Genomic DNA, 56,176 nt, shown 5'->3' with positions numbered 1-56,176 from the left:
ACGCCGATCGAGGCAGCGGAGCGCGAGATCGTCTTCTTCGACCAGAGGTTGCAGGACAGGTTCACTTCCATGAACAGCACTTGCCCGGAGACGGGGTCATAACGGAACTCGAAGCGGCCATAGTCGAACGGCCAGAGTTCGGGCAGCAGCGCGGCGGTCATCGCTTCCAGCCGGCTGCGCAGGTCGGCATCCTCGACAAGGATCAGCGGATCGTCGCCCGCGTCGATCAGGCCGCGCTTTTCTTCATAGCTGCGCTCGCGATGCGGATCGGCAGGGACATACATCATCGGCGGCAAGATCCAGGGCTGGCCGCCGCTACCGCCGACCACCGGCACCGCCACGTCGAGCAGCGGCGCCCATTGTTCCACCAGCACGTCGTGGCCCAGCGCGAACAGGCCGTCCGCATGGTCGCGGGCCTCCGCCCATGTGTCGACCATCTTGACGCCCCAGGAAGCCGAGGAGGCGTTGGGCTTGACCACCAGACGGTCCGCCGCGAACGCGGGCGACTCAAACAGGCCACCGCGCCGGAAGAGTTGCGCCGCCATGGTCGGCACGCCGCGCGCGCGGGCGATCATCTTGCTGAGATATTTGTCGTCAGACAGGCCACGGACGATCGGACTGGCACCCAGATAGGGCATGTCGCGCCGGCTGAGCAGCAACGGCGCCAGCATTTCGCTATTCTGGAAGCCCCCGCGATTGAGCAGGGTGATGACGAAGTCGGCATCGGGCCGATCGTAGAGCGCCTCATAGCTGTTGGCGACATCGACATTGAGGCCGATCGCCTCCAGCGTCGTGCGCATTTCATGATGGTAGATGGCATGATTGCCATCCTGCGCGTCCGGCCGGCCGTCCGCACAGGCATGCTTGGCAAGGAAGATGATGCGCAGGCGCGCCTTGTCGGCGGCGGGGATGCGGATCTGGCGGGGATGTGTCGCGATCATGTCGCCGGATTACAGGCCGCGCGTGACACGGCGCCTACATTGGCGTTGCAGCGGGATAACCGTGGTCGGTCAGAATGATGACGGTTCGGTCACGCATTTGTGACCGAACCGTCCGTCGTTACAGGTTTAGAAGCCGGCCTTCAGCGTGGCGAAGAACTGCTGCGGCGCGCCGATCAGCAGCGTCTGTGCGTCGCCGCTGTTGCCGAAGCCGCCCGAACCGATCGTGCTGACATATTTTTTGTCGAACAGGTTGGTCGCGTTCAATTGCACCTCGATCTTGTCAGTGAAGCGATAGCCGATCGAGGCGTCCACGATCACGCGGCCGGGGACCGACACATCGTTGGTGTAGCTGTAGAAGCGCTTCGTCATATAGTTGGCGCCGATGCGGGCGAAGAGTGGACCCTGATCATAGTTCAACTCGCCGCGCAGCATATGCTTGGGGCTGTCCACGACCGTCTTACCCTTGATCGCGGCGACCAGCGTGCCGTCAGAGCTGTTGAGCACATCGTCGCGATAGGTGGCATCGGTGTAGCTGTAGCTGGCGTATATGCCGAAGCCCTGACCCAGTTTCAGGTCACCGGCCGCTTCGAAGCCGAGCGCGCGCACACCACCGACATTCTGCAAGGCGGAAGCGAGGCCCTGGATCGGGCTGCCGACCTGAACCGCCAGCAGGCGATTGCGGAAGTTGACCAGATAGGCGCCCAGCGTGCCGTTGAAGACCGGGTTATGGTAGCGCAGGCCCAGTTCATAAGTGTCCGAGGATTCCGGCTTCAGATCATCCCTGATCTGGTCGAAGCCGGCCTGGTTGGTCGAGAAGGGACCGGTGGTGGTGGCCGACGCGAAGGCGCGGGTCACCTGCGTGAAGCCGCCGAACACTTCCATTTCCGGGTTCAGTTCCACCGCGAAACCGGCATGGGGTTGGAACCAGTCCTGCGCCTTGATCTTGCCTTCGGGGAAGGTCGCCTGAACGATCGCGTCCGCCTTGTTGGTGACGCTGAAGCCCTTCCACCCCAGGTTGATCGTCACGGTGCCCAGGTCGATCTTGTCCTGCACATGATATTGGACGGTGTCGGTGGTGAAATCGAACTCCCACTGGGTCGCGAACGGGTTCTTGGGATAGTCGCGGAAGCTCAGGCCCGGCGCGGTGCGGCTGGCGAAGGCGTAGAAGCGGCGGGCCTGATGGAATTTGTTATTTTCGTACCAGGCGCCGGCGCTGAGCGTCTGGATGCCGATCGTGTAATCGACGCTGCCGAACACGCCGATGCGGTCCATGTCATATTCGGTAGTACGGATCGACATGGGCACGCCATTGGGGCTTGCGGTGTAGGGCGTCGCCCAAAGACCCATGCCGCTGTTATTGTGGTAATAGCCCTTGATCCTGACATTGGCGTTTTCGCCCAGCGGCGTCGTCAGGCCGACCGACCCAAGCCAGTCCTTGCGCAGGCCCGCCGCGTCATAATAGGCGTCGTCGGCGCTGGTGACGTTGCCCGGATAGACTTGACCGCCAGCGACCGACGCGCCGCTATAATCGTAGAGGCCATCGGGGAAGGGCGATCCGCCCGTGTTGCTGATCCGGTCGACATCGTTCAGGCGGTCGGCATAGTCGATCGCGCGGGCATAGTCCGGGTAAGTGTTGTCCCACTTCCAGCCGAGACGGCGGATCATGCCCATCGACATGTCCTGATAATCCTGCTCGCGGCGGTCCGAATAGCTGAGCCAGCCGTCGATCTTCGCTTCCCCGACCGGGATCACGACCTTGGCATTGCCCATATGCTGGTCCTGCGTCCCCTGACCCTTCCACTTGTCGGTGGCGCCATAGCCGTAGGACAGGAAGCCGCGAATGCCGTCCTTCGTGCCTAGGGCGATCCGGCCGAAAGCGCGCCAGGTTTCGTCGCTGCCATAGGTCAGGTTGCCCTGCGCACCATATGTGCCGCCGCTCAGATAGTCGGCCGGGTCGGCGGAGAAGGTTTCCACCGTGCCGCCCAGATTGCCGGTCGACTGGGTGCCGAGCGAGCCGGCGCCCTGCGACACGCGCACGCTGCCGATATTTTCGCTGCTGATGGCGCGGGTGATGTGCAGGCCATTATGGTTGCCATAGCTCATGTCGCCCAGCGGGATGCCGTCGAAGGTGAAGCCAAGCTGGTTCTGGTTGAAGCTGCGGATGGTGACGCGCTGCGACCATTCATAATTGCCGAACGGGTCGGATGACTGGAAATTGACGCTGGGCAACTTCTCGATGGCTTTGAGCGCATTGGTGCCGGGCGTCAGCGTGATGATGTCTTTGTTGGTGATTTCCTGCACCTGGCGGGTTTCACCCCGGCCGAAGACGATGATCTCCGCGCCGGCATCGGCAGCGGCGGCATCGACAGGTGCGACATCCTGCGCGAAGGCGGGCATGGCTATGATGGCGGTCGAGGCCATCATCAGAGCGGTGGTAATACGCATGGACTTATAATCCCCCTTTGGACCCTTGGTCGGGGGGCGGCCTAGCTGCGCGATGTTGCAGTGCAATGTGGGATGGTTGACAGGGCGAAGTCAGTCGCGTGACAGGCCTGTCATAATGGAGCCGGGGAGAGCGGCCGCCTCCCCGGCTTTTTCGATCAGTCGTTCACGAAGGTCAGCGTCGCGATATGATAGAGGGTCGCGACCTTCTGGTTGGCAAGGGTCAGGTCGCCCTTTTCCTCCTGTGTGCCGGTGACGATGAAACGGCCCTTTGCCTTGAGCGGCAGCGTCACCCGGCCCTGCGCATCGGTGACCAGTTCCTTCGTCCATTTGTCGGGCGAAATGACGGTCAGCTTGGCAGCCGGCACCGGCTTGCCGTCGCGCACCAGCGTGAAGCTGTCTGCATGGGCGGTGGTCGGCACGATTTCCAGCGGCAGTCCCGCCTTGGCTTCGGTACGGCCGGCACGGGCATAATAGATCACGCCCTCCTTCTTGCCGTCCTCACCCCAGGGCGCGAACACGCTGTCGTCGATCAGGCGCACGTCACCTGCGGGCACCGCGACCTCGATATAGCCGGCCTTGCGGGTCTGGGCCGCCTGGGACGCGGGCACCAGCCTGGGCGCTTTCAGCTTCTCGAACTCGGGATCGCCGCCTTCGGGCAGGACTTGGGCCGGTTCACCCAGATAGATGCGCGCCGGGCCGGTCCCGTCGCGCTCCACCCAGACTTCATGCGCCTGCGCGGCGGAGGTCAGGCCGGCCAGCGCCAGCAGGGCCATGGACAATGTCTTCATCTTCACTCTCCTATTATCGCCGTCAGAAACGGAAACCGACCGTGCCCATCACGTTGCGCGGCGCGCCGACGAAACAGTCGCCGCGCGCCAGGCAGGAGGCGTAATATTTATTGTTGAGCAGGTTGGTGGCATTCAGCGCGAAACGCCAGCTATTCCAGTTGATTTCAGCCAGCGCGTCCACGGTGGTGCGGGCAGGCGTGACGATCGAATAGAGCTGATCGTCCGGGACCGTCGGGCTGATGCCGTAGGGATCCAGCAGGCCGGTCGATATGCTCTTGCCACTGTAGACCACGCCGCCGCCCAGACGCAGTTGCGCTTCACCCGGCAGGCCGAAGGTCTTGGTCGACCAGATGGAGGCCGTGTGGCGCGGCATATAGTCGAGGCTGGTGTTGGTTTCCGATTTCAGCTTCGAATAGCCGTAGTTGACCAGCAGCTCGAAATTGCCCGGCAGAGTGTGGCTGGCCTCGATTTCAAAGCCTTTGGTGCTGAGTTCGCCCGACTGGCTGGTGGAATTGGCGGCGCCATAAAGGACGCGATTGCGTTCCTTGATCCTGAACGCCGTAGCTGTGACCAGCGTGCCGGGCGCGGGCTGCCACTTCACGCCCGCCTCATATTGCGTACCGGTTTGCGGACGATAGGGTGCGCCGGGGATACCGCCCACGCCCTGGAGCCGGCCGGAGACTGGCAGGAAGCTTTCGGTGTAGCTGAAGAAGGGCGAGATACCCGCACCGATCTCACCGATGATGCCGGCGCGGAAGGTGGTGGCGTTGTCCTTCGCGCCGTCCGACGTTGTCACACGGTCGCGACGCGCGCCGAGCACCACAGAAACGCGATCGTAGAAGCGAATCTGGTCCTGCACATAGACACCCAGTTGTTTCTGCGAAGTGGTGACGAAGGGACCGGTCGGTTCATAGGCAACCAGCGCATCATAATCTATGTCATAGAGATCGATGATCTCCGTCGCGCCATAGGTGTCCTGCTTGGCCACCTTGTTCCAGCTATAGTCGATGCCGACCAGCAGCTTATGCTCGATATTCGCGCCGGTGTTAAAGTTGAACAACAGGTTGTTGTCGGTGGAGAAGACGTTCATCCGGGCGCGTGAGGCGCTGGAGGACAGACCAATGGTGCGGCCATAGGTGCCGTAAGCCGCATAAGGAAGGAACGGGTCGCTCGGGTTGGTATAGCTGTCGGCATAGTGCGTGTTGTAGGCTAGGTCGCTGTCGATATAGCGCGCCTTCAGACTGAGTTGGACGGCATCCGAAAATTTATGGGTGACTGTCGCCCCTCCCTGTAGCGAGCGGCCATCATAACGGTCCCAACCAGCCTTGCCGACGAATGTATATGTATCAAGCTGGCCCGATGGATTGGCGAGGTTGGGCTTGAACGTACCGACGATCGGCAGGAATTGCGACGTCGAACCAGTGTCATCCTCCTGATACAGGCCCGTCAGCACGATGTCGGTGTCGGGCGTTGGCTGCCAGCGGATCGACGGGGCGAACATCACGCGGTCGTCAGGGACATGCTTCACATAAGTGTCGGCATCGCGGACACGGCCGACGAAACGAACCGCCAGATTGTCGGCCAGAGCGACGTTGACGTCGCCCATCGCTTCCTTGCGATCATAGCTGCCATAGACGAGGTTGAACTCGCCGCCGGTGCGAAATTCGGGCGTCTTGCTGACCAGGTTGACGAGGCCGCCGATCGAACCCTGGCCAAACAGTACGGATGCCGGGCCGCGCACGATTTCCACGCGGGAGAAGTTGTAGGGGTCCGACGTGATGCTGGCATAATAGCTGAAGATGTCGCGCATCCCGTCGCGGAACTGGAGCGCGTCGAGACCGCGGACATTGAAGCCGTCGACACGGGTGTCGCGGCCATAGGGATTGGCCAGCACGCCGGCGGCATATTTGACCGTGTCGGAAATGTTGATCGCGCCCTGCGACAGATATTGTTCCGACGTAATGACCTTGATCGGCTGGGGCAGTTCGACCAGTGCCGTGTCCGTCTTGGTGCCGGTCGTGGCGGCGGTGACGATGATGCTGTCCTGATCCGTATCGGCAACAGCCACCTCATCTGCTGCATAAGCTGCCGTGTGGCACAGGGCCATCACTGCTGCACCGCCCAGCGCGATCCACTTCACATTCATTCCAACGCCCCTTTTGGTATTCCGATTGAGACGCGCCCTACAGATAATGCGATGGATTCGCAATTGCGTTTGTCGAATTTATAATGATCCGCTTTCGCGATCCGCTCGGCGAACCTTTGCGTAAAAATCCTGTGATAGGACTGCAAGCCGTAATGAACTCAAAGGCTTGTGAAGCGTTTGGTGGGTAAGGAGGATGCGATGGCGATTGATGTACGATATCCCGATGGCAGCATACGCTCGGTTCCCAGCGAATTGCGTCACATCGATCCTGCCAAAACCGGCGCGCTGGCGCGATTTCACCACTGTCCCGTCAATAGCGATCCGCGCTGGCGCTTCTGGAGCGACGGCTTGATCTGGCATGCCCGTCCGCGTCATGGCGCCTTGTCGATCCTGATTCCGCCGCTCGACGATTGGTGGCAGGGGATCGCCGCCATGGCGGATGCCCCTGCCCTTGCGGATAGGTCGGAACAGGAAGCCCGGCCGCCCCGCGCCGCGTGATCGGCCTTGCCTTCAGGGGCAGGGATCGGGAATGAGGCGATGAACATCCTCGATCGCAGCCAGTTGCTCCGATGTCAGGCGAATATCTATGCTGGCAATGTCCGTCCGCAACTGCTCCAGGCTGGTCGCGCCGATGATATTCGAGGTGACGAAGGGCTGAGCATTGACGAAGGCCAGCGCCATCTGCGCCGGGTCCAGCCCGAAGGCATGGGCGATCGCCACATAGCGCGCGCTGGCAACAGCCTGATTGGGCAGGTCGTAGCGCACGAACTGGCGCGATACATCGCGGCGTGATCCGGCCGGGATGACGCCGCCGAGATATTTGCCGGTCAGATTGCCACCGGCCAGTGGCGAATAAGCGAGCAGCCCCACATCTTCGCGCAGGGCGAATTCGGACAGGCCGATCTCGAACGTGCGGTTGAGCAGGTTATAGGCGTTCTGGATCGACGCCACGCGGGGCAGGCCGGCATCGCGCGACAGGCGCAGATATTCGCTCACGCCCCAAGGCGTTTCGTTGGATAGGCCGATCTGGCGAACCTTCCCCGCCTGCACCAGTTCCGCCAGCGCGCTTAGCGTTTCCTCGATCGACACGGTTTCGGCCGTGTCCTCGATCGTCGCGATGCCGCGCCGGCCGAAGGAGGGCACCGGGCGGTCGGGCCAATGCACCTGATACAGGTCAATATAGTCGGTCTTCAGCCGGGTCAGGCTGTCGTCCACCGCCTGGAGGATGTTGCGCCGGTCGAGCCGGTGGTTGCCGCCGCGGAACTTGCGGATCGGATCGCGCGATGGCCCGGACACTTTGGTCGCCAGCACGATGTCGTCGCGCTTGCCGCGCTGTGCGATCCAGTTGCCGATGTAGGTTTCGGTCAGGAACTGCGTATCGGCGCTGACCGGCGTGACCGGATAGCCTTCCGCCGTGTCGATGAAATTGACGCCCTGCGCGACGGCATAGTCTAGCTGCTCGTGCGCCTCCGCTTCACTATTCTGCGACCCCCAGGTCATGGTACCCAGGCAGATCAGGCTGACGTTGATATCCGTGCGGCCAAGCGTGCGATAATCCATCCGATCCTCCTGAGATAATGTCGTAGCCTCTTATCCGCCAAGAGACGTAAGGAAAGAGGATGATGCGGGCTTCATCAAAACTCATCCACCGATGAGTAGCAATCAAGCCTGATCCGTCAGGTCCATGAAATTGCGCGCCGCTTCCCGGTCCGCTTCTTCCGTAAAGGCGACGTCCAGACCGGGCGCGGCGCCCAGCAGGTAGAGCAGCGACCAGAGCGCAAAGCGCCGGCCGCGATCCTCCTCCAGACCGAGGTCGACGCACATCCGGTCGATCCCGGCCTCGATCGTCGTGGCGGGCAGGCTGTCGAAATTGGTGGTGCCGAAATAGCGCAGGAGCTGGTCATCGAAATGCATGCACCTGCCTAGCCCAATGCTGTCGCAACGGGCAAGTCGCAGCGGATCAGCCCTGGAAGGCGCAGGGCACGATGCTGGCGGGGTCGGGGCGCGCGGCGATGCGGCGGAAGCGGGCGAGGTAGCCGCCGGCGGTCGGCTTGGGGATCAGCTCCTCCATGCGAAAGCCCATGGCGGCCAGTTCGCAGGCGAGCAGGCGTGGCGGCGTGCCATGCTGGTCGGTCGGCCGGTCGGCGTCGACCACGATCAATTCGCCGTCTTTCTTCAGCGCCGGACTGAGGTGCCAGAGAAAAGCGTAAGGCTCGGCGATCTCATGATACATATGGACCATCAGGATGCGGTCGAAACTGTTCTGGGGCAGGCGCGGGTCTTCCGGTGCGCCCAGCTTTACGCTGACATTGTCCCACTTCTCACGCGTGATGCGGCGCGACAAGGCCTCGATCACCTCGGGCATGATATCCTCGGCCAGGACACGGCCTCGCACGCCCACCCGTTTGGCAAGGCGCACCGTATAATAGCCTTCGCCCGCGCCGATATCGGCGACGGTCATGCCGGGGCGGATGCCCGCCCGGTCCATGATATCCGCCGCCTCATTGACCCGGTCGCGGGACTCCTCGCTCGACCAGCGGGTCGACACGATCGGCGCGACCGGCCGGTCGGCCTGGGGGAACGGGGCCGCAGCGGCGGCACGATGCGTCTCCTTACCGCCGCTCAGCTGATCGCAGGCGGTCAGCAGGAGAAATGCGCCCGCCAGAACCGCCCGAATCATCAGTCGACATCCTCCACATCGACCTTCTCGCCCGTCACCTTTTGGCTGAGGGCGGCAGCCATGAAGGGATCGAGCGCCCCGTCCAGCACATCGTCCGGCGCGGTCGAGGTGACGCCGGTGCGCAAATCCTTCACCAGCTGATAGGGCTGGAGGACGTAGGAGCGGATCTGGTGACCCCAACCGATTTCGGTCTTGGCCTGATAATCGGTGTTGGCCGCTTCTTCCCGCTTGCGCAGTTCGGCTTCGTACAGGCGCGCCTTCAGCATGTTCATCGCGGTCGCGCGGTTCTTGTGCTGCGACCGGTCATTCTGCGATGCCACGATGATGCCCGAAGGAACGTGGGTGATGCGGACCGCGGAGTCGGTGGTGTTGACGTGCTGCCCACCCGCGCCCGATGCGCGATAGGTGTCGATCTTGAGGTCGCTTTCCTTGACCTCGATGTCGATGTTGTCGTCGATCACCGGATAGACCCATACCGACGAGAAGCTGGTATGGCGACGCGCCGCGCTGTCATAGGGGCTGATGCGGACCAGGCGGTGGACGCCGCTTTCGGTCTTGGCATAGCCATAGGCATTCTCGCCCTTGATCAGGAAGGTCGCGGACTTGATGCCGGCGGTTTCGCCCGCCTGATAATCGACCAGTTCGACCTTGTAGCCGCGCCGTTCGGCCCAGCGGCGATACATGCGAGACAGGATTTCGGCCCAGTCCTGGCTTTCGGTGCCACCCGCACCGGCGTGGATTTCCAGATAGCTGTCGCTCCCATCGGCCTCGCCGGACAGCAACGCCTTGATCTTGTCCTCATCCGCGCGGTCGGCCAGCGCCTTGAGCGACGCGATGGCTTCGGTCACCATATCTTCATCGCCCTCGGCCTCCGCCATTTCGATGAGTTCGGCAGTGTCACTCTTGTCCGTCCCGATCGCGCGGGTCGCGCCGATCGCGCTGTCCAGGCGGGTGCGCTCGCGCATCACCTCCTGCGCCAGCTTGGCATTGTCCCACAGGGTCGGGTCTTCCACGCGCGCGTTCAATTCGTCCAGGCGGCGCAGGGCACGGTCCCAGTCCAGCGATTGGCGCAGCAAGGCCAGCGCGGCGTCGATACGATCGATATATTGCTGCGCTTCGGCGCGCATGACTGATTCTCCAACTTTCACGCCTCAGCGGTCGAAAAGCCAACTAGGCGTTCGCCCCCGATTTGTCGAACGGCCGTCCTTCTTGAGGAAATGGCCGTTCGTCAAGCACCTGCCTTGTCGCACGCGAAATGCCGTCCGCCGAAAAGCCTCCGCCGGACTATTGCAAGCCGCGCGCAAATCGGAAATTTTCGGGATATATCAGGACGCTAACAGGGGTGCGCGCAGAGCCGATCCAACGCAGGTCAGCCGGCGCGGCAAAAAGGGGGACAGGCTTCATATAAGGCTATCCCATGACCACCACCCATAAGACTGCCCCATTGGCCACGCATTCGACCATCGCACGCCAAAGTCCTTCGGCGCTGTTCCTGTTTCTCGACGCCGTGCGCTGCTGGGGCCACGCCCGCCGCCAGCAGCGGCCGACATTGACCAGTCTCTACGCACGGCTCGGCCATTATGGCTGCGGCCAGATGCTGCCGGCGATCGACAGCCTGCTCGACCTGACCGTCACGCTGCTTGGCCGCCCGCTGCGATTGGGCCGGGGCACCGCCCTGTCCGATGACGAAAATCGCCTGATCAACCTGTTGCAGGGCCGGCGAACCGCGCCGTTCGTCCACACATGCAGCGACGCGCTGCTTTGTACGTTCTGCTGCGCACTGCGATCGGTCCAGTTGTTGATGGACATGGAATTGGGCCAGTCCGCGCGGCGCACGGCGGCCTAGCCACATTGTCCCAAAGCATTCGTCCGGTCCCGGCCGGGACGAATGCTTTGGGACGCTGAAATGCCATGTGGCCCATCTTGCCACGCCCCCCTGGCCTCCCTAAGCGCAATAGAGCATCGTGCGAACAAGTGGGAACCGCTTTTTCGCTTAAAACGATGCGAAAACAAAAAACTAGAGCGCGCGACCTGCGTCGGATTCAACGCAGCGCGCTCTAGACCCACGGGAGGCAGGATATGCAAATCGACGCGAGCTTCAGCCAGTTCAACGAGGATGTCGTCATCGCATCGGTACTTGGCGCCAGCGGACATGATTATGCGCCCTATTTTATCGACGTAGGCGCCAATGACGGGAAAAGCTGGAGCAATAGCTGGCTTTTCGGCCAAAAGGGCTGGAACCTGCTGCTGGTCGAGCCGATTGCGAAGTTCGCACAGCATTGCCGCGACATCTATGCGGGCAAGCCAGGGGTCATCGTCGAGGAAAAGGCGATCGCCCCAGTCGCCGGCATGGCGGAGTTCTTCGTTACCGACGAACCGGACCGCGATCTGTTACAGATGGGATCGTCGCTCTCGCCGGAAGGGGTTCCCTTCGGCCTGCGATCGGTCAAGATCAACGTCGAGACGGCCCCTCTGAGCGACCTGCTGCGCAAGCATGATGTGCCGAAAAATTACGGGGTGCTGTCCGTCGATGCGGAAGGCCATGACCTTGCGGTGCTGGAAACGGCCGCGCTGGACCTTTGGCGGCCAAGCGTCGTGTGCGTGGAAATGGCCTATGGCAACCCGGCCTATGCGGCGCTCGACCAGTTGCTGACAGGCCATGGCTATAGATATGCCGCTTCGACACCATCCAATGCGGTGTATCTGCGCACCTCCTGAACAAAGGCGGACATAATCGAAGGGGGCCTCGATGGCGCCCCCCCCCCTCAATAAATCCCGCCCTGCCCTTCCAGGAAGTCGGCGTCGGTGCGGCGGCGACCGCCGGCTACAGCGCGGTCGGCGCGGGCGGCGGCGACCTTGGCCTGTTCCTCGGCCTCTTCCTTGCGGATGGTGCGGCGCGGTTCGGATTCGGGCTTGAATGCTTCCCAGATGATCGCGGGCTTGGCGTCGGTGCCGGGCCAGGCGCCATAGACGCGCTTGCCCGACCGCCGGTCGATCGCGACCATGCGGATGCCGGCCGGGGCGACGAAGGGCGTCTTGGGCATGGTTTCCAGCAGCGGCGTCATCGCTGCCTTCCAGATCGGCGCGGCGATGCGACCGCCCTGTGCCCAGCCGCCGAGACTCCGTGGCTGGTCATAGCCGACATAGACGCCGGCAACGATATCGGGCGATCCGCCCACGAACCACACGTTGGTCGGGCCGTTGGTGGTGCCGGTCTTGCCGAACAGGGGACGCTTCAGATCGGCCAGCACCGTGGCGGTGCCACGCTGGATCACGCCTTCGGCGATGTGGACGACCTGAAAGGCGGTCATCGGGTTCATGACCTGCTTGCCCTCCATGCCGAAGCGCGGCATGGGCTTGCCGTCCCAGTTCGCCATGTTGCAGCCATCGCACGGACGCCAGCGTTCCGGCCAGATCACCTTGCCGCGCCGATCCTGCACATAGTCCATCACCTTGGACGGGAACTGCTTCCCCTGATTGGCGAGCGTCGCATAGGCGTTGACCATCCGCTCCACCGTCGTCTCGCCCGCGCCCAGCGCGAAGGAGAGATAAGGCTGATAGTCGCCGATGCCCATAGTCCTGATGGTGCGTACGACGCGGTCCATGCCGGTCTGGCTGGCGGCGCGCACGGTCATCAGGTTGCGCGACTGCTCGACGCCCCAGCGCATCGTCTGCGGACCGGCGCTGCCGCCGGAGAAATTGCGGAAGCATTTCTGGCCCAGGCCCGCGCCCTGATAGACGCAGAGCGGCCCATCGACGATGATCGAGGCCGGGGTCATGCCGGCGTCCAGAGCGGCGGCGTAGACGAAGGGTTTGATGGTGGAACCGGGCTGACGCATCGCCTGCGTCGCGCGGTTATAGCTGGACAGGCGCGAATCGAAGCCGCCCTGCATCGCGCGGATGCGGCCCGAATGGACTTCCTGCGCGACCATGCCGCCCGACACTTCGGGAATGTTGCGCAGCGCCCAGTTCGATCCGTTGCGCGCCACGGCGATCAGGTCGCCTGGCTTCATCGCGGAAAATGCCGGGCCGCCGGTCTTGCGATAGGGGGTGTTGGCGGCGCTGGCCGGCAGGGTGCCGGTGCTGCCGTCGGCAAAGCCGATCTGGGCGTCGGTCGCACTGCGACTGATGACCACGGCAATGCGCCATTCCGCATAATCGACGTCGATATAGCTGGCGGCCAGTTCCCGCTCCCAGCCATTGTCGACATTGACATGGCCGACCGGGCCGGACCAGCCGCGCCCTGCATCGAAACGCAGCAACCCGTTGCGCAGCGCGGTCGCGACATTGTCCTGCAACACCGGGTCATAGGGGCTGCGCACCCACAGCCCGCCGGCATAGACGCTGTTGGGACCGTCCTCCGCCTTTTCACCGAATAGCTGGATCAGCCGACGACGCACTTCCTCCATATAATAGCCGCCGGCGCGGGCATCGAAGCTGGAGCCGTGCGCCGCGACGGTGCCGAGCGGCTGGGCGCGCGCGGCATCGCGCTGGGCGGCGGTGATCCAGCCATTCTTTTCCATTTCGCCCAAGGACCAGTTGCGGCGGTCGAGCGCGCGGGCATGGCCCGTTTCGCTTTCGGGGCGATAATTGGCCGGTCCCTTGGGCAGGATCGACAGATAGGCCATTTCATGGAGTTGCAGGTCGGCGACATCCTTGTCGAAATAGGCGCGCGCGGCGGCCTGTACGCCATAGGCGTTCCGGCCGAGGAAAATCTGGTTGAGGTAGAGTTCGAGGATCTGCTGTTTGCTCAGCACATTTTCCATGCGGTAGGCGAGGATCATCTCCTTCACCTTGCGCGTGGGCGAATATTCGTCGCCGATTAGGAGGTTCTTGGCCACCTGCTGGGTGATGGTGGAACCGCCACGGGCGCGCTGGCCCGAACCCAGCTTGCTGGCATAATCGACCACCGCACCGGCAAAGCCGGGAATGTCGACGCCATGATGTTCGAAGAAGGTCTTGTCCTCCGCCGCCAGATAGGCGTGGATAAGCTGCTGCGGATAATCGCTATATTGTAGCTGGACCCGCCGTTCGCGGGCATAGCTGTGGACCGGCTGGCCGTTGATGTCGCGCACGATGGTCGGCAGCGGCGGCTCATATTCCAGCAGCGTCGCTGCGTCCGGCAGGCCACGCGCGAAGATCAGCCAGAACAGGCCCATGCCGAGCAGCAGCCCGCCCAGCGCGATGATCGCCCAGCGAAACAGCCGCCGCGACCAGAGTGGCGCCAAGCGACTCAAAAAGCCCCCGGCGTCACGGCGCAAGCGATAGGCGAAAGACGATGGGGCGGTATCGGAACGGGCCTCTTCCATGGGAAAGAGGCTCTAGGGTCAAATTGCGGCCAAGGCCAGTGGGGATGATGCGATCCGCCGCATCATCCGGTCGCCCCTGCCCTGGCGTCCGGCGCTCCGGCCCTTAACTTCGCACATTTCCCGCAGATTCGGACATTTTATTGCGCGGACCTGATCCTATCGGAAAGGCGCTGCCAAGATAGCAGAAGCCGGGCCGATAGGACAGGTCAGCCGCCGGCCGTGCCGTCCCGCATCGCCAGCTTGCGGGCGAAATGCACCTCGATCGCGCGGGCAACGCCGCGGGCGATCTTCCCCTGCCCCTCTCGCGAGGAGAGGAAGGCGCTGTCGGCCTCATTGCTGATATAGCCGGTTTCAAACAGGATCGATGGCGTGTCCGGGGCCTTGAGCACCATCAGCGAGGCGAAACGGTGATAGGCGCTGCGGAAGGGCACATAGGGCGCGGCCTCGCGCTGGAGCAGGCGCGCGAAACTGGCCGAGATGTTCATCGATTCGCGCTGCGTCAGGTCGATCAGGATGGAGGAGACGTCGCCCGACTGGCCGCCGAGGTTCACGCCATTGATGATGTCCGCCTTATTCTCCCGCGCCGCAAGCCGGGCCGCCTCGCGGTCGGACGCGGTTTCGGACAGGGTGTAGACGGTCGCGCCATGCGCCTCCGTATTTTCCGCCGCGTCGGCATGGATGGAGATGAACAGGTCCGCGCCCAGCTTGCGCGCGATGCCATAACGTTCCTGAAGCACGAGGAATTTGTCGTCGTCGCGGGTCAGGGCCACGCGCACGCGGCCTGACTTTACCAACTGGTCGCGAATCGCCTGGGCGATGGCGAGCGTGACGTCCTTTTCGCGCTTGCCATTTTCCTTGTTGATCGCGCCGGGATCATGGCCACCATGGCCGGCGTCGATCACCACCAGCGGCCGGGCGCCGTCATGCGCGCCCTCCACCGCCGGCAGGGCCACGCCACGCGCGGCGGCCGGGATCGGCACGGTGATGGAATGGATGCGCCTTTGCGGACGGGCGGCCATATCGACCGGCGCGTCGAACCGGGTACGCCCCTTGCCGACTTCGCTGCGGAAGCGCGTGTCGCTGACACCCTGGAGCGAGAAGCTGAGCGACTTGCCGTCCGGCGCCATTTGCAGGTTGCCAAGCGTCGCGGGGGAAGACAGGTCCAGCACCACCCGCGCGGTTCCGCTGTTCAACTGCCCCTGGCGCACCGCGGCAATATTGCCCTTGCCCGGCGCAAACTGGAAACGCCCCATCTGCGCGCCGTCGATATCCAATGCGACCCGGCGCGGCGCATCCAGCAGGAAAGCCGACGCACCGTCGACGCGGCCATCGAAGCGCACGACGACAGCATCGTCCCGCACATCGACTCCGGCGATGCCGCCCGCGCTGCCCGGAGCGGCTGCGATAATCATCCCTGCCAGGGCAAGGCTCTGGAACATGCGCTGCTTGTGCAACGCACGACGGTCGGCCGTCCAGCCAATTTTCATGACGATGTTCCGTCTTGAGCGTCCCCACGCTGAATATCGGATTAAGCATCAGCCGTTCGAGTCGCGTAAAATGAGACGGTTAACGCGCGCTTCAGCATGAAAAGGCGGAGACGACCAAATGTGGCAGGCGCGTCACAATATTTCAGGCAGACGTTGCCCCATGGGTATTTGACTGCTACCCGTTCATATAACTGACAGGACCGCCCTTATCGAGAGCGCCTTTCAGGGCAATGAGATAAGCATCGGCGGTCGCGGGATCGCACCCCCGCCGATGATATGAACAGGTTGACGCTGCATGAGGCAAGATTTCCATTCCACGCTCACCCCGGCAACGGGCGTAGCGGCGTGGATGGAGCGGCCCGGCGCCTTGTCCGGCCCTGCCGACGCAGCAGACACGCATCCTTCCTTTGAAACCTGGACGATGCCGACACCCGCGCCCTTAACGGAGCGCGCCCGGCCGTCCCTTCACTATCGCGTGGCGGCGCGGCCCTGTGCCGCAGCCCGCCGACGCCGGAGACTCATAAATGACAATGCGTATGCTGATCGACGCGCGCCACCGGGAAGAAACCCGTGTCGCGGTCGTCAAGGGTAACCGGATCGAGGAGTTCGACTTCGAATCCGCTGAGCACAAGCAGCTCAAGGGCAATATCTATCTGGCCAAAGTGACCCGCGTGGAGCCATCGCTCCAGGCGGCGTTCGTCGATTATGGCGGCAACCGCCACGGTTTCCTGGCCTTCAGCGAAATCCATCCGGATTATTACCAGATCCCGCGCGAGGACCGCGAAGCGCTGCTGCGTGAAGAGCGCGCCCATGCGGAAGAAGAAGCCGCGCTGCGCGCCGATTATGACGATGAAGACGAGGATCGTGATCATCACGATCATGTCGCGCCCGAAGGCGGCGTCGAATATGTCGAGGCCAGCCATCATCATGACGATGAGGAAGAAGGCGAGCAGGCCGAAAGCGGCGAAACCGGCGAATCGAGCGAGGCGGACGCCGGGCGCGGTGGTCGTCGCGGCGGTGGACGCGGGCGTGGCCGGGGTGGCGACGATGCCGCCGACGAACTGCGCCGCAAGCGCATGGCGCTGCGCCGCCGCTACAAGATCCAGGACGTCATCAAGCGCCGTCAGGTGCTGCTGGTCCAGGTCGTCAAGGAAGAGCGCGGCAACAAGGGCGCGGCGCTGACCACCTATCTGTCGCTGGCCGGCCGCTATTGCGTGCTGATGCCCAACACCAGCCATGGCGGTGGCATTTCGCGCAAGATCAGCAATGCGGCCGACCGCAAGCGGTTGAAGACGATCATCGCCGAAATGGCGCTGCCGTCTTCGATGGGCTGCATCGTGCGCACCGCCGGCCTCCAGCGCACCAAGCCGGAGATCAAGCGCGACTTCGACTATCTCGCCCGTCTGTGGGACGAGATTCGCGAGAAGACGCTGAGCGCCGCCGCGCCTGAGCTGATCCACAACGACAGCGACCTCATCAAGCGGGCGATCCGCGATATCTACAACAAGGATATCGAGGAAGTGATCGTCGAGGGCGAGCATGGCTACCAGGCCGCCAAGGACTTCATGCGCCTGCTGATGCCCAGCCATGCCCGGCGGGTGAAGCAATATGCCGATCCGGTGTCGCTGTTCCAGCGCGCCAGCGTCGAAGAGCAGCTCGCCGCGATGTACAACCCGGTCGTGCAGTTGAAGTCCGGTGGCTATCTGGTCATCAACCCGACCGAGGCGCTGGTGTCGATCGACATCAACTCCGGCCGGTCGACCCGCGAACATGGCATCGAACAGACCGCCGTCGCCACCAACCTGGAAGCCGCGCGTGAAATCGCGCGCCAGCTCCGCCTGCGCGACATGGCCGGCCTCGTCGTCATCGACTTCATCGACATGGAGGTGAACTCCAACATCCGCAAGGTCGAGAAGGCGATGAAGGAGGCGTTGAAGGACGATCGCGCCCGCATTCAGGTCGGCCGCATCTCCGGCTTCGGCCTGATGGAAATGAGCCGCCAGCGCTTGCGTACCGGCGTGCTGGAAGCATCGACCCGCCAGTGCCCGCATTGCGAAGGCACCGGCCTCGTCCGCACCGCATCGTCGGCGGGCCTGGGCGCGCTGCGCATGCTGGAAGAGGAAGCGGCCCGTGGTCGCGGCAGCCTCATCACCCTGCGCGCCAGCCAGGAAGCGGCTTTCTACGTCCTCAACAACAAGCGTGCCGAACTGGACGAGATCGAACAGCGCTATGGCGTGCGGATCGAAGTCCTGCCCGATGGCGAGATCGAGGGCGCCCGCATGTCGGTGGAGGCCAACGGCCCGCGCCCTGAGCGCGTCGTGAGCTATGCGCCGCTGCCGGAAGAGGATGACGATCTGGACGTCATCGAGGAGGAAGAAGAGGAAGAGGTCGAGGAGGCCGAAGCCGAAGCCGAGTCCGAACGGGAGGAACGCGGTCCGCGCGGCGAGCGTGGGGACGAGGATCGCGATGGCGGCCGCCGTCGCCGCCGTCGCCGTCGCCGCCGTGGCGGCCAGCGCGACGAGAATGGCGCTGAAGGTGGCGAGGAAGCGGCCGATCTGGCTGACGGCGAAACCGACGACGCCGAAGATGCCGAGGCGGCTGAAGAGCTGACCGAGGCACCTGTCGAAGCCGCGGCTGACGAAGATGAAGGCGCCGGTCGCCGTCGTGGTCGTCGCGGTCGCCGTGGTGGCCGTCGCCGCCGCGAAGGTGGCGAGGATGCCGTGCAGGCAGAGGCGGAAGCCGGTGAAGCCGAAACGGCGGAACCGGTCGCCGAAGCCGCTGAACCGGCGGTGGAAGCCGTGGTCGAGGCCGCGCCTGAGGCCCCTGTCGAGGAAGCGCCCAAGACCCGTCGTCGTCCGCGTGCCCGCAAGAAGGCAGAGGCGGAGCCTGCTGCCGAGGTGGTCGTGGCTGAAGTCGAGGCACCGGCTGCACCGGTCGAGGCGCCCGTTGAAGCGCCCGTCGACGCGGTTGCCGAGGAGGCGCCGGCCAAGCCGAAGCGTACCCGTCGCAAGAAGGCCGATGTCGCGGCCGAAGCGCCCGCAGTCGAAGCGGCCCCGGTCGCCGAGGAAGCGCCTGTCGAGGCGGCACCGGCCAAGCCCAAGCGCACCCGCCGCAAGAAGGCGGACGTTGCCGCCGCCGAGGCAGAGGCAGTCGCCCCCGCCGTCGAAGCGGTAGCCGCGCCGGAGCCGGACGCACCCGTCGCTGAAACCGCCGGCGCCGGCGAAGAGGGCGAAGGCGAGAATGGCGAGCCGCGCCGCGGCTGGTGGCAGCGCACCTTCGGCCAGTAACCCCCCCTCGGCAATCTGGACTCCATAGCTGATGAACGAGCGCCGCTGCCCTTCCGGTCCCCACCGGTGCGCAGCGGCGCTTTTCATTCTCGCTCGCTTCACGACAGGTTCAGCCCTGCCCTGCCATCAGGCGAGCGTGACGGTCTGCGCTCCCCTGCCCCGGACCCGCCCCTGATGCGGTGGCGGACCAAACTGTGCGTCCTGACGATCGCCACGCTCGCGCTGATGGCCCGGCCCGCCATGGCGCAGTCCATCCTGCGCGACGCCGAAACCGAATCCTTCATGGCCGACATGTCGGGCCAGTTGGTCAAGGCGGCCGGCATGGAGCCGAAAAACGTCCAGGTGATGGTCATCAACGACCCGGAGATCAACGCCTTCGTCGCGGGCGGCCAATATGTCTGGGTGCATAGCGGGCTGATCGCGCAGGCCGACAATGTGAACCAGTTGCAGGGCGTCGTCGCGCACGAACTGGGCCATATCGAGGGCGGACATGTCATCCGGTCGGGCGAGGGCATCAAGGAAGCCACTGGCATCACCATATTGAGCCTGGTGCTGGGCGCGGCGGCGATCGCGGCGGGCGGCGCGGAAGCGGGCATGGGCCTGATGGGTCTGGGCCAGCAGGCGGCGATGACCAAATATCTGGCCTTTTCGCGCGGGCAGGAAAGCTCCGCCGATCTGGCCGGCGCGCGGTACCTGTCCAAGGCGGGGTTGAGCGGCAAGGGCAGTCTGGAATTTTTCAAGAAGCTGCAAAATCAGGAATATCGCCTCGCGATTCCGCAGGACAATAGTTACGGCCGCACCCATCCGCTGTCGGGCGAGCGCATCAATGTGCTGCGCGAGGTCTATACCGTCGATCCGGCGTGGGAGCGTCCGGTCGATCCCGTGCTGGAGGCGCGGTTCGAGCGGATCAAGGCCAAGCTGATCGGCTTCGTATCGGAACCGACCCAGACCTTGCAGAAATATCCCGAGACCGACCAGTCCCTCCCCGCCCATTATGCGCGGGCCTATGCCTGGCATAAGAGCGCCTATCCGCAAAAGGCACTGGAGGAGGCCGACGCGCTGCTGGCGGCCGCGCCGCACGACCCCTATTTCCTGGAATTGAAGGGGCAGATATTGCTGGAAAGTGGTCGGCCCAGGGATGCCGTCGCGCCGCTGCGCGAGGCGGTGAAGATCACCAACCAGCCGCTCATTTCCGTGCTGCTGTCCCACGCGCTGATCGCGACCGAGGATGAGAGCAATTTCGCCGAGGCCGAACAGGTGCTGCGCCTCGCCGTGCAGCGGGATCGCGAAAATCCCTTCGCCTGGTATCAGTTGGGCGTCGTCTATGCGCGGCGCGGCGACACGCCCCGCGCCGCGCTGGCGACGGCGGAACGCTATGCCATGATGGGCCAGCACCCGATGGCGCTGCGCAGCGCGGACGCGGCGATGCAGGGTTTGCAGGCCGGCACGGTTGACTATCTGCGGGCGCAGGATATCGCGATGACATCCCGCGCCGCGATCGAACAGCAGCGCAAGAAAAGATAGATATGACACACCAGACCCGGCCCAGCTTTCGCGCGGCCCTTTCCAACAGGACCATACAGATGACCCTTGGCGCCCTCGCCCTGACCGCCATTGCCGGCGTCGCACTGGCCGCGCAGGCGCCCGCCAGCGTCAACGCCACGGATAAGGCCGCGATCGAGAAGATCGTGCATGATTATATATTGGAGCACCCCGAAATCATCCCGCAGGCGGTGGAGAAGTTGCAGGCCAGGCGCATGTCGAGCACGATCGACGCCAGCCGCAGCACGCTCGAAACCCCCTATGCCGGGGCGTGGGAAGGCGCGGCCAATGCCGACGTCACCGTGGTCGAATTCTTCGACTATGCCTGCGGCTATTGCCGCGCCTCGCTCCCCGATCTGGCGAAGCTGGTCGGCAGCGATTCGAAGGTGAAGGTCGTCTATCGCGAACTGCCGATCCTGTCGGACGCCAGCAGCGACGCGGCCAAAGTGTCGTTGCTCGCCGCCGAGCGCGGCCAATATATGCCCTATCACCGGGCGCTCTACGGCGCGGGCAAGGTGACACGCGAAACGATATTGGCCGCCGCCGCCAAGGCGGGCCTGACCAAGTCGGAAGCCGAATCGGCCATCGCGTCGTCCAAATATGATGCGGAAATACAGTCCAACATCGCGCTTGCCCAGAAATTGCAGGCCAGCGGCACCCCAACCTTCGTGATCGGCGGCCAGGTGCTGAACGGCGCGGTGGGCTATGACGCACTCAAGGACGGCGTGGCGAGCGCGCGGGGGAAGTAGCAAAACCCGTTCATGCCGAGTTAGGGTCTGAGCCTGACGCAGACCCGTATCGAAGCATCAAGCGCAGAGCGTGATCGGTCGATGCGCCATGTCGGCTTCACCTCTGGCGAAGTTTATCCTGAGCGCCTGTCGCAAGCAGGCCGTCGAAGGGCGCAGTGGCTACTCAGGACGAACGGCCCATGAATCCTGCCAGCCGCCATTGACTTGCCCCCCCCTTTTGCCTATCGGACGCCCCCTGACTGGTGGCCGCTGATTTGGCGGCCCTTTTTTGTCACGCCCGATTCTCTATCTGTTTTTGAGGAATGAACGATGAAGCGCACTTTTCAGCCGAGCAATCTGGTTCGGAAGCGCCGTCACGGTTTCCGCGCCCGCATGGCGACCCCCGGTGGCCGCAATGTGATTCGCGCACGCCGTTCGCGCGGCCGCAAGAGCCTGAGCGCCTGATTTCAACGCCCGAAAATGCTGCTGCGCCGGTCATGATGGTCCGGCGCGCGGATTTTCTGGCGGCGAATCGCGGACGCCGCGCCCCCATGCCGGGCTTTGTCCTGCTGGTGCGCGAGCGCGGCGACGGCGATCCGGCGATGCGGTATGGCATCACGGTGACCAAGAAAGTAGGCGGCGCTGTCATCCGCAACCGGATGAAGCGCCGTTTTCGCGTTCTGGCGCGCGCGCTGCTGCCGCTGCACGGCATTGCCGGCGCCGACCATGTGCTGATCGGCCGGGATGGCGGGATCGAGCGCAATTTCACCCTGCTGCATGCCGAATTGGGCAAGGCGCTGGGCAAGATCATGGCGCGCCCGATCGACCCGCCGCGCGATCCTTCGCGCGGGAAGGGCAAGACGAGGCCCAGGGTGAATCGCGCCAAGAGGCAGTCCCCCTCCGACGCCCCTTCGGGCCGCCACCTCCCCGCCAGCGGGGAGGAGTGATGATCGCCCGGCTGCTGATCTTCATCGCGCGCTTCTGGCAGGTCGGCCCTTCCCGCATCCTGCCCCCTACCTGCCGCTACGCCCCATCCTGTTCGGAATATACTATTCAGGCGATCCGCAAATATGGCGCGATCAAGGGTAGCTGGCTGGGGTTCAAGCGGCTAATGCGATGCCACCCATGGGGCGGCTCGGGCTACGATCCCGTTCCCTGACAGACATAGACATAAGACGGCGGAGCCGAACACAGTGGACGATAAGAAGAATATCATTCTGGCGGTGCTGCTGACCGCAGCGATCCTGTTCGGCTGGCCCTATGTCTCGCACTATGTCTTCCCGGCGGCCAATCCGCCGGTGACGAAGATAGAAGGCGGCAAGACCACGCCGGTCGCCGCGCCCGGCACCGACACGGCCGATGGCTCGGCCGTGATTCGCGATCGCGCGATCGTGCTGAAGGAAAGCCCGCGCGTGCCGATCCGCACGCCCAAGCTGACCGGATCGATCAACCTGAAGGGTGCGCGCATCGACGATATCGTCTTGCCGACCTACAGCGAGACGATCGCCAAGGATTCGCCGGCCGTCCGGCTTTACAGCCCCAGCGGCACCGCCGACGCCTATTTCGCCGGCTTCGGCTGGCAGGGCGAGGGGTTGAAGACGCCGAACAAGGACACGGTCTGGACCGCGCAGGGCAGCGAACTGACCCCGACCAGCCCGGTCACGCTGACCTGGAACAACGGTGCCGGCCAGACCTTCGAAATCCGCCTGTCGGTTGACGCCAATTACATGATCTCGGCCGCGCAGAAGGTGTCGAACACCGGCGCAGGCGCGGTGGGCGTGAAGCCCTACAGCTATATCAGCCGCACCGGCATCCCCAAAGATCCCGACACCTGGACCATCCATGTCGGCCCGATGGGCGTGTTCAACGGCGCTGCCAATTACGACGTGAATTACAAGGATCTGGACAAGGGTCCGTCGACCCAGAGCTTCCAGTCCAAGGGCGGCTGGATCGGTTTCACCGACAAATATTGGCTGTCCGCACTGGTCCCGACCACCGATGCCGACTTTGCCGGCCAGTTCCGTAAAGGTGCAGGCACACAATATCAGGCTGACGCCGCGCTGGGTTCGACCATGCTCGCCCCTGGCAAGGCCGCGACCCAGACCATGCGCCTGTTCGTGGGCGCGAAGGAAGTGAAGACGCTGGAAGCCTATCAGGATGCCGGCATCCCGCTGTTCGACCGGGCGATCGACTGGGGCTGGTTCTACTGGTTCGAAAAGCCGATCTTCGCGCTGCTGCACTGGCTGTTCGAGACGCTGGGCAATTTCGGCGTCGCGATCATCGGCCTGACCTTCTGCGTCCGTGCGCTCATGTTCCCGGTCGCGCAGCGCCAGTTCGCCAGCATGGCGGCGATGCGCGCGGTGCAGCCCAAGATGAAGCTGTTGCAGGAGAGGTATAAGGACGACAAGCCCCGCCTCCAGCAGGAGATGATGGCGCTGTACAAGACGGAGAAGGTCAATCCGCTCGCCGGATGCCTGCCCATCTTCATCCAGATCCCGATCTTCTTCGCGCTCTACAAAGTGTTGCAGCTCACGATCGAAATGCGGCACCAGCCCTTCGTGCTGTGGATCAAGGATCTGTCCGCGCCCGACCCGATGCACATATTGAACCTGTTCGGCCTGCTGCCCTTCACCCCGCCGTCCTTCCTGGCGATCGGTGTGCTGGCGCTGCTGCTGGGCATCAGCATGTATTTCCAGTTCAAGCTGAACCCGGCCCAGATGGACCCGATGCAGCAGCAGATCTTCTCGATCATGCCATGGATGATGATGTTCATCATGGCGCCGTTCGCGGCGGGCCTGCTGGTCTACTGGATCACCAACAACTGCCTGTCGATGGCGCAGCAATGGTGGCTTTATCGCAAGCACCCGGTCCCTGCCCCCGCGACGGCCAAGTAACCAAGCCCATCAAGTCCCCGTTCGTGCTGAGTTGGGACTGAGCGAAGCCGAAGGCCCGTATCGAAGCATCGCGCGGCCTTCGGCCCTTCGATACGCCGCTTCGACTTTGCTCAGCGGCTACTCAGGGCGAACGGAGAATGAATGTGACAGAAGAAGACTACACCGCCCTGGTCGAGGAAGCCCGCAAGGTCTTTTCCGGCCCGATCGCCTTCCTCAAATCCGCGCCGACGCTCGATTTCCTGCCCGACATGGACGTGAACGAAGTCGCCTTTGCCGGGCGATCCAATGTCGGCAAGTCGTCGCTGCTGAACGCGCTGACCAACCGCAATGGCCTCGCCCGTACGTCCAACACGCCGGGGCGCACGCAGGAACTGAACTTCTTCGACGTGGGCGATCCGCTGCGCTTCCGCCTGGTCGACATGCCGGGCTATGGCTATGCCAAGGCGCCCAAGGATATCGTGCGCAAATGGAAGTTCCTGGTGAACGACTATCTGCGCGGGCGCGCGGCGTTGAAGCGCGCGCTGGTGCTGATCGACAGCCGCCATGGCATCAAGGATGTCGATACCGACATGCTCGACATGCTGGACGGCGCGGCGGTCAGCTATCGCATCGTCCTGACCAAGAGCGACAAGATCAAGGCGAGCGAACTCGCCACCGTGACGCAGCAGACCGCCGACGCGATCCGCAAGCGCCCCGCCGCCCACCCGGACATCATCGCCACGTCGAGCGAAAAGGGCATGGGCATTCCCGAACTGCGCGCCGCGGTTCTGGAAGCTGTCAGTCAGGGATAAGCCATGGCCGACGACGATTATGTCTATGACGAAGCCAGCGGCGAATGGATCAGCGCGGCCGATGCCGCCGCGCGACCGGACGCGGCCAGTGCCGTCGAGGTGCGCGATTCGGTCGGCAACCTGCTGGCCGATGGCGATCAGGTGACGCTGATCAAGGATCTGACCGTCAAGGGCGCGGGCCAGACGCTGAAGCGCGGCACGCTCATCAAGTCGATCCGCCTGACCGGCGACGCGCAGGAGATCGACTGCCGGTACGACGGGATCAAGGGGCTGGTGCTGCGTGCGGAATTCGTGCGCAAGCGGTGAATGGGCGGGTGGGTTCGAGCCGAAGCGAACAGCCACCATCCGTTCGGGCTGGGCCTGTCTAAGCCCCGTCCTTTCTATGCGACGTCGCGTTTTGAAGAAGAAGTGCAGCCCTTCGACAGGCTCAGGGCGAACGGATGTCGGGAATGAGGGATAGGTCGTGGCCCCTTCTCGCTCCTGCCCCCTGGAGCGCGCTGCGTTAAATCCGATGCAGGTCGCGCGCTCCAGTTTTTTGTCGTCGCATCGTTTTAAGCGAAAAACCGGTTCCCACTTTTCCGCACGATGCTCTAAAACAACCTATATTGCGCGTCGCCCTGTAGCCTCCATGTGCCGACCGTCTCGTGCCGGGTGCGGCCGACATGGCTGCACACCAGCACCAGTTCCTCCACCCGCCAGCCAAAGCCGTCGATGCGGCGTTGCGCCGGTGGTCCGTCGCGATAGAAGAGCGTCTGGTGCGGGCTGAACGTCCACGCCTCCCGCGGCGGCGCGGCCGACCGTTTCAGCGCCTCTGCCACCTGCCGCTGCAACCGCGCCAGCGCCGCATTGCTGCGGGACGGGCGCAGCGCCGCCGACTGGCCGCCATAGCTCAGCCGATCGAGCAGCAGGTCGAAGGGATCGGCCATGATCTGCATCGCCGCGCCCTGCAACGTCTCGATCAGCGCCTGTGGATAAGTCGGCATGTCGGCCGAAATACCGAGCGTTACATGCTGGTGCGACGGCAATATCCGCGCGCTCCCGCCCGCCAGTATCTGGGCATAATGGTCGATCTGGCGCGTCACCACCGGCGGCGGCTTCACCGCAAAGAACAGACGATAGGCGGATGCAGCCCGGCGGCCCATGTGATGATTCCCGAATCACGCAATTTGTTCTTTATATGTTCTATTCCCTTTTGTGTCGATCGGGTCAGGAACCCGAATCGCCCCGTCCTGCGTTGGAACATGATACAGGAAAGGAGTGAGGCCCATGCAGCACACGATCGCCAGCCTGTCCGAGAAGATGCAGCAGATAGATTTTGCGATGCTGTCGACGCATACCGAGGACGGCCATATCGGCGCCCGACCGATGAGCAACAATCAGGATGTCGCCCATGGCGGGGACAGCTATTATTTCACCACCGAAGATACGCTGATGGTGCGGGATATCGAACGCGACCCGCGGGTCAGCCTGTCCTTCCACGGCAAGAGCGGATTGTTTGGTCAGCGGCCGCTGTTCATCGCGCTGGAGGGGCGCGCTGACCTGGTCCGCGATCGCAGCCAGTTTGTCGATCACTGGAATCCCGACCTTGAACTGTGGTTCGAGGATGGCGTCGACACGCCGGGTCTGGTGATGATCCACGTCCATGCCGAACGCGCCCATTATTGGGACGGGCAGGATGAGGGCGAGCTGGAAATCGACGTGATGCACTGATCGTGGAGCGCAGCCGGACGATCGCCCGATATGTGCTGGCCGCCCTCTACGCACTGGCCGGCATCGCGCATCTGGCGCGACCGGCGGGTTTCGTCGCGATCACGCCCGATTGGGTGCCGCTCCCCGGACTGGTCGTCGCACTGACGGGCATTGCCGAACTGGCCGGGGCGATCGGCCTGATGACCCCGCCATTGCGCCGCGCCGCCGGGATCGGGCTGGCGCTCTATGCGCTGTGTGTCTGGCCCGCCAATATCAACCATGCGCTGAACGACATTCCTTTGGGCGGCGCGCATCTGAACTGGTGGTATCACGGCCCGCGCCTTGCGCTGCAACCGGTCATCATCTGGTGGGCGCTCTGGGCCAGCGCCGTCATCGACTGGCCCTTCCGACGCAGGTAGCCGTCGGAAGGTAGCCGGTTGTCTTTCGGCGCCAGTGGCTTAGGGTGCCCGTCCACTCCTGAACCCACAATCTGGCATCGACGAGGCGGCATGACCCGGCACATTCCCTGGATTTTGACTGCCATTCTCGGTGCAATCGCGCTGACCGTGGTAGCTGTGTCGCGCGGCGAGGCCGTCAATGCGCTGTGGATCGTGGTCGCGGCGGTCTGCTGCTTCCTGGTCGCCTATCGCTATTATGCCCTCTACATCGCCCGCCATGTGATGCGCATCGATCCTGCACGACCGACCCCGGCGATCCGCCGCGCCGATGGCCTGGATTATGTCGCGACTGACCGCACCGTGCTGTTCGGCCATCATTTCGCGGCGATCGCGGGCGCGGGACCGCTGGTGGGGCCGGTGCTGGCGGCGCAGATGGGCTATCTGCCCGGCACATTGTGGATCATCTTCGGCGTGGTGCTGGCGGGCGCGGTGCAGGACTTCATGGTCCTGTTCATCTCCATGCGTCGCGACGGCAAGTCGCTGGGCGAACTGATCCGCATGGAAATGGGGCAGGTCGCGGGCACCATCGCGCTGTTCGGCGCCTTCATGATCATGGTCATCATCCTTGCCGTGCTGGCGCTGATCGTCGTGAAGGCACTGGCGGAAAGCCCGTGGGGCATGTTCACCGTCGCCGCCACCGTGCCGCTGGCCATGGCGATGGGGGCTTACACCCGCTGGATCAGGCCGGGGCGGATCGGCGAAGTGTCGATCATGGGCCTGATCGGCCTGCTGGCGGCCATCGTCTATGGGCAGGCGATCGCGCAATCGCCGGTGTGGGGGCCGGTCTTCACTTTCACCCCGGTACAGCTCTGCTGGATCCTGATCGGCTATGGCGCGGTCGCCTCCGTCCTGCCGGTCTGGCTGCTGCTCGCGCCGCGCGATTATCTGTCGACCTTCCTCAAGATCGGGGCAATCGCCGCGCTGGCCATCGGCATCGTCATCATGGCCCCGCCGCTCAAGATGCACGCCGTCACCCAGTTCGTCGGCGGCAATGGCCCGGTCTGGTCGGGCGGCCTCTTCCCCTTCCTGTTCATCACCATCGCCTGCGGCGCCGTCTCCGGCTTCCACGCCCTCATTGCCAGCGGCACCACGCCCAAGCTGATCGCCAGCGAGGCGCATGCGCCGATGATCGGCTATGGCGCGATGCTGATGGAGGCGTTCGTGGCGATCATGGCGCTGGTCGGCGCGTCGATCCTGGACCCCGGCATCTATTTCACGATGAACAGCCCCGCCGCGCTGATCGGCACGGATGCGGCGAGCGCATCGGCCGCCGTCACCGCCATGGGCTTCCCGATCTCGCCCGACCTGATCGCCCAGACGGCGAAGGATGTCGGCGAACATACGATCATCAGCCGCGCGGGCGGCGCGCCCACGTTGGCGGTCGCGATGGCGGAAATCTTCAGCCATGTCGTCGGTGGCGTGGGCATGAAAGCCTTCTGGTATCATTTCGCCATCCTGTTCGAGGCGCTGTTCATCCTGACCGCCGTGGACGCGGGCACCCGCGCCGGGCGCTTCATGTTGCAGGATCTGATCGCGCTGGCCGTGCCCGGTTTCAAAGACACGAAGAGCCATGTGCCCGGCATCCTCGCCACCGGCTTCTGCGTCGCGGCCTGGGGCTTCTTCCTCTATCAGGGCGTCACCGATCCGCTTGGTGGGGTGAACACGCTCTGGCCGGTGTTCGGCATCTCCAACCAGATGCTGGCCGCCATCGCCCTGATGTTGGGTACCGTCGTCCTGTTCCGGATGAAGCGGGACCGGTTCGCCTGGGTGACGATGGTGCCGGCCGCATGGTTGCTGATCTGTACCCTGTCGGCGGGATGGCTGAAACTCTTCTCTGCCGATGTCAGGGTGGGGTTCCTGGCCCATGCCGCCAAGTTTAGTGCGGCGGCGGATGCGGGCACAGTGCTGGCCCCAGCCAAGTCGATGGCGGAGATGCAGCGGATCATCTTCAACGACCGGGTCGATGCCGCGCTGGTGGCGCTGTTCCTGGCGGTGGTGCTCTCGCTGCTGTTCTTCACCGTGAAGACCTGTCTTGCCGCCCGGCGCATCGCCGCGCCCACCGCGCAGGAAATCCCTTCGCAACTGGTGCCGGCAGAGTGAACGGCTGGCTCGACATCGCGCGCCGCACCGCGCGACTCATGGTCGGCCTGCCCGACTATGACGCCTATCTGCGCCACATGACCGCGCATCATCCCGACGGTCCGATCATGAATCGCACGGAATTTTTTCGCGACCGGCAGGAGGCCCGCTATGGCGGGAAAAATGGCGGACGCTGCTGCTGAAACCGTAAAAGAAACAATCTGTTAACAATTTTCCAGATCGACATAAGATGCAACGGTCGCAATATTGCGACCATAAAATCGAAATCTACGACCGGAAATTTCAAGAATACGCCTTTGGGGGTATTGATCGCTTCGGTCGCTTTGCTAGGGCGCGCCATCCTTTGTGCCCGACAGCGTAGGGGATGTGCCCCCTGTCCAACCCTTGGCGGCAGGGGGCACCCATGATGGCTATCCGCGCGCGTTGAAGCCCGCCACCATGCCGGCACTGATCGACAGCGCAATTTCCGCCGGACCGATGGCGCCGATATCGATGCCGGCCGGGCCGTCGATGCGGGCCAGATCCTGTGCCGCGAAACCCATAGCCGCCAGCCGCTCCAGCCGCGCGGCATGGCTGCGGCGCGATCCCAGCGCGGCGATATAGCCGGTCGGCGCCCGCAGCGCCGCGACCAGCGCGGGATCGTCGATCTTGATGTCATGGCTCAGCACCACGACTGCCGTCGATTCGCCCGGCAACCGGGCCGCCACCGCCTCGTCCGGCCAGCGGTCGTCCAGTTCGACACCCGGAAAGCGCTCGGCCGTCAGGAAGCGACCGCGCGGGTCGATCACCACAGGCGTCACCCCGATCGCCTGCGCCAGCGGGACCAGGCTCTGCGCAATCTGCACTGCGCCCACGATCAGCAAGCGACGCGGGGGATCATAGCGGTTGAGGAAATCGTCCCTCCCTGTGCTGGCGCTCGCTTCCGCGCGGGTCACGCCGCTGGCCAGGTCGGTCGCCAGCGTCAGCGATCGTCCGGCGTCATTCTCCGTCGCGACCCTTGCGAACAGGGCCGGGTCGAAGCCAGTTGCGCTCACCGGCTGGACCAGTACGGCGATCTCGCCACCGCAGGGCAGGCCGACCTCCCACGCATCGCCATCGGCCACGCCATAGCGCTCGACATGCGCCGCCCGTCCGTCCATCACCTCGGCCGCGCGTTGCAGGACAGCGCTTTCCACGCAGCCGCCGGAAATGCTGCCTTCAAACCGGCCATCCTGATGCACGATCATATGGCTGCCGCGCGGGCGCGGCGCCGACCCCCAGGTCGACACCACCGTCGCCAGCGCCATGCGCGCGCCACACCATTCGATCGCCTTGCGGATCACCGCGCCATTATCGTTCAATTCAAACTCCCCGGCCTGCGCCAGCGCATCCAACGCCGGACCCTGCATCCGAGTCCCATATGGGACTCGGACAAAGCCACGCCTAGTGCAACCGCCTGCCGCTCCAGACGACCCGGCCGACAATATCCACCAGCGCAGGGTCGATGTCGGTCCAGTCGGGATAATGGGGATTGTCGCTGACCACGCTGAACCAGCCGCGGCGCGGCCCCATGGCGATGCGCTTGACCATCAGCACCCCATCCAGCCGCAGCACATAGACGCCATCGCGCAACCGGCCGGCATCATCCTCATGATCGACCATGATGTCGTCGCCGTCATTCAGCGTCGGCGCCATGGATTCGCCATCCACCCGGATGATCGACACGCGCTGTGGCCGTACGCCCAACTGGCGCAGCCAGCGGGCATCGAACGCCATCACGCCGGCCGCCTGCTCATCCTCGTCCAGCGACCCCTGCCCCGCCGACGCGCCCAGCGCCAAACGTGGCACGGCCACAACCGCCGGCATACCACGCATCCGGGACGGCATGGCATGCCCGATGGCCGACGGGGTTTCGACGCCGCCCAGAATCTGTTCGGGCACGCCGAAATAGCGCGCCAGCACCCGGCGATCCGCCTCGTCCAGCTTGCGTGGCGTCCCGCGCTTGATGAACTGCTGAACATAAGCGGGATTGCGACCGATCAGCCGGGACAGATCGGCATAATTTTCCCCGCGCTCGGCAATCAGCCGATCCAGCGCGATCCGGGCGTGCTGCGATTCATCCATATCCGGTCCATAATGATAGGAATTTTCCTAGACAAGTAGGAAATCGGGTTTGAGATAGGAATATACCTATCGACTCGCAGCGGGCGAGTCGCATTGACGGGGGAGAAGAAGGCCCATGCTGCTGCCGATGATCGAGCGGTTCCTGCGTGAACATGACATGCCGCCAACCCGGTTCGGACGCGATTGCGCACGCGATCCGCGCCTGGTCTTCGACCTGCGCCTGGGCCGGGAACCCGGCGATCGGGTGCGGAGACGTGTGGAACATTTCATGAACAACTATTGCAGGAGCGTTCAACAATGACAAGCGCCGATCACCGCTTCGCAGGTGCGAAAATCATCCGAAATCAAGCAATAGGAAATAGGCGGGACGATCCGCTGCCGGCATTGCTGGTGCAATTGCTCGCCAGAGCGGGCCAGCCCGCGATGATCGAGCGGGCGGTCAGCCGCCCCTGGGCCAGCGCCCTGTTCCAGGGCCGCCGCCATGTCATCAGCCTGCGCCTGACCGGCGCGGATGCGCAGGCCCGGCGCGACCGGTTGCTGGACGAATTGCCGGAGGCCGAATGGACCCTGTCAGGCTATTTCGTCGGCGATATCTTCGTGGATCGCGACGGCAGCGACGATCAGGGCCAATGGCTGGACCTGTCGGCCCTGACGGTCGAAGACTGGTAGGGTCAGCGCCGGTTGGCCATGGAGCGCAGCGCGCCCAGCGCGGCACGCAGCGCTTCATCCTGATCCTGTTCCACGCTGGTGCGGACCGGCACGGCCGGGGCGACCGGCATGTCGGCGATCGTGCCCGCCGGCGCGCTCATCGTGCGCGACCGATGGGCCAGACCGCGCTCCAGCCGGTCGGTCAGTTCGGCGATCGACAGGCCGTGGGTCGGCAGCGGCGCCGGACGGACCGGTTCGACGGCCGGCTCGGGCGCGGACAAGGCAGCGGACAAGGCAGCGGGGATCGACGGAGCCATGGCCGAAGAGATGGGGGTGGCCTGCTGCGGCGTCCAGACCGGCTCCGGCGCTGGGACGAGGATATCGTCGGCAATGCCATCCTCTACTACGATCTCGTCCTCGATCTCATCATGCACCAGCGTGGGCGTGGTAAACGGCCCGGCAGGACGCAGGAACGCGGGCTGGGGCAACTGCTCCTCCGCCATCGGCATGGGCGCGTCGGGCATGGTCAGCTTGCCGAGCGGCACGACGCTGTCACGGTCCGGCTCCCGATTCGCCACCAGCGAACGGCGGCCCGATTCGGCGCGAGGGAAGATATCCAGACCGTCGAAATCGCGGCTGGCGAAGATGGGCGGGCGCGACGGCGCATCGGGATGCGCGTCGGCGCGGCGCAGGACGGGCATGTCCGGTTCGGACGCAGCGCGGCCACGGGCCAGTGCGGTCAGCTTGGAGAATGCGAAACCCATTTTTCTTGCTCCCTGGACGCGATTGGCACGTCCTGTTTCATCTTCAAGGGCCAGTACGCCCGAATCGCGGCGCGTCAGGCCAATTATGCCCACCGCCATCAGTCCGGCGAAACCCGCCATGATCAGTCGCGCCTTCAGGCCCAGCGGAGGCGCTGCGGCCGGCAGCGCTTCGCTCAGGCCACTCGACGCAACCAGCATCTCGACCAAGCCGACCGGCATCCACAGGAACAGCAGGGCGACCGCCAGACCGGCCAAAGCCGCCAGCGCTGTTCCCCGCCTTCTGTCTACGCCTGCCGACACCTTCTTGTTCTACCTCTACTCAGGCCTTGCTCATGCAGCCGCGCGCGTGCCCGCAGGGCGCGCCAGCAGCCGCTGGTAAACGGGTTCATAACGTAAAATGTTTGACGACCAGTTACGCTCCCGCTCCACGAAAGCGCGGGCGACTGCTCGGCGTTCATCCCAGATTGCGCGGTCGGCGAACAGGCCCGCCAGCGCCGATGCGATCGCGGCCGGATCGTCCGGTGCGAACAGGGTGCCTGTGACGCCATCCTCGATCAGTTCGCGATGCCCGCCCACGCTCGACGCCGCGACGAGTCGCCCTTGCGCCATGGCCTCCAGCGGCTTCAAGGGCGTGACCAGATCGGTCAGCCGCATCGCCTTGCGCGGATAGGCCAATATGTCGACCTGCGCATAATAATGTTCGACCTGATCGTGCGGCACGCGACCGACGAAGACGATATGATCGGCAAAGGGCGACGCCATCGCCTGATCGTGCAGCGCCTGTTCCATCGGGCCGCCACCGACCAGCAGCAGCTTGGCCCTGGGCCGGGCGCGCACGAGTCGCGGCATGGCGGCGATCAGGTCGTCCAGCCCTTCATAATCATAGAAGCTGCCGATGAAGCCGACGACATCCGCCCCCTCCAGCCCCAGCTTGGCGGTCAGCGCGGGATCGCGATCGACCGGCGTGCCGAACTGGTCCATATCGACGCCGTTGGGCGACACGACGATCTTGCCCGCATCCACGCCGCGCGCGATCAGGTCGTCGCGCAGGCCGTCACAGATCACCGCGACGGCGTCGGCCGCGCGCACCGCATGGCTTTCCAACTGGCGGGTCAGCCAGTAACGCGGACTGCCCTCCACTCCGGTGCCGTTGCCGACCGCCGCATCTTCCCAGAAAGCACGGATTTCGTAGATCATCGGCAGGCCGTGGCGCTTGGCCACGCGCTGCGCCGCGATCGCGTTCAATACCGGCGAATGGGCGTGGATCACGTCGGGCCGCCACTGGCGAACCAAGGCGTCGATCGCATCGGCATGGGCCGCGATATCGCGCCATTCGCGAATCAGGGGATTGCCGCTGGCCGCTTCGCCGGGGGTGCGGTGGAAGGTCAATCCATCCACCACTTCCTCCAGCGGCCCGCCGGCCGCGTCCTTCACGACATGGCGGTAACCGGTGATGCCGCGCACCTCCCATCCGCGCGCCATCTGCGCCCGCAGGATCGCACGGGTGCGAAAGGTGTAGCCGCTGTGCAGCGGCAGACTGTGGTCCAGGACATGGAGTATGCGAGTCATAGCCCGGTCTGTTTGCCGAAAAAGGTTTAACGGCCCGTCAACTCTGTCTGGTTAGTGGAGGGACCGTGCCGAACGGAATCACTCATATACGATGATCGACGCCCTATCCCTGCTGATCAGCCATGGCGTGATCCTGCTCGCGGCCTGGCGCTTGCTGCCGCGCGCCGATCTGGATCGCGATCCGCCCCCGGCACTGCCTTCGGCGTCGGAGCCACATTCCGATGCGTGACCTGTTCTTCATCGCCTTCCTGGGACTGTTCGGCCTGATGGGTCTGAAGCGGCCATTCCTGCTGGTCGCGGTCTATGCCTATATCGACATCGTCTCGCCCCAGCGGCTGTCCTATTTCCTGCTCAACACCATCCCCATTTCCGCCATGGCCTTTGCTGCGATGGTGGGGGCATGGGCAGTGATGGACGACAAGAAGGATTGCCGATTCTCCTTCCGGCAAGTGCTGATGCTCATTTTGGTGGCCTGGTGCGGCTATACCACGCTGACCGCCGATTTCCCGGTCGAGGCCATGACCAAATGGAACTGGGTGTGGAAGGCGATCATCGCCGGCATCTTCCTGCCGCTCGTCCTGCGCACGCGGTTGCGGATCGAGGCGCTGACCGTCTTCATGATCCTGTGCGCCAGCACCATCATCATCAATGGCGGCATGAAAACCGCGCTGTCGGGCGGCGGCTATGGCGTGCTGAACCTGATGGTCGAGAACAACAGCGGCCTGTATGAAGGCAGCATCATCAGTTGTGTCGCCATATCGCTGATGCCGCTGATCCTCTGGCTGTCCAATCACGGCACCATCTTCCCGCCGGACTGGAAGGTGAAGGGCTTCTGCTACGCCCTCTGCCTCGCCTGCATGTTGATGCCGATCGGGACCGAGGCGCGCACCGGCCTGGTCTGCCTCGTCATCCTGTTCGGCATGATGCTGGTGCGGTCGAAAAAGAAATTCGTCTACGGCCCGCTGCTGGCCGTAGCCGCGCTGGCCTCCATCCCCTTCCTCCCCGCCAGCTTCACCCAGCGGATGGAGACGATCGAGAACCACCAGGGCGACGAGAGCGCCGCCACTCGTGTCGCGGTGTGGATGTGGACGCTCGATTATGTGAAGCAGCATCCGGGCGGCGGCGGCTTCGACAATTATCTCCAGAACAGCTTCAGCTATTTCGCCCAAAGCACCGTCGTCGACAGCGGCGGCGCCCGGATCGAGCGCCGCACCGTCACCGACAAGGGCCGCGCCTATCACAGCGCCTATTTCGAGATGCTGGGCGAACAGGGCTATTTCGGCTTCTTCATCTGGACGCTGATCCACGGCATCTGCTTCGTTCGGACCGAGTCGATCCGTCGCCTCTATCGCAAACGAGACGGGCCGGATGAGGCCTGGATCTCGCCATTCGCCTCTGCCCTGCAACAGGGCCATGTCGTCTATATGATCGGATCGCTTTTCGTGGGTATCGCCTACCAACCCTTCATCTTCATGATGCTTGCGCTTCAGATCGGGCTGGACACCTATCTGACCCGGCTGCGCAAGGATGCGGCGAAGCGCGACCTGGCCGCAACCCTTGCCGCCCGGCACGGAGTCCCGGCATGAACGGCGAACTGCGCGCGCTGGGCGTGGCGCATGGCCTGTTGCTGGGCCTGGCGCTGGCGTGCCCGCTTGTGGCTCCGGGCCTGCTGCCCTGGGGCATGGATGCACTGCTGCTGGTCGGCGGGTTCCAGTTGCGGCTGATGGATCGCCGCTTCACCCTGCGCATGGGGGCGAGGGATTGGGTCAGCCATATCATCATGGCGCCATCGCGACTGCTACGCTGGGGAGCGGCGGCAGTGGTCGCGCTGATCGCCGGGGATATGGGACTGGCCGGCGCGATCCTGACCGCTGCCTTCGCCTGCGAACTGCTCGCCTATCCACTCGCGACCCTGCTGATCGGCCGGCGCAGTCTGCGCCATGTGGCGGGCGCGCTCGCGCTGCTAATTGCAGCGACCGGCGCGATGGGCCAGCCTGCGTTGCACCTCATGCTCAGCTTCCTGACCGGAGTCGCCGCCTGCATGGTCTGGCTGCGTGGCCCGGATGGCGAGCCGCGCGCGCTCGCGCTGGCAGTGGGCGGCGGCGCGGCCGCTGTCACCGCACCGTTGCTGTTCCCCGGCGCCCTCGCCTTCGCCGCACCGACCTTCGCCGTCTGCGCCGCCTGGGTGCTGGCCCATCTGTCGGTGCTGCGCCGCCCGGTCATGCCATGGCGGCTCAGCACCGTGCCGGTCAGGCTGCGACCGGCTGCGCTGCGGTCACCGCCACCCTGAAGGCTTCGACAAAGGCCGGGATATCGTCCGGCTTGCGGCTGGTGATGATGTTCCCGTCGATCGCCACTTCGCGATCGACCACCTGTGCGCCGGCGTTGGCCAGGTCGGTGCGCACCGACGGCCAGCCGGTCACGGTCTTGCCGCGCACGACGTCCGCCTCCACCAGCAACCATGGCCCGTGGCAGATCGCCGCCACGGGCTTGCCCGACTCCACGAAGGCGCGCACGATTTCCACAGCCTTGTCATGGGTGCGCAACGTGTCGGGATTGGCGACGCCGCCGGGCAGGATCAGCCCGTCATATTCCTCGATCTTCACGGCCTCCAGCGTGATGTCCGGCGTGATCGTGTCGCCCTTCTCGTCATGCTTCATACCCTGGATCGGTTTCATATCGGGCGCGGCAAGGACGACCTCCGCCCCCGCGTCGAGCAATGCGTGGCGCGGGTCGAACAGTTCGGACTGTTCGAACCCGTCGGTCGCGACGATCAGGATGCGGCTTTCCTCGATGGCGGGCATATGTCTCTCCTGGATGATGCGGGAAAGCTCTTCAACCGCCCGTCCCCGGCAGAGGTTGCGGAACGAAGCGACGAACGGCGGGTTTTCCGGTACAAATGCCAGACCTTACACATAGCGATGACAGTTGCCCCGGCATCACCCGCCGCGCGCTCAAACATGGCTGGGCCTATTATCGCGACGATGGCGCCCGTATCACCGACCGGGACGAGATCGACCGGCTGAACCGCATCGCCCTGCCCCCGGCCTATCGCGACTGCTGGTTCTGTGCGTCCCCCTACGGCCATATCCAGGCGATCGGCTATGACGACCGGGGCCGGAAACAATATCGCTACCACCCCGATTTCCGCGCCGCGCGGGAGGCGGAGAAATATGCCGGCTGCCCCGATTTCGGCCGCGCCCTGCCGAAATTGCGCGCCCGGCTGGAGGCGGACCTGTCGAAGCGCCGGCTGCGCAAGGACCGCACATTGGCCGCCGTTGTCCGCCTGCTCGATCTCGCCAAGCTTCGCGTCGGCAACGAACATTACGCCACCACCAACAAGAGTTTCGGCGCCACCACGTTGCGCCGCCGCCATGTCGATGTCGGCGGCAAGTCGCTCACGCTGCGCTATCGCGCCAAGTCGGGCAAGCAGCAGCAACTGACCGTCACCGACAGCCGTCTGCTGCGATTCGTGCGGCAGGTGCAGGATCTGCCCGGCCAGCATCTGTTCCAATATCTGGATGAGGATGGGGACGCACGGCCGATCAATTCCAGCGACGTCAACGCCTATATCGCCGATGCCATGGGTGCGCCCTTCACCGCCAAGCATTTCCGTACATGGGGCGCCTCCACCATCGCGTTCGAGACGCTGGCGGCCGGCCATGTCTCGCTCAAGCAGATGCTGGAGCCGGTGGCGCAGGCGTTGGGCAATACACCCGCGATCAGCCGCAAAAGCTATATCCATCCCGCGCTGATCGCGCTGTGTCATGATGGACAGGATGAATGGCGTGCGGGCCTTCGCCTGCCGCGCCGGACCCATTATCTGTCGCGCGGGGAACGCGGCCTGATCGCCTTTCTGGACGGCATAGCCGATTGTGCGCCGCTTGCAGCGGCCGCCTGATTCGGCAAGATGGAGCCATGGCTGACAAAAAAGACCCCGCCCTTCCCGATATTCAGGCGCCAAACCTGCGCGAACTATGGGATTCGACCATGGTCTGGTTGCAGGTGCATCATGTCCAGATCCTGATCGCAGTCGGGGCCGCGACCCTCATCTATCTGGCGCTGGCGGCGCTGCGCGAACTGGGCAAGCGGCACAAGGGCGGGATCGGCGACCCGCTGGGCTATGCCAATGTGCTGGGCCGCGCCGCGGCGCGCACCACCCATTATTTCATGATCCTGGTCGCCGCCAGACTGGTGGTGGGCTATACCGACGCGCCGCCGGCGCTGGCGAAGACCATCACCTTCCTGTTCACCATCGCCACCGTATTGCAGGCGGCGCTCTGGGCGCGGGAGATCATTCTGGGCCTGATCGAGCGCAAGACGCTGGCGCAGGATGGCGGGGGCGAAACGCTGGCCAATGCCATGGGGCTGATCCGCGTTCTGGTCAGCTTCGCGCTGTTCGCCATCGCGGCGATCGTGGTGCTCGACAATCTGGGGGTGAACGTCACCGGTCTGGTCGCGGGCCTCGGCATCGGCGGCATCGCCATCGGCCTGGCTGCGCAGGGCATTTTCTCCGACCTGTTCGCTGCGCTCTCGATCATCTTCGACAAGCCGTTCCGCCGGGGCGAGATCATCACTTATGACCAGACGACCGCGCGGGTGGAGAAGATCGGCCTGAAAAGTACCCGCCTGCGCGCGACCAGTGGCGAGAAAAAGGTGATCGGCAACTCGCAACTCCTGCAAAAGGAAATCACCAGCCTCCAGACGCTGATCCAGCGCCGCGTCACATACGCCATCGGCATCATCTACCAGACGGACGAGGCGAAGGCGGAGGCGATCCCCGCCATGTTGCAGGAGATTATCGAGCGCGAGGGGCTGGCCTTCGTCAATTGCGGCATCGTTGCTTTCGGCGCCAGCAGCCTCGACTATCAGTTGAATTTCGATGTGCCCGACCCCGACCATCATGACTATTTCCAGATGCGCCACCGCATCGGCCTCGCCATCTGGAAACGTTTCAATGCCGAGGGGATCGAGTTCGCCTACCCGACCCAGACCAGCATCACCGCCGGCCCGGATGGCAAGGCGATCATGCCCTATCCTGATGTGCAGCCGGTACGCACCGTCGGGGAGAAAGGGTGACGGCAAAACGCCAGTCGCGCTGCACGCCTCTTCCCGTCCGGTGAAGTTCAGCATGACGAAAGCCCGTGGAGGGTTTAAGCGGCTGATATGAACAGCCTGTCTCCCTCCCTTGCCAAGGCCCGCACGCTGGCGCTGTTTGTGCCGCTCGTCATGCTGGCGGGCGCCTATGCCTTCCAATATCTGGGCGGCCTTTACCCTTGCGAAATGTGCTGGTGGCAGCGTTATGCCCATTTCGCCGCCATTCCGCTGGCGCTGGTCGCCTATGGCGCGCGCGGACGGGCCTGTGTCAGCGGCCTGTTCGCCGGCTTTGCGGGAATCGCGGTCGGCGTCAGCGGCCTGATCGGCCTGTTCCATGCCGGCGTCGAATATGGCTGGTGGGAAGGGCTGACCACCTGCTCCACCGCTCCTGCCGGTGGCAGCGCAGCGGACATGCTGAACCAGATCATGGCCAGCCCCATCACCCGCTGCGATGTCGCGGCGTGGAAGATGGCCGGCATTTCGATGGCGGGCTATAACGGCCTCTTGTCCAGCGCCGCCGCACTCGCCATCTTGGCTTTGCTTCTGAAAGCGAGGAAAGCATGAGCGCGTCCAAGGACTTCCCCCGGCCGGGCAAACGGCTGAGCGACGCCGATCGCGCTTCCATGGTGCGGGTCGACCAGGCGGGCGAGTTCGGCGCGGTGCGTATCTATGGCGGGCAACTGGCGGTGATGGGCGATCGCCATCCCTATGGCAGGCTGATCGCCGGCATGGCAGCGCAGGAGGAACGGCATCGCGACGCCTTCGACGCGATGATCGCGCGGCGCGGTGTGCGGCCGACCATCCTGTCGCCCTTCTGGCATGTCGCCGGCTTCGCGCTTGGCGCAGTGACCGCCGCGATGGGGCCGAAGGCTGCGATGGCCTGCACTGCTGCGGTCGAGACGGAAATCGACAAACATTATGCGGACCAACTGGAGGCTCTGGGCGAGGACGACCCGGAACTCTCCAGCGCCATCGCGGATTTTCAGGCGGAGGAGGTCGAGCATCGCGAAACCGCCATCGCCCATGGCGCGCAGCAGGCCCCCGCCTACCCCCTCTTGTCGGGCGCCATCCGTTTGGGATGCCGGGCCGCCATCGCCCTATCTAAAAAAATATGACGCCCAGGCGCATCTGAAAAGGACGGATTGATGATGAAAACCCCGATGATCGCAGCTTTGCTGATGCTGGGCGCGTCCGTCCCCGTGCTGGCCCAGCCCGCCTCCGCCCCCGCGACCGAACCGGCGTCGGAGAAGGTCAATATCGTCATCGTTTACGGTGACGATGCCTGCCCGCAAAGCGCCGGAAACGACATCGTCGTATGCGCGCGCAAGGGCGAGGAGGAACGCTATCGCATTCCCGAACCGCTGCGCGGCGACCCGAACATGCCGAGCAAGCAGGCCTGGGGCGAGCGGGTGCGGTCGATGGAATATGTCGGCCGGTCCGGCACCGAAAGCTGCTCGCCGGTGGGCAGCGGCGGCGCGACCGGCTGTTTCGCGCAGCTTTCACGCCTGGCCAAGGCGGAGCGGCAGGCGCTGGACAATGCAAGCTGGAAGGATCTGGTCGCCGCCGAGCGCGCCAAGCGCCTGTCGACCATCGATTCGGACAGCGAAGCGATCGAGGCGCGGGTGAAAGCGGAAGAAAAGGCGGCGCAGCAGCCCAAGGCCGAACCGGCGCCGCCGCAATAAGGACGGTTTCGGGACGCCGGCGGCGTCCCGATCATGAACCGCCGGGTCATGGGCAGGCCCGGCACGGAACAGGCCAAAAGCAACGGGGACGTTAAGGATTTTTGCGATGCGTCACCCCGTCCTGCTTCCCCTGATCGGCCTGCTGCTGGTGCCGTTGCTTCCAGGCACCGCCGCCGCGCAGGCGGAACCGCCGCCCGAGCGCATCATCAACCTGCTGGTCTATGGCGACGACCCCTGCCCGCAGAGCAAGGGCGACGAAATCGTGGTGTGCGCGCGCAAGCCCGAATCGGAACGCTATCGCATCCCCAAGAAGCTGCGCGAAAAGCCGGAAGTCGCCGGTGGTCCCGGCTGGGGTAGCCAGGTCGCCACGATGGAACAGGTGCAGCGCCAGACGCTGCCCAACAGTTGCAACGCGATCGGCAGCAACGGCTTTACCGGCTGCACCGCTCAGATGCTGCAACAATGGTTCGCCGAGCGGCGCATGCAGGAAAGCGCGGGCGAGCCTTAATTTTCGCCTTCCAGTTCCGGCCCGCTATCCACGGTCGGCCGGAAATCGGGCCGCAGCTTGAGGCCCGCCGCCTGTTCATAGGCATAGCCGGCATCCAGCAGCGTCTGTTCTGCATAAGCGGTGCCGATGAAGCTCAACCCGACTGGCAGACCGCGCACCTGCCCCATCGGCACGGTCAGGTGCGGATAGCCCGCAATCGCCGCCGGCCCGGTCGAACCACCCGGCCCTTCATATTGATCGCCCCACACGGTATCGGACGGCCAGGCCGGGCCGTAGCTGATCGTCACCAGCAGGTCGACGCGATTGCCGGCCAGCATCGCGTCGATGCCCTCCCGGCCTGCGAGGCGGAGCGACTTCTCCCGCGCCGCGCGATAGACTGGATCGTCCAGCCCCGCTTTGGCCTGCGACAGGGTGAATATGTCCTGCCCGAACAGCGGCATTTCCCTATCCTTGTGCCCCTCGTCGAAGGCGATCAGGTCGGCCAGCGTCCGGCTTTCCACCTGATCGGGCCGGGTGGCGGCGAGATAGGCGTTGAGGTCGGCTTTGAACTCATATCGCAGCACGTCGTAGCCGGCGGCGGACATGCCATCCATGGCCGGTTTCGTCACCTCCACCAGCGTCGCGCCCAGCCCCTTCAGTACCGCCAGCGCCGCATCATAGCGGGCCAGCAACGCAGGCTGCGCTCCGCCGCGCAGCACGCCGATCCGCATGCCGCCTATCTTCGCCGGATCGAGCGCGGCGGCATAATCCTGCGCATGGGCCATGGCATCGGCGGTTGTCGGATCGGCGGGATCGCTGGCGATGAGGGCCGACAGCAGAATCGCAACGTCGCGCACGCTCCGCGCCATCGGCCCGGCTGTGTCCTGGCTATGGCTGATCGGCACGATATGGGTGCGCGGGATCAGGCCGATCGTGGGCTTCAACCCGACCAGCCCCGTCATGGATGCCGGGCAGATGATCGACCCGTTGGTTTCGCTGCCGATCGCGGCGGGAGCGAACCCGGCCGCCACCGCCGCGCCCGATCCGCTGGACGAGCCGCAGGTGGTGCGATCCAGCGCATAGGGATTGCGGGTCAGGCCGCCGACCGCGCTCCATCCGCTCATCGACCGTTCGGACCGGAAATTGGCCCATTCGCTCAGGTTCGTCTTCCCCAGGATGATCGCGCCCTTCGCCTTCAGCGCTGCGGCCACCGGCGAATCGCGGTCCGGCTGGTTGCGGGCGAGCGCCAGCGATCCGGCGGTCGTGGGCATCCCCGCCGCCTCGATGTTATCCTTGAGCAGGATCGGCACGCCGTGCAGCGGCCCGCGCAGCTTCCCCGCCCTGCGTTCGCTGTCCAGCACCCGCGCCTCCGCCATCGCCTGCGGATTGAGCGCGATGATGCTGTTGAGGCGCGGCCCCTTGCGATCCAGCGCGGCGATCCGCCTCAGATAGGCGCGCACCGCCTTCTCGCTGGTGGTACGTCCTGCGGCGAGATCGGCGGAAAGGGACGTAATTCCATCCTCCGTAGCCTGCGCCTGAACCGACGGTGCGGCGAGCATCAGGGCAAGGCAGAAGGGCCATGGCTTCATCGCGGATAGATCCTGTCCATATGGTCGATACTCTGGACGATCAGCCGCTCCAGCACCGCCATGTCGATTTGCGACAGTCGCTTGATATAGAGGCAGCCCTTGCCGCGCCTGTGCCTGCCGAGCGGCGCGAAGTCGGCTTCGTCCAGCCCGGCGAGGTAGAAGACCAGTTCCGCCTTGCGCGGCGCGAAGCCGATTCGGCACATGTCGCCTTCGCGCCCGCTGTCATACCGATAATGATAGCGGCCAAAGCCGATGATGCCCGCCCCCCACATATGCGCCGTTTCGCCCGACAGCCGCGCCATCAGGGCCGCGACGGTGCGCCCGTCCGCCTGCCGTTCGGGCGGTTCCACCCGGTCGAGACAATCCTCGACCGCGGCATCATTTTCGACCGTCTTGTTCGGCTGCGCCATGGCTTGCCTTCCCCACCTGTCTGGAATAGAGGCTAGCGCGTCATCTGGGGAGTAGCCAGCCGTTCCGACGGAACGGGCCATGCGTCAACATATTCGGCCGAGAGGTCGTGGCGTATGGGAGGCGGATCATATCCGCATCGGGCGAGACCAATGGCATCGGCATTTTCCTGTCCGGCCGGGCGGAAGGTGACGGTGGCATTGTGTCTGTTCAACCTGCGCCCGGCCCGGAAACATGACGATGGAAGCTCTCTTCACCTCCGCCGCACTGGTCGCGCTCGCCGAAATGGGCGACAAGACGCAGTTGCTCGCAATGCTGCTCGCCACCCGCTTTCGTAAGCCGGTGCCGATCATACTGGGCATCTTCGCCGCCACGGTGGCCAATCATTTCCTCGCCGCGCTGGTCGGCCATTCGATCGCCGGGGTGCTGACCCAGCCCTGGTTCCGCTACGCCGTCGCCGCCTCCTTCATCGCCATGGCCGCCTGGACGCTGGTGCCCGACACGATCGACGAGGATGCGCCGCTGAAGGCGCCGTCGAAGGCCGGCGTCTTCGTCACCACCTTGGTTGCCTTCTTTCTGGTCGAGATGGGCGACAAGACGCAGGTCGCCACCGTGGCGCTGGGCGCGCGGTTCGACAATCTGATCGCCGTCACCATGGGCACGACGCTGGGCATGATGGTCGCCAATGTGCCGGCTGTATTGTTCGGCGAAGCGCTGGCCAAGAAGGTGCCGATGCGCGCGCTCCAGATCGTCGCGGCGCTGCTGTTCCTGGGTCTGGGCCTGTGGATGCTGGCCGATTTGCAGGGCTGGCTGGGCTAAAGCCGGTTGTCAGCGCGCGGTGGCTGTTGCAAGGGGAAAGGCAGAGTCATTCCCCTTATATCTGGACATGGGACGCGCGTGATGAAGGACAGTCTGGTAACGATCTTCGGCGGTGGCGGCTTTCTGGGCCGACAGGTCGCGCAGGCGCTGATGGCGCGCGGCGCGCGTGTGCGGATCGCACAGCGCGACCTGGCCAGCGCGGTCAAGGTGAAGGCGCTCGGCAATCTGGGCCAAAGCCAGTTCGTCGCGGCCGACATCCGCAAGCCGGTAACGGTGGAGCGCGCCATCCATGGCAGCGACATCGTCATCAATCTGGTCGGTATCTTGTCCGGCGATTTCGACGGCTTCCATCGTGACGGTGCGGCCAATGTGGCGCAGGCCGCCAAGGCGGCGGGCGTCAAGGCGTTGGTCCATATCTCCGCCATCGGCGCAGACGCGGACAGCCCCAGCGCCTATGGGCGGTCCAAGGCTGCGGGTGAAGAAGCGGTCAAGGCCGCCTTCCCCGGCGCGACCATCGTCCGCCCGTCGATCATCTTCGGGCTGGAAGACCAGTTCCTCAACCGATTCGCCCAGATCATCAGCGCCGCGCCCGTGATTCCGGTGATCGGCGGCGCGACGAAGTTCCAGCCCGTCTATGTCGCCGACGTCGCGCAGGCGATCGCCAATGCAGCCGAACAGCCGGGCGTCTTTGGCGGCAAGACTTTCGAGGTCGCCGGGCCGCAGGTGATGAGCATGAAGGAGATCAACGGCTGGATCGCCAAGGCGATCGGCCGCGACAGGCCGTTGGTGGATGTCCCCCATGGCTTCGCGTCGCTGCTGGCGCTGCTGCCGGGCGGGCCGATCACCCGCGACCAGCTCGCCATGCTGGACCGCGACAATGTCGCCGCGCCGGGCAGTGAAGGACTGGCCGCGCTGGGCGTCGACGCCACGCCGCTGACCGCCGTCGCGGGCAGGTGGATGGTCCGCTATCGCCGCCATGGCCGTTTCGCCGGCCGGGTCAGCGCCTGAACATAGAGATGGAAGGCGAGGCGATCGATTCGACAGCCTCGCTCACGATGCTCCTCCCCGCAGCCAGACAGTTGGGCGGGGAGGATTTTTCATGCCACGCAACTGAGGCTTTGCCATGGACCTCCATTATCTGACCGTCATCCTGCTGGGGATCGTCGAGGGGCTGACCGAATTCCTGCCCGTCTCCTCGACCGGCCACCTGATCCTGGCGAGCGAATTGCTGGGTTATGACAGTTCGACCTGGGCGATGTTCAACGTCATCATCCAGCTGGGCGCGATCCTGGCGGTGGTGGTGCTCTACTGGCGTACCTTCTGGGCGGTGGGCATGGGCCTGCTGCGGCGCGAGCCGGTAAGCTGGCGTTTCCTGCGCAACCTGATCATCGCCTTCATCCCCGCCGCGATCATCGGTCTCGCCGTGCACGACTATGTCGAAATGCTGCTGGGCGCGCCGAAGGTCGTCGCCTGGGCGCTGATCGTCGGCGGCGTGGCCATATTGCTGATCGAGCGGGCGGTGAAGGAACAGCGCTTCCACGGCATCGCCGATATACCGGTCGTTCGCGTCCTGGGCATCGGCCTGATCCAGTGCATCGCGATGATCCCCGGCGTCAGCCGGTCGGGCGCAACGATCATGGGCGCGCTGACGCTGGGCGTCGAACGGCGCACCGCCGCCGAGTTCAGCTTCTTCCTCGCCATCCCCACCATGCTGGGCGCGACCGCGCTGGAACTGCTCAAGAAGGGCGACAAGATCACCAGCGCCGCCGTCGGCTGGGACAGTATCGCGCTGGGCTTCATCGTCTCCTTCATCGTCGCACTGCTGGTCATCAAATGGTTTGTCGGGCTTGTGTCGAAACATGGGTTCGCGCCCTTCGCCTGGTATCGAATCATCGCCGGCGCGGCCGCCCTGATCTGGCTCGCAGCCAGATAGGACCGAATCGGCCTTAAATGATGCCTGATATTTGCGATCGATTCTCAAAAACACAGCAAACGTCTAAATATTAGGTTAGCATTGCTTACCTAAATGCCAAAAACCACGTGACTCCGTGGGTTTTCCTGCTATGCGCACTTCAGCAACATAGTAGGGACTAGGGTATGGCCGACAATCCGATGCTGAAATTCGTGGGTAAGACGCAATCCTACCCGGAAAAGCGCGCGGCCGACGACCGTGCCGACGATTTTCTGGAAATCAGCAAGTCTTTCATCCTGGACAAGGCCGAGGAACAGGCGTCGCGCTGCTCGCAATGCGGCGTCCCCTATTGCTCGACCCATTGTCCGTTGCACAATCATATCCCGGACTGGCTGCGCCTGACCGCCGAAGGCCGTCTGCGCGAAGCCTATGAGCTGTCGAACCTGACCAGCACCATGCCGGAAATCTGCGGCCGCATCTGCCCGCAGGATCGCCTGTGCGAAGGCAATTGCGTCATCGAATTTTCCGGCCATGGCGCCGTCACCATCGGCTCCGTCGAAAAATACATCACCGACACCGCCTGGAAGGAAGGCTGGGTCGAACCGCTGGTGCCCGGCGCGGCGCGCGGCCAGTCGGTCGGCGTGATCGGCGCCGGCCCTGCCGGCCTGACGACGGCGGAATATCTGCGCGTGGCCGGCTATGACGTCCATGTCTACGACCGGCATGACCGCGCCGGCGGCCTGCTGACCTATGGCATCCCCGGCTTCAAGCTGGAGAAGGATGTCGTCATGCGCCGCATCCAGCGCCTGAAGGATGGCGGCATCGTCTTCCATGAAAGCTTCGAGATCGGCCGCGACGCCACGATGGAACAGCTCCGCCAGAAGCATGATGCGATCCTGATCGCGACGGGCGTCTACAAGCCGCGCGACATCAAGGCGCCGGGCGTCGGCGCAGCGGGCGTGGTCAAGGCGCTCGATTATCTCACCGCCTCCAACAAGGCCGGTTTCGGCGACGCCGTGCCGGGCCATGAGGACGGCACGCTGCTGGCTACCGGCAAGAATGTCGTCGTCATCGGCGGCGGCGACACGGCGATGGACTGTGTGCGCACCGCCATTCGCCAGGGCGCCAAGTCGGTGAAGTGCCTGTATCGCCGCGACCGCGACAATATGCCGGGGTCGCAGCGCGAAGTCGCCAATGCCGAGGAAGAAGGCGTCGAATTCGTCTGGCTGACCGCACCGATCGCCTTTGAAGGCACGGAGCATGTGACCGGCGTCAAGGTCACCAAGATGCGCCTCGGCCAGCCCGATGCTTCGGGTCGCCGCGCACCCGAGCCTGATCCGGGCAGCGAACATACACTGGAAGCAGACCTCGTCATCAAGGCGCTGGGCTATGATCCCGAAGAACTGCCCAAGCTGTTCGGCGCGGACGACCTGTCCGTCACCCGCTGGGGCACGCTGCGCGTCGATCACAAGACGATGATGACCAGCGTGGACGGCGTGTTCGCCGCTGGCGACATCGTGCGCGGCGCATCGCTGGTGGTGTGGGCGATCCGCGACGGGCGGGACGTCACCGACCATATGCACAAATATCTGAAGGCCAAGGCGAAGTCAGCGGCCGGCGAAAGGGTTGCTGCGTGAAGCGCGGCGCTTTCCTGTCCTTGCTCCTTCTAGCGGCTCCGGTCGCTGTGCAGGCGCAGACCCCGGCCGCAACCGTCCAGCCGGTCGATCCCGCATTATTGGCCAAGGCCCAGCCGATCGCCTCCATCATCCTGCCCGACGGGACAATGGAAAAGATGATGGGGCCGATGATGCAGAAGATGATGGGACCAATGATGGACGGCATGACAAAGATGCCGATCCGTGAGTTCCTGAAAGTCGGCGGGATCGATCCTGAGCGGGCAGACAGCTTGGGCGAAGGCACGATCGAGGAGATGATGGCGATCATCGACCCCAATTTCCGCAAGCGGATGGACGTGATCGTCAACAGCATGATGCCGGCCATGGGTCGCTTCATGGGACGTTATGAACCGGATATGCGCGAAGGCATGGCAGAGGCTTTCGCCTATCGTTACACCGCCGCCGAACTCGATCAGATCGGTGCATTTCTGAAGACGCCGACAGGCGCCAAATTCGGCGCAGGATTTATGGAGCTAGCGACCGACCCGCATTATATCGGCCGACTCCAGAAGGTCATGCCCGAAATGATGCAGGCCATGCCGGAGATCATGAAATCTTCCGCCGAAGAGCTCGCCAAGCTGCCCAAGCCGCGAACCTATGATGACCTGACAAAGGCTGAACGCGACCGTCTCACTGCATTGCTCGGTACGGACGCGAAAAAAGCCAACTGACAATCGCGCCGGCCATGCCGGCACCATATGGAATGACAGCGGCCGTGCCCCGAAAATCGGACGGCCACATGCAAGGGTAAGTCCTCATGACCGACACCAATTTCATGGCCAGCCCCGAAGAGCGCGCACGCATCGCTGCCGAGGGCATGTATCATCCCGACCTGGAAGGGGACGCTTGCGGCGTAGGCCTGGTCGCCGCCACCGATGGCCGCGCCAGCCGCCGCGTGGTCGCCAGCGCGATCGATGCGCTCAAAGCCGTGTGGCATCGTGGCGCGGTCGATGCGGATGGCAAGACCGGCGACGGCGCGGGCATCCATGTCGATCTGCCGGTGCGCTTCTTCGACGATGCGATCGCGGATTCCGGCCACAAGCCGCTGCCCAATCGCCTCGCCGTCGGCATGATCTTCCTGCCGCGTACCGATCTTGGCGCGCAGGAAGCCTGCCGCACCATCGTCGAGAGCGAGATCATCGAGGCGGGCTATACCATCTATGGCTGGCGCCAGGTGCCGGTGGACGTGTCCGTCATCGGCCAGAAGGCGCAGGCGACGCGCCCCGAAATCGAGCAGATCATGATCGCCGGCCCGATGCCGGAAGAACGCGATCAGGCCGAGTTCGAAAAAGATCTCTATCTCATCCGCCGCCGGATCGAGAAGAAGGTGATCGCCGCGCAGATCCAGGATTTCTACGTCTGTTCGCTGTCCTGCCGCTCGATCATCTACAAGGGGCTATTCCTCGCCGAATCGCTGTCGGTCTTCTTCCCCGATTTGCAGGACGAGCGGTTCGAAAGCCGCGTCGCCATCTTCCACCAGCGCTATTCGACCAACACCTTCCCGCAATGGTGGCTGGCCCAGCCGTTCCGCACCCTCGCCCATAATGGCGAGATCAATACGATCCGCGGCAACAAGAACTGGATGAAGAGCCACGAGATCAAGATGGCGAGCCTCGCCTTTGGCGAGCAGTCGGAGGATATCAAGCCGGTGATCCCGGCCGGCGCGTCCGACACCGCCGCGCTCGATGCCGTGTTCGAGGCGATCTGCCGTTCGGGCCGCGATGCGCCGACCGCCAAGCTGATGCTGGTGCCCGAAGCGTGGCAGTCGGACAGCGCAGAGCTGCCCAAGGCGCATGCCGACATGTATGAATATCTCGCCTCCGTGATGGAGCCGTGGGACGGCCCTGCCGCGCTGGCGATGACCGACGGCCGCTGGGTCGTGGCCGGCGTCGACCGCAACGCGCTGCGTCCGCTGCGCTACACGCTGACCGGCGACAATCTGCTGATCGTGGGTTCCGAAACCGGCATGGTCGTCGTGCCCGAAACCACGATCGTCAAGAAGGGCCGCATGGGTCCGGGCCAGATGATCGCCGTCGATTTGCAGGAAGGCGAAATCTACGACGACCGCGCGATCAAGGACCAGATCGCGGGTGAACGTCCCTATGGCGACCTGATCAAGGACTTCCTGACCGTCGATGATCTGGCCGACGCGCCCAGTGCGCTGCCGACCTGGGACAAGGCGGAACTGACCCGTCGCCAGGTCGCCGCCAATCTGACGCTGGAGGATATGGAGCTGATCCTGTCCCCCATGGTCGAGGATGCGAAGGAAGCCATCGGTTCGATGGGCGACGATACGCCGCTCGCCGTCATTTCCGACAAGCCGCGCACGATCAGCCATTTCTTCCGCCAGAATTTCAGCCAGGTCACCAACCCGCCGATCGACCCGCTGCGCGAACGGCATGTGATGAGCCTGAAGACGCGCTTCTCCAACCTCCACAACATTCTGGAGGAAGGCGCGCAGAACAGCCATGTGCTGGTGCTGGAATCGCCGGTCGTGACGAGCGCCGAATGGGCGCGGCTGAAGGCCAATTTTGGCGCTTCCGTCGCCGAAATCGACTGCACCTTCCCGGCGTCGGGCGGGCAGGAGCAGCTGCGCGCCGCCATCGCCCGCATTCGTGAGGAAGCCGAGCAGGCTGTCCGCGAAGGACGCACCGAAATCTTCCTGACCGACGAGGGCGTCAACGCCGAACGGGCCGCCATTGCCGGCGTGCTGGCGGCAGCGGCCGTGCACACGCATCTGGTCCGCAAGGGGCTGCGCAGCTACGCCTCGATCAACGTGCGGTCGTGCGAAGCGCTCGACACCCATTATTTTGCGGTGTTGATCGGCGTGGGAGCGACCACGGTGAACGCCTATCTGGCCGAAGCGAGCATCGCCGACCGGCACAGCCGCGGCCTGTTCGGCGACCTGTCGCTGGACGCCTGCATCGAACGCTATCGCGTGGCGATCAACGAAGGCCTGCTCAAGATCATGTCCAAGATGGGCATCGCGGTCATCAGTTCCTATCGCGGCGGCTATAATTTCGAGGCGGTCGGGCTGTCGCGGGCGCTTGTGAACGATCTTTTCCCCGGCATGCCGGCGAAGATTTCGGGCGAAGGCTATGCTTCGCTCCACTATAGCGCGATGCTGCGGCACCAGCAGGCGTTCGACGCGGCGGCGGTGCGCCTGCCGATCGGCGGCTTCTATCGCCAGCGTCAGGGTGGGGAGAGCCATGCCTATTCGGCGCAGTTGATGCACCTGTTGCAGACAGCGGTCGCGACCGACAGCTACTCGACCTATCTGCAATTCTCGCGCGGGGTCCGCGATTTGCCGCCGGTTTATCTGCGCGACCTGATGGAGTTCAACTTCGCCCGCGAAGCCGTGCCGATCGACGAGGTGGAAGCCACCACGGAAATCCGCAAGCGCTTCGTGACTCCCGGCATGTCGCTGGGCGCGCTAAGCCCCGAAGCGCATGAAACGCTGGCGATCGCCATGAACCGCATCGGCGCCAAGGCCGTGTCGGGCGAAGGCGGCGAGGATGCGAACCGCTTCAAGCCCTATGAAAATGGCGACAACGCCAATTCGGTCATCAAGCAGATCGCGTCGGGCCGCTTCGGCGTCCATGCCGAATATCTGGCATCGGCCGAGGAAATCGAGATCAAGGTAGCCCAGGGCGCCAAGCCTGGCGAAGGCGGCCAGTTGCCCGGTTTCAAGGTGACCGAATTCATCGCCAGGCTGCGCCATTCGACGCCCGGCGTGACGCTCATCTCGCCGCCGCCACATCATGATATCTATTCGATCGAGGATCTGGCGCAGCTCATCTACGACTGCAAAATGATCAACCCGCGCGCCCGCGTGTGCGTGAAGCTGGTCAGCCAGGCCGGCATCGGCACGGTGGCGGCGGGCGTGGCAAAAGCCCATGCCGACGTCATCCTGATCGCGGGCCATGTCGGTGGCACCGGTGCATCGCCCCAGACCAGCATCAAATATGCCGGTACGCCTTGGGAAATGGGCCTGTCCGAAGCCAATCAGGTGCTGACCCTCAACGGCCTGCGCCACCGCGTGAAGCTGCGGACGGACGGCGGCCTCAAGACCGGGCGCGACATCGTCATCGCCGCGATCCTGGGCGCGGAAGAGTTTGGCATCGGCACCCTGTCGCTGGTCGCCATGGGCTGCATCATGGTGCGTCAATGCCATAGCAACACATGCCCGGTGGGCGTGTGCGTGCAGGATGAAAAGCTGCGCCAGAAATTCACCGGAACGCCCGAAAAGGTCATCAACCTGATGACCTTCATTGCCGAGGAAGTGCGCGAAGTGCTGGCCCGGCTCGGCTTCCGCAGCCTGGACGAGGTGATCGGGCGGACCGAGCTGCTCAAGCAGGTCAATCGTGGCGCCGAGCATCTGGATGATCTCGACCTCAACCCGATCCTGGCCAAGGTGGATGCGCCCGACGACCAGCGCCGTTTCAGCCTGAACGAATGGCGCAACGAGGTGCCCGACAGCCTGGACGCGCAGATGATGCGCGACGCCAAGGCTGTGTTCGAGCGTGGCGAGAAGATGCAACTGACCTATACGGTGCGCAACACGCATCGCGCGGTCGGCACCCGCCTCTCCTCCGCCGTGACCGACCGGTTCGGCATGTCGACGCTGGCCGACGGGCATCTGACCGTGCGCCTGCGCGGGTCCGCCGGGCAGTCGCTGGGCGCGTTCCTGTGCAAGGGCATCACCCTTGAAGTGTTCGGCGACGCCAACGACTATGTCGGCAAGGGGCTGTCGGGCGGCATCATCAAGGTGCGCACGACTGTGTCCTCGCCGCTGTCGTCGAAGGATAATACCATACTCGGCAACACCGTCCTCTACGGCGCGACCAGCGGCAAGCTGTTCGCGGCGGGCCAAGCCGGCGAGCGCTTCGCCGTCCGCAACTCCGGCGCGCAGGTGGTGGTCGAGGGCTGCGGCGCGAACGGCTGCGAATATATGACCGGCGGCACGGCGGTCATCCTTGGCAAGACCGGCGCCAATTTCGGCGCGGGCATGACCGGTGGCATGGCCTTCATTCTGGACGAGGATGGCAGCTTCCCCGCGCAGGCGAACCCCGAAGGCATCGTCTGGCAACGACTGGACAGTGCCTATTGGGAAACGCAGGTCAAGGCGCTGATCGCCGAACATGCGGTGGCGACGGACAGCAAATGGTCCAACACTATCCTGGACGATTGGGATCGCTGGCGCCGTTATATCTGGCAGGTCTGCCCGAAGGAGATGCTTGGCCGCCTTTCCCATCCGCTGAGCGACGCACCGGCGGAAACGGTCGCGGCCGAATAATCAGGGCTGCCTGATCATTGGGGCAGGATGCTCTGCGCCGCCGCTGGTACCACAACCGGTGGCGGCGCAGCGGCCTCCTGCCTTTCGCGTGTCAGCGCTACGTCCGGTGGTGGCGTATCGCCCGACGCGAATCGCGCGACCTGTGGCGGTAACGCTTGAACCGGGGCAGGCGGCTCGAAGGCGACCTCCGCCACATGATCTTCCGTTAGCGGGTCATAACCGGCGTCGGTCAGGCCAGCCGCATCGACCCCCGCCATATCCGCCTTCCAGCGGCGTTCGGCCAGCGTCGGCCCACATCCGGTACAATGAATGACGCCCGGCCCTTTCTGGTTCGTCAAGCCCGCCTCTTGCACGCCATCATCGTCGATTGCGGTATCGATCATCGCGCTTTCCGTCCGCGCGGGCGCCTGCGGGCTGGTGACATAGCTGCCAAGCCCAAGGCCCAGAACCGCCGCCGTGCCAAGCGTCACGCCGGTTCCCATCCAGAAATGCGCCAAAGGCATGTAGCTTCTCCCCTGCCGGCGGCCTCGCTGCACCGGGCCGGCCTCACCTTCTCCAATCAATCATAACGCAGACGCAGATCACTTGTTGCATGACCCAAATGGCTTTGCTAAGGGCCGCCTCCTACCAAGTCACCGGCCCCGCCGGTTTCCTGTTTGATGTGCGGTCATGGCGGAATTGGTAGACGCGCAACGTTGAGGTCGTTGTGGCCGAAAGGCCGTGGAAGTTCGAGTCTTCTTGACCGCACCATCACCCCGCCGGGCCAGTGGCCCGGCAGAAACACCCCCCTCGATACGATTGGCTGTTGCATTGCAACAAGCGGTGGCGTTTGATCGCGCCATGCTCAAGGCCGCCCTGCACCACCTCACCGCCTATCGTTACAACCGCCCGATCCGGCTTGGTCCGCAGGTGGTCCGATTGCGCCCCGCGCCGCATAGCCGCACGAAGGTGCCGAACTATGCGCTGAAGATCGAACCGGCGAACCATTTCCTGAACTGGCAACAGGACCCGCACGGCAACTGGCTGGCGCGGATCGTGTTTCCCGACCCGGTCGATCATTTCTCGATCGAGGTCGACCTGCTCGCCGATCTCGACATCATCAATCCGTTCGATTTTTTTGTTGAGCCTTATGCGGAGAATTATCCCTTCGCCTATGACGATCAGCTCAAGACCGACCTTGCCGCCTATTTCGATATCGAGCCGCAGGGACCGAAGTTCGAGGCAATGGTCGCCCAATATGATGGCTATCGAAGCCGGACGGTCGATTTCCTGGTGGAGGTGAACCGCCGCCTGCAACAACAGGTCGGCTATGTCATCCGCATGGAGGCTGGCGTGCAGACGCCGGAAGAGACGCTGGACGTCGGCACCGGCTCCTGCCGCGATTCGGCCTGGCTGCTGGTACAATTGCTGCGGCGGCTGGGTTTCGCCGCGCGCTTCGTGTCGGGCTATTCGATCCAGTTGGTCGCCGATGTCGAACCGATCGAAGGGCCAAAGGGCGTGACCCAGGACGTGGTCGACCTGCACGCCTGGGCGGAGGCCTATGTGCCCGGCGCCGGATGGGTCGCACTCGACGCCACCAGCGGCATGTTCGCGGGGGAAGGGCATATTCCGCTCTGCGCCACGCCCCACTACAAGTCCGCCGCGCCGATCAGCGGCATGGCCGAACCGGCCGAAGTCGATTTCGACTTTGCGATGAGCGTCAGCCGCATTGCCGAAGCGGTGCGGATCACCAAGCCCTTCACCGACGCCCGCTGGGACGCGGTGATGGCATTGGGTGCGCAGGTGGATGCTGACCTGGCCGCGCAGGATGTGCGCCTGACCACCGGCGGCGAACCGACCTTCGTGGCCGAGGATGGCGGCGACGCGGGCGAATGGAATGGCGATGCGGTCGGCCCGACCAAGGCCGCCTATGCCGATCGGCTGATCCGCAAGCTGCGCGCGGAATTTGCGCCCGGCGGCCTGCTGCATCATGGGCAGGGCAAATGGTATCCGGGGGAAAGCCTGCCACGCTGGGCCTATGCCGTCTATTGGCGCAAGGATGGCGTGCCGCTGTGGCGCGACGAAAGCCTGATCGCGCCGGATGATGCGCCCGATGGCGCAGCGACGGTGACGGCAGCGGATGCCCACGCCTTTTTGGCCCATATGGCCGGCAATATGGGCTTTTCGGCGGAATATACCCATGCCGTCTATGAAGACCCGGCTGTCTGGGCGGTGAAGGAAGCCGACCTGCCGCTCAACGCCAGCCCCGACGATCCCAAGATCAGCGATCCCGAAGCCCGCGCCCGCATGGTCAAGACGTTCGAGCGCGGGCTCGACAAGCCGGTCGGCTATGTCCTGCCGGTGCAGCGCTGGCAGACACAGGCCAGCACACCGCGCTGGCAGAGCGAAATCTGGCAGTTGCGGCGCGGCAAGCTGTTCGCGGTGCCCGGCGATTCGGCGCTGGGCTATCGCCTGCCGCTCGGATCGCTGCCCTATGTGCCGCCGTCCGACTTCCCCTATATCCATCCCCGCGACACCAGCGAACCGCGTGAACCACTGGCGGATTTCCGGGCACAGGTAACACAACAGGCGAATGTCGAGGAAGTACGCGCCCAGCAATCGCAGCGCGTAGCCGGCCCGGATGGCGGCGTCGCCGCGCAGGAGCGGGTCGAACAGGTCTTCATCGAGGGCGCCGTCCGCACCGCCGTAACGGTCGAGCCGCGCGGCCATTATCTGTCCGTTTTCCTGCCGCCGGTGCAGGCGCTGGAAGATTATCTGGAACTGATCGCCGAAGTCGAGGCCGCCGCCGAAGCGCTGCGCATCCCCGTGCGAATCGAAGGCTATGCCCCGCCGCCAGACCCG

Annotated in this window: 53 protein-coding genes, 1 tRNA gene and 1 riboswitch (2 of these 55 running past the window's edge); of the genes, 35 read left to right on the top strand and 19 right to left on the bottom strand. The window is 64.4% G+C overall.

Annotated elements, in window-relative coordinates:
- The 4 genes from ASE85_RS19420 to ASE85_RS19405 all read right to left on the bottom strand — a co-directional run.
- Positions 1 to 941: the 5' portion of a phosphoribosylglycinamide synthetase gene (locus tag ASE85_RS19420; RefSeq protein ID WP_056692521.1), read on the bottom strand. 91 nt of this gene lie to the left of the window's left edge; only the first 941 of its 1,032 coding nucleotides appear in the window; the start codon lies at positions 939 to 941; the stop codon falls past the left edge of the window.
- Positions 942 to 1,067: 126 nt separating this feature from the next.
- The gene (locus ASE85_RS19415; RefSeq protein ID WP_056692518.1) at positions 1,068 to 3,386 is read right to left on the bottom strand and encodes a TonB-dependent receptor; all 2,319 of its coding nucleotides are present in this window, start codon (positions 3,384 to 3,386) and stop codon (positions 1,068 to 1,070) included.
- A gap of 155 nt (positions 3,387 to 3,541) precedes the next feature.
- Positions 3,542 to 4,174, bottom strand: a complete 633-nt coding sequence (locus ASE85_RS19410; protein ID WP_056692515.1) for a DUF4198 domain-containing protein — start codon at positions 4,172 to 4,174, stop codon at positions 3,542 to 3,544.
- A gap of 22 nt (positions 4,175 to 4,196) precedes the next feature.
- On the bottom strand, positions 4,197 to 6,320 hold the full coding sequence (locus ASE85_RS19405; RefSeq protein ID WP_056692512.1) for a TonB-dependent siderophore receptor: 2,124 nt from the start codon (positions 6,318 to 6,320) through the stop codon (positions 4,197 to 4,199).
- Positions 6,321 to 6,518: 198 nt separating this feature from the next.
- Between ASE85_RS19405 and ASE85_RS19400 the strand changes: the two genes are divergently transcribed.
- Complete coding sequence (locus ASE85_RS19400; RefSeq protein WP_056692509.1) at positions 6,519 to 6,818, top strand: hypothetical protein; 300 nt, start codon at positions 6,519 to 6,521, stop codon at positions 6,816 to 6,818.
- Positions 6,819 to 6,830: 12 nt separating this feature from the next.
- On the opposite strand, the gene ASE85_RS19395 is transcribed toward ASE85_RS19400, so the two are convergent.
- The 4 genes from ASE85_RS19395 to prfB all read right to left on the bottom strand — a co-directional run bounded on the left by ASE85_RS19395 (position 6,831) and on the right by prfB (position 10,127).
- Positions 6,831 to 7,880, bottom strand: coding sequence for an NADP(H)-dependent aldo-keto reductase (locus ASE85_RS19395; protein WP_056692506.1), 1,050 nt, complete (start codon positions 7,878 to 7,880; stop codon positions 6,831 to 6,833).
- Positions 7,881 to 7,982: 102 nt separating this feature from the next.
- A complete protein-coding gene (locus ASE85_RS19390) occupies positions 7,983 to 8,234 on the bottom strand; it encodes a hypothetical protein (protein ID WP_056692503.1) in 252 nt (83 codons plus the stop codon).
- Between the two features lie 46 nt (positions 8,235 to 8,280).
- Positions 8,281 to 9,000 carry a class I SAM-dependent methyltransferase gene (locus ASE85_RS19385; RefSeq protein ID WP_056692500.1) on the bottom strand — a complete coding sequence of 240 codons (720 nt, stop codon included), beginning with the start codon at positions 8,998 to 9,000 and terminating at the stop codon, positions 8,281 to 8,283.
- A complete protein-coding gene (prfB, locus tag ASE85_RS19380) occupies positions 9,000 to 10,127 on the bottom strand; it encodes a peptide chain release factor 2 (RefSeq protein WP_056692497.1) in 1,128 nt (375 codons plus the stop codon). The genes ASE85_RS19385 and prfB overlap by 1 nt, the downstream gene beginning before the upstream one ends.
- A gap of 290 nt (positions 10,128 to 10,417) precedes the next feature.
- On the opposite strand from prfB, the gene ASE85_RS19375 reads away from it, so the two are divergent.
- Together ASE85_RS19375 and ASE85_RS19370 are read left to right on the top strand one after the other, a co-directional pair.
- Positions 10,418 to 10,846, top strand: coding sequence for a hypothetical protein (locus ASE85_RS19375; RefSeq protein ID WP_056692493.1), 429 nt, complete (start codon positions 10,418 to 10,420; stop codon positions 10,844 to 10,846).
- A gap of 233 nt (positions 10,847 to 11,079) precedes the next feature.
- A complete protein-coding gene (locus ASE85_RS19370) occupies positions 11,080 to 11,718 on the top strand; it encodes an FkbM family methyltransferase (RefSeq protein WP_056692489.1) in 639 nt (212 codons plus the stop codon).
- Positions 11,719 to 11,765: 47 nt separating this feature from the next.
- Here ASE85_RS19370 and ASE85_RS19365 read toward each other — a convergent pair whose 3' ends face one another.
- Together ASE85_RS19365 and ASE85_RS19360 are read right to left on the bottom strand one after the other, a co-directional pair.
- Positions 11,766 to 14,309: a penicillin-binding protein 1A gene (locus ASE85_RS19365; protein ID WP_056692487.1), complete on the bottom strand. Its 2,544-nt coding sequence runs from the start codon at positions 14,307 to 14,309 to the stop codon at positions 11,766 to 11,768.
- A 206-nt stretch (positions 14,310 to 14,515) separates the two neighbouring features.
- Positions 14,516 to 15,796, bottom strand: coding sequence for an N-acetylmuramoyl-L-alanine amidase (locus tag ASE85_RS19360; protein WP_056692484.1), 1,281 nt, complete (start codon positions 15,794 to 15,796; stop codon positions 14,516 to 14,518).
- 524 nt (positions 15,797 to 16,320) lie between these two features.
- On the opposite strand from ASE85_RS19360, the gene ASE85_RS19355 reads away from it, so the two are divergent.
- The 9 genes from ASE85_RS19355 to ASE85_RS19320 all read left to right on the top strand — a co-directional run bounded on the left by ASE85_RS19355 (position 16,321) and on the right by ASE85_RS19320 (position 25,344).
- Positions 16,321 to 19,083, top strand: coding sequence for an Rne/Rng family ribonuclease (locus ASE85_RS19355; protein ID WP_235523619.1), 2,763 nt, complete (start codon positions 16,321 to 16,323; stop codon positions 19,081 to 19,083).
- A gap of 174 nt (positions 19,084 to 19,257) precedes the next feature.
- Positions 19,258 to 20,607 (top strand): M48 family metalloprotease, encoded by a 1,350-nt coding sequence (locus tag ASE85_RS19350; RefSeq protein WP_200928408.1) that lies wholly within the window; start codon positions 19,258 to 19,260, stop codon positions 20,605 to 20,607.
- Between the two features lie 2 nt (positions 20,608 to 20,609).
- A complete protein-coding gene (locus ASE85_RS19345; RefSeq protein ID WP_056692477.1) occupies positions 20,610 to 21,374 on the top strand; it encodes a DsbA family protein in 765 nt (254 codons plus the stop codon).
- A 309-nt stretch (positions 21,375 to 21,683) separates the two neighbouring features.
- A complete protein-coding gene (gene rpmH / locus ASE85_RS22665; protein ID WP_021317369.1) occupies positions 21,684 to 21,818 on the top strand; it encodes a 50S ribosomal protein L34 in 135 nt (44 codons plus the stop codon).
- A gap of 35 nt (positions 21,819 to 21,853) precedes the next feature.
- The gene (rnpA, locus tag ASE85_RS19340; RefSeq protein WP_056692705.1) at positions 21,854 to 22,300 is read left to right on the top strand and encodes a ribonuclease P protein component; all 447 of its coding nucleotides are present in this window, start codon (positions 21,854 to 21,856) and stop codon (positions 22,298 to 22,300) included.
- Entirely contained in the window at positions 22,300 to 22,512 is a 213-nt protein-coding gene (yidD, locus tag ASE85_RS19335) for a membrane protein insertion efficiency factor YidD (protein WP_056692474.1), read from the top strand. The genes rnpA and yidD overlap by 1 nt, the downstream gene beginning before the upstream one ends.
- A gap of 34 nt (positions 22,513 to 22,546) precedes the next feature.
- Positions 22,547 to 24,247, top strand: coding sequence for a membrane protein insertase YidC (gene yidC, locus ASE85_RS19330; protein WP_056692471.1), 1,701 nt, complete (start codon positions 22,547 to 22,549; stop codon positions 24,245 to 24,247).
- 143 nt (positions 24,248 to 24,390) lie between these two features.
- Positions 24,391 to 25,038 carry a ribosome biogenesis GTP-binding protein YihA/YsxC gene (yihA, locus tag ASE85_RS19325; protein WP_056692702.1) on the top strand — a complete coding sequence of 216 codons (648 nt, stop codon included), beginning with the start codon at positions 24,391 to 24,393 and terminating at the stop codon, positions 25,036 to 25,038.
- A gap of 3 nt (positions 25,039 to 25,041) precedes the next feature.
- Positions 25,042 to 25,344: an alkylphosphonate utilization protein gene (locus ASE85_RS19320; protein WP_056692467.1), complete on the top strand. Its 303-nt coding sequence runs from the start codon at positions 25,042 to 25,044 to the stop codon at positions 25,342 to 25,344.
- 284 nt (positions 25,345 to 25,628) lie between these two features.
- On the opposite strand, the gene ASE85_RS19315 is transcribed toward ASE85_RS19320, so the two are convergent.
- Positions 25,629 to 26,180 carry a 2'-5' RNA ligase family protein gene (locus ASE85_RS19315; protein ID WP_056692464.1) on the bottom strand — a complete coding sequence of 184 codons (552 nt, stop codon included), beginning with the start codon at positions 26,178 to 26,180 and terminating at the stop codon, positions 25,629 to 25,631.
- Positions 26,181 to 26,304: 124 nt separating this feature from the next.
- On the opposite strand from ASE85_RS19315, the gene ASE85_RS19310 reads away from it, so the two are divergent.
- The 4 genes from ASE85_RS19310 to ASE85_RS19295 all read left to right on the top strand — a co-directional run bounded on the left by ASE85_RS19310 (position 26,305) and on the right by ASE85_RS19295 (position 29,467).
- A complete protein-coding gene (locus ASE85_RS19310; RefSeq protein ID WP_056692461.1) occupies positions 26,305 to 26,748 on the top strand; it encodes a pyridoxamine 5'-phosphate oxidase family protein in 444 nt (147 codons plus the stop codon).
- Positions 26,748 to 27,146: a DoxX family protein gene (locus tag ASE85_RS19305; protein WP_443018553.1), complete on the top strand. Its 399-nt coding sequence runs from the start codon at positions 26,748 to 26,750 to the stop codon at positions 27,144 to 27,146. The genes ASE85_RS19310 and ASE85_RS19305 overlap by 1 nt, the downstream gene beginning before the upstream one ends.
- 90 nt (positions 27,147 to 27,236) lie before the next feature.
- Positions 27,237 to 29,285, top strand: coding sequence for a carbon starvation CstA family protein (locus ASE85_RS19300; protein WP_056692459.1), 2,049 nt, complete (start codon positions 27,237 to 27,239; stop codon positions 29,283 to 29,285).
- 38 nt (positions 29,286 to 29,323) lie between these two features.
- Positions 29,324 to 29,467 carry a YbdD/YjiX family protein gene (locus tag ASE85_RS19295; RefSeq protein WP_443018552.1) on the top strand — a complete coding sequence of 48 codons (144 nt, stop codon included), beginning with the start codon at positions 29,324 to 29,326 and terminating at the stop codon, positions 29,465 to 29,467.
- A gap of 228 nt (positions 29,468 to 29,695) precedes the next feature.
- On the opposite strand, the gene ASE85_RS19290 is transcribed toward ASE85_RS19295, so the two are convergent.
- Positions 29,696 to 30,625, bottom strand: a complete 930-nt coding sequence (locus ASE85_RS19290) for an XdhC family protein (protein WP_056692697.1) — start codon at positions 30,623 to 30,625, stop codon at positions 29,696 to 29,698.
- 82 nt (positions 30,626 to 30,707) lie between these two features.
- Positions 30,708 to 31,388: a S24 family peptidase gene (locus tag ASE85_RS19285; RefSeq protein WP_056692450.1), complete on the bottom strand. Its 681-nt coding sequence runs from the start codon at positions 31,386 to 31,388 to the stop codon at positions 30,708 to 30,710.
- 115 nt (positions 31,389 to 31,503) lie between these two features.
- Here ASE85_RS19285 and ASE85_RS19280 point away from each other — a divergent pair, with 115 nt between their 5' ends.
- Together ASE85_RS19280 and ASE85_RS19275 are read left to right on the top strand one after the other, a co-directional pair.
- Positions 31,504 to 31,689, top strand: coding sequence for a hypothetical protein (locus tag ASE85_RS19280; RefSeq protein ID WP_056692447.1), 186 nt, complete (start codon positions 31,504 to 31,506; stop codon positions 31,687 to 31,689).
- Positions 31,686 to 32,057, top strand: coding sequence for a hypothetical protein (locus ASE85_RS19275; RefSeq protein ID WP_056692444.1), 372 nt, complete (start codon positions 31,686 to 31,688; stop codon positions 32,055 to 32,057). The genes ASE85_RS19280 and ASE85_RS19275 overlap by 4 nt, the downstream gene beginning before the upstream one ends.
- A gap of 2 nt (positions 32,058 to 32,059) precedes the next feature.
- On the opposite strand, the gene ASE85_RS19270 is transcribed toward ASE85_RS19275, so the two are convergent.
- Both ASE85_RS19270 and ASE85_RS19265 read right to left on the bottom strand, forming a co-directional pair.
- Positions 32,060 to 33,100 carry a hypothetical protein gene (locus ASE85_RS19270; protein ID WP_443018549.1) on the bottom strand — a complete coding sequence of 347 codons (1,041 nt, stop codon included), beginning with the start codon at positions 33,098 to 33,100 and terminating at the stop codon, positions 32,060 to 32,062.
- A gap of 30 nt (positions 33,101 to 33,130) precedes the next feature.
- Positions 33,131 to 34,369 carry a TIGR04063 family PEP-CTERM/XrtA system glycosyltransferase gene (locus ASE85_RS19265; protein ID WP_056692441.1) on the bottom strand — a complete coding sequence of 413 codons (1,239 nt, stop codon included), beginning with the start codon at positions 34,367 to 34,369 and terminating at the stop codon, positions 33,131 to 33,133.
- 91 nt (positions 34,370 to 34,460) lie between these two features.
- On the opposite strand from ASE85_RS19265, the gene ASE85_RS23600 reads away from it, so the two are divergent.
- From ASE85_RS23600 to ASE85_RS19255, 3 genes are read left to right on the top strand one after another with little or no spacing between them, the layout of a single operon-like run.
- Positions 34,461 to 34,598, top strand: coding sequence for a hypothetical protein (locus ASE85_RS23600; RefSeq protein ID WP_200928407.1), 138 nt, complete (start codon positions 34,461 to 34,463; stop codon positions 34,596 to 34,598).
- Positions 34,591 to 35,955 (top strand): putative O-glycosylation ligase, exosortase A system-associated, encoded by a 1,365-nt coding sequence (locus ASE85_RS19260; RefSeq protein ID WP_056692438.1) that lies wholly within the window; start codon positions 34,591 to 34,593, stop codon positions 35,953 to 35,955. The genes ASE85_RS23600 and ASE85_RS19260 overlap by 8 nt, the downstream gene beginning before the upstream one ends.
- Positions 35,952 to 36,659 (top strand): hypothetical protein, encoded by a 708-nt coding sequence (locus tag ASE85_RS19255; RefSeq protein WP_056692436.1) that lies wholly within the window; start codon positions 35,952 to 35,954, stop codon positions 36,657 to 36,659. The genes ASE85_RS19260 and ASE85_RS19255 overlap by 4 nt, the downstream gene beginning before the upstream one ends.
- Here ASE85_RS19255 and ASE85_RS19250 read toward each other — a convergent pair.
- The gene (locus ASE85_RS19250) at positions 36,619 to 37,173 is read right to left on the bottom strand and encodes a type 1 glutamine amidotransferase domain-containing protein (protein WP_056692433.1); all 555 of its coding nucleotides are present in this window, start codon (positions 37,171 to 37,173) and stop codon (positions 36,619 to 36,621) included. The genes ASE85_RS19255 and ASE85_RS19250 overlap by 41 nt on opposite strands.
- Before the next feature lie 95 nt (positions 37,174 to 37,268).
- On the opposite strand from ASE85_RS19250, the gene ASE85_RS19245 reads away from it, so the two are divergent.
- The 6 genes from ASE85_RS19245 (at position 37,269) to ASE85_RS19220 (ending at position 41,656) form a co-directional block, all read left to right on the top strand.
- Positions 37,269 to 38,270 carry a DNA topoisomerase IB gene (locus tag ASE85_RS19245; protein WP_056692430.1) on the top strand — a complete coding sequence of 334 codons (1,002 nt, stop codon included), beginning with the start codon at positions 37,269 to 37,271 and terminating at the stop codon, positions 38,268 to 38,270.
- Positions 38,271 to 38,287: 17 nt separating this feature from the next.
- On the top strand, positions 38,288 to 39,448 hold the full coding sequence (locus tag ASE85_RS19240; protein ID WP_056692428.1) for a mechanosensitive ion channel family protein: 1,161 nt from the start codon (positions 38,288 to 38,290) through the stop codon (positions 39,446 to 39,448).
- An 87-nt stretch (positions 39,449 to 39,535) separates the two neighbouring features.
- The gene (locus ASE85_RS19235; RefSeq protein WP_056692425.1) at positions 39,536 to 40,030 is read left to right on the top strand and encodes a disulfide bond formation protein B; all 495 of its coding nucleotides are present in this window, start codon (positions 39,536 to 39,538) and stop codon (positions 40,028 to 40,030) included.
- On the top strand, positions 40,027 to 40,581 hold the full coding sequence (locus ASE85_RS19230) for a demethoxyubiquinone hydroxylase family protein (protein ID WP_056692422.1): 555 nt from the start codon (positions 40,027 to 40,029) through the stop codon (positions 40,579 to 40,581). Before ASE85_RS19235 ends, ASE85_RS19230 begins: the two co-directional genes overlap by 4 nt.
- Positions 40,582 to 40,611: 30 nt before the next feature.
- The gene (locus ASE85_RS19225; RefSeq protein ID WP_056692419.1) at positions 40,612 to 41,148 is read left to right on the top strand and encodes a hypothetical protein; all 537 of its coding nucleotides are present in this window, start codon (positions 40,612 to 40,614) and stop codon (positions 41,146 to 41,148) included.
- Between the two features lie 106 nt (positions 41,149 to 41,254).
- Positions 41,255 to 41,656, top strand: a complete 402-nt coding sequence (locus tag ASE85_RS19220; RefSeq protein WP_056692417.1) for a hypothetical protein — start codon at positions 41,255 to 41,257, stop codon at positions 41,654 to 41,656.
- Here the strand turns inward: ASE85_RS19220 and ASE85_RS19215 are convergent.
- Together ASE85_RS19215 and ASE85_RS19210 are read right to left on the bottom strand one after the other, a co-directional pair.
- Positions 41,653 to 43,224, bottom strand: coding sequence for an amidase (locus tag ASE85_RS19215; protein WP_056692413.1), 1,572 nt, complete (start codon positions 43,222 to 43,224; stop codon positions 41,653 to 41,655). The two genes, ASE85_RS19220 and ASE85_RS19215, sit on opposite strands and share 4 nt — an antisense overlap.
- On the bottom strand, positions 43,221 to 43,634 hold the full coding sequence (locus ASE85_RS19210) for a DUF1801 domain-containing protein (protein ID WP_056692409.1): 414 nt from the start codon (positions 43,632 to 43,634) through the stop codon (positions 43,221 to 43,223). Before ASE85_RS19210 ends, ASE85_RS19215 begins: the two co-directional genes overlap by 4 nt.
- 33 nt (positions 43,635 to 43,667) lie before the next feature.
- A riboswitch (yybP-ykoY riboswitch) is annotated at positions 43,668 to 43,773 on the top strand.
- A 99-nt stretch (positions 43,774 to 43,872) separates the two neighbouring features.
- On the opposite strand from ASE85_RS19210, the gene ASE85_RS19205 reads away from it, so the two are divergent.
- The 6 genes from ASE85_RS19205 to gltB all read left to right on the top strand — a co-directional run bounded on the left by ASE85_RS19205 (position 43,873) and on the right by gltB (position 53,335).
- Positions 43,873 to 44,451: a TMEM165/GDT1 family protein gene (locus ASE85_RS19205; RefSeq protein WP_056692691.1), complete on the top strand. Its 579-nt coding sequence runs from the start codon at positions 43,873 to 43,875 to the stop codon at positions 44,449 to 44,451.
- 81 nt (positions 44,452 to 44,532) lie between these two features.
- A complete protein-coding gene (locus ASE85_RS19200) occupies positions 44,533 to 45,459 on the top strand; it encodes a complex I NDUFA9 subunit family protein (protein ID WP_056692407.1) in 927 nt (308 codons plus the stop codon).
- A gap of 115 nt (positions 45,460 to 45,574) precedes the next feature.
- Positions 45,575 to 46,384, top strand: a complete 810-nt coding sequence (locus tag ASE85_RS19195) for an undecaprenyl-diphosphate phosphatase (RefSeq protein ID WP_056692404.1) — start codon at positions 45,575 to 45,577, stop codon at positions 46,382 to 46,384.
- A 164-nt stretch (positions 46,385 to 46,548) separates the two neighbouring features.
- Positions 46,549 to 48,000, top strand: a complete 1,452-nt coding sequence (locus ASE85_RS19190; protein WP_056692401.1) for an NAD(P)-dependent oxidoreductase — start codon at positions 46,549 to 46,551, stop codon at positions 47,998 to 48,000.
- Complete coding sequence (locus ASE85_RS19185) at positions 47,997 to 48,710, top strand: DUF2059 domain-containing protein (RefSeq protein ID WP_056692396.1); 714 nt, start codon at positions 47,997 to 47,999, stop codon at positions 48,708 to 48,710. Before ASE85_RS19190 ends, ASE85_RS19185 begins: the two co-directional genes overlap by 4 nt.
- 86 nt (positions 48,711 to 48,796) lie before the next feature.
- Positions 48,797 to 53,335, top strand: coding sequence for a glutamate synthase large subunit (gene gltB, locus ASE85_RS19180; protein WP_056692393.1), 4,539 nt, complete (start codon positions 48,797 to 48,799; stop codon positions 53,333 to 53,335).
- A 14-nt stretch (positions 53,336 to 53,349) separates the two neighbouring features.
- Here the strand turns inward: gltB and ASE85_RS19175 are convergent, their stop codons facing one another.
- A complete protein-coding gene (locus tag ASE85_RS19175) occupies positions 53,350 to 53,838 on the bottom strand; it encodes a hypothetical protein (RefSeq protein ID WP_082462926.1) in 489 nt (162 codons plus the stop codon).
- A 160-nt stretch (positions 53,839 to 53,998) separates the two neighbouring features.
- On the opposite strand from ASE85_RS19175, the gene ASE85_RS19170 reads away from it, so the two are divergent.
- Both ASE85_RS19170 and ASE85_RS19165 read left to right on the top strand, forming a co-directional pair.
- Positions 53,999 to 54,085: transfer RNA gene (locus tag ASE85_RS19170), tRNA-Leu, on the top strand.
- A 90-nt stretch (positions 54,086 to 54,175) separates the two neighbouring features.
- Positions 54,176 to 56,176 carry the 5' portion of a transglutaminase family protein gene (locus tag ASE85_RS19165; RefSeq protein ID WP_056692386.1) on the top strand. Its footprint extends 1,359 nt past the window's final position, so only the first 2,001 of its 3,360 coding nucleotides appear in the window; the start codon lies at positions 54,176 to 54,178; its stop codon lies beyond the right edge, outside the window.

It is taken from the genome of Sphingobium sp. Leaf26 (genome assembly GCF_001421665.1).
Lineage (GTDB): Bacteria > Pseudomonadota > Alphaproteobacteria > Sphingomonadales > Sphingomonadaceae > Sphingobium.
The sequence above is the reverse complement of the archived record's forward strand: the minus strand, read 5'-3'. Positions and strand labels throughout refer to the sequence as shown.

Coding starts and splice junctions, on each gene's coding strand:
- ASE85_RS19365 (WP_056692487.1), bottom strand. CDS start 14,309: ATGGAAGAGGCCCGTTCCGATACCGCCCCATCGTCTTTCGCCTATCGC.
- ASE85_RS19320 (WP_056692467.1), top strand. CDS start 25,042: ATGGCCGACGACGATTATGTCTATGACGAAGCCAGCGGCGAATGGATC.
- ASE85_RS19265 (WP_056692441.1), bottom strand. CDS start 34,369: ATGACTCGCATACTCCATGTCCTGGACCACAGTCTGCCGCTGCACAGC.
- ASE85_RS19255 (WP_056692436.1), top strand. CDS start 35,952: ATGAACGGCGAACTGCGCGCGCTGGGCGTGGCGCATGGCCTGTTGCTG.
- gltB (WP_056692393.1), top strand. CDS start 48,797: ATGACCGACACCAATTTCATGGCCAGCCCCGAAGAGCGCGCACGCATC.
- ASE85_RS19310 (WP_056692461.1), top strand. CDS start 26,305: ATGCAGCACACGATCGCCAGCCTGTCCGAGAAGATGCAGCAGATAGAT.
- ASE85_RS23600 (WP_200928407.1), top strand. CDS start 34,461: ATGATCGACGCCCTATCCCTGCTGATCAGCCATGGCGTGATCCTGCTC.
- prfB (WP_056692497.1), bottom strand. CDS start 10,127: ATGCGCGCCGAAGCGCAGCAATATATCGATCGTATCGACGCCGCGCTG.
- ASE85_RS19280 (WP_056692447.1), top strand. CDS start 31,504: ATGCTGCTGCCGATGATCGAGCGGTTCCTGCGTGAACATGACATGCCG.
- ASE85_RS19360 (WP_056692484.1), bottom strand. CDS start 15,796: ATGAAAATTGGCTGGACGGCCGACCGTCGTGCGTTGCACAAGCAGCGC.
- ASE85_RS19225 (WP_056692419.1), top strand. CDS start 40,612: ATGATGAAAACCCCGATGATCGCAGCTTTGCTGATGCTGGGCGCGTCC.
- ASE85_RS19220 (WP_056692417.1), top strand. CDS start 41,255: ATGCGTCACCCCGTCCTGCTTCCCCTGATCGGCCTGCTGCTGGTGCCG.
- ASE85_RS19355 (WP_235523619.1), top strand. CDS start 16,321: ATGACAATGCGTATGCTGATCGACGCGCGCCACCGGGAAGAAACCCGT.
- ASE85_RS19370 (WP_056692489.1), top strand. CDS start 11,080: ATGCAAATCGACGCGAGCTTCAGCCAGTTCAACGAGGATGTCGTCATC.
- ASE85_RS19345 (WP_056692477.1), top strand. CDS start 20,610: ATGACACACCAGACCCGGCCCAGCTTTCGCGCGGCCCTTTCCAACAGG.
- ASE85_RS19245 (WP_056692430.1), top strand. CDS start 37,269: ATGCCAGACCTTACACATAGCGATGACAGTTGCCCCGGCATCACCCGC.
- ASE85_RS19375 (WP_056692493.1), top strand. CDS start 10,418: ATGACCACCACCCATAAGACTGCCCCATTGGCCACGCATTCGACCATC.
- ASE85_RS19295 (WP_443018552.1), top strand. CDS start 29,324: ATGGTCGGCCTGCCCGACTATGACGCCTATCTGCGCCACATGACCGCG.
- ASE85_RS19210 (WP_056692409.1), bottom strand. CDS start 43,634: ATGGCGCAGCCGAACAAGACGGTCGAAAATGATGCCGCGGTCGAGGAT.
- ASE85_RS19260 (WP_056692438.1), top strand. CDS start 34,591: ATGCGTGACCTGTTCTTCATCGCCTTCCTGGGACTGTTCGGCCTGATG.
- ASE85_RS19250 (WP_056692433.1), bottom strand. CDS start 37,173: ATGCCCGCCATCGAGGAAAGCCGCATCCTGATCGTCGCGACCGACGGG.
- ASE85_RS19275 (WP_056692444.1), top strand. CDS start 31,686: ATGACAAGCGCCGATCACCGCTTCGCAGGTGCGAAAATCATCCGAAAT.
- rnpA (WP_056692705.1), top strand. CDS start 21,854: ATGGTCCGGCGCGCGGATTTTCTGGCGGCGAATCGCGGACGCCGCGCC.
- ASE85_RS19190 (WP_056692401.1), top strand. CDS start 46,549: ATGGCCGACAATCCGATGCTGAAATTCGTGGGTAAGACGCAATCCTAC.
- ASE85_RS19415 (WP_056692518.1), bottom strand. CDS start 3,386: ATGCGTATTACCACCGCTCTGATGATGGCCTCGACCGCCATCATAGCC.
- ASE85_RS19195 (WP_056692404.1), top strand. CDS start 45,575: ATGGACCTCCATTATCTGACCGTCATCCTGCTGGGGATCGTCGAGGGG.
- ASE85_RS19235 (WP_056692425.1), top strand. CDS start 39,536: ATGAACAGCCTGTCTCCCTCCCTTGCCAAGGCCCGCACGCTGGCGCTG.
- yidD (WP_056692474.1), top strand. CDS start 22,300: ATGATCGCCCGGCTGCTGATCTTCATCGCGCGCTTCTGGCAGGTCGGC.
- ASE85_RS19300 (WP_056692459.1), top strand. CDS start 27,237: ATGACCCGGCACATTCCCTGGATTTTGACTGCCATTCTCGGTGCAATC.
- ASE85_RS19285 (WP_056692450.1), bottom strand. CDS start 31,388: ATGGATGAATCGCAGCACGCCCGGATCGCGCTGGATCGGCTGATTGCC.
- ASE85_RS19395 (WP_056692506.1), bottom strand. CDS start 7,880: ATGGATTATCGCACGCTTGGCCGCACGGATATCAACGTCAGCCTGATC.
- ASE85_RS19385 (WP_056692500.1), bottom strand. CDS start 9,000: ATGATTCGGGCGGTTCTGGCGGGCGCATTTCTCCTGCTGACCGCCTGC.
- ASE85_RS19200 (WP_056692407.1), top strand. CDS start 44,533: ATGAAGGACAGTCTGGTAACGATCTTCGGCGGTGGCGGCTTTCTGGGC.
- rpmH (WP_021317369.1), top strand. CDS start 21,684: ATGAAGCGCACTTTTCAGCCGAGCAATCTGGTTCGGAAGCGCCGTCAC.
- ASE85_RS19215 (WP_056692413.1), bottom strand. CDS start 43,224: ATGAAGCCATGGCCCTTCTGCCTTGCCCTGATGCTCGCCGCACCGTCG.
- ASE85_RS19175 (WP_082462926.1), bottom strand. CDS start 53,838: ATGCCTTTGGCGCATTTCTGGATGGGAACCGGCGTGACGCTTGGCACG.
- ASE85_RS19410 (WP_056692515.1), bottom strand. CDS start 4,174: ATGAAGACATTGTCCATGGCCCTGCTGGCGCTGGCCGGCCTGACCTCC.
- ASE85_RS19390 (WP_056692503.1), bottom strand. CDS start 8,234: ATGCATTTCGATGACCAGCTCCTGCGCTATTTCGGCACCACCAATTTC.
- ASE85_RS19240 (WP_056692428.1), top strand. CDS start 38,288: ATGGCTGACAAAAAAGACCCCGCCCTTCCCGATATTCAGGCGCCAAAC.
- ASE85_RS19230 (WP_056692422.1), top strand. CDS start 40,027: ATGAGCGCGTCCAAGGACTTCCCCCGGCCGGGCAAACGGCTGAGCGAC.
- ASE85_RS19400 (WP_056692509.1), top strand. CDS start 6,519: ATGGCGATTGATGTACGATATCCCGATGGCAGCATACGCTCGGTTCCC.
- ASE85_RS19315 (WP_056692464.1), bottom strand. CDS start 26,180: ATGGGCCGCCGGGCTGCATCCGCCTATCGTCTGTTCTTTGCGGTGAAG.
- ASE85_RS19205 (WP_056692691.1), top strand. CDS start 43,873: ATGGAAGCTCTCTTCACCTCCGCCGCACTGGTCGCGCTCGCCGAAATG.
- ASE85_RS19405 (WP_056692512.1), bottom strand. CDS start 6,320: ATGAATGTGAAGTGGATCGCGCTGGGCGGTGCAGCAGTGATGGCCCTG.
- ASE85_RS19350 (WP_200928408.1), top strand. CDS start 19,258: ATGCGGTGGCGGACCAAACTGTGCGTCCTGACGATCGCCACGCTCGCG.